The organism is uncultured Thalassolituus sp., assembly GCF_950066645.1.
GTDB lineage: Bacteria > Pseudomonadota > Gammaproteobacteria > Pseudomonadales > Oceanobacteraceae > Thalassolituus.
In genome coordinates this window covers 1-57,671 of record NZ_CATMFB010000007.1, presented here as the reverse complement: position 1 = coordinate 57,671, position 57,671 = coordinate 1, and the positions used below count along the sequence as shown (strand labels likewise).

Here is a 57,671-nt window from a genome sequence, read left to right as displayed (position 1 = left end):
CCGGACACCTCACGGCTAGTGCGTCAGGAAACCCAGCTGATGACGCTGAACAATGACGGAAGCTTTATCGTCACGAATGAAATCACCTATCCGGAGACCCCCAGTCAGGACTCTTCAGGCGGTATTGGTGGGGAATACGAATTCAATAACGGAAAGGTAATTCTGTCTTTCCCACACTGCGACATCTGCCCTGAGATTGAGTTTTATGATCACGGCTCTGTAATTTCTGAAACGTCGGTATATATGGAGCGCCTGTAAAATCAGTGCAGCGTAAATTAGATCGCTGATTATTCTACTCAGCGATCGTCTTTACCTAGACCCGGTCCCTGCTTATAAGCAGGTTCAGAATCCATATGCTCTGGGGTGTCTGCAATAGAAGAACCAAATATTTCAGATTTTCCGGCGGGACGAGGAAGAACTGACTCATAAACAAAAGGCAGAGCATATAACGCAAGCAGTAGTACCAAGAGAATCGGCGGATAGCCTTTCAATAGAAAATTCATCAGTAAATAGAAGCCGATAATCCCGATCGAGACTTCGAATATGATTGATGGAATATTCGATACCCAGGACGATTCCCGTAAAGTTGAATGCCTGATCAGGAATAAGCCAATACAACACAAACTGCTTAGAACAAACGCGGAACCAAGTACAGCATGGACAGCGTAATTTGAATCAGCCAGCCAATACATAGGCACGAAGAAAGCACTGACCCATGCATTCACAAGCAGCCCGAGTTCAGTCAGTGCTATTCTGCGCCAGTCTTTACGCTTACGGTTCACATGCCTGAGTTTGTAATTGCCAATTTTGGTGCGCATTGTTCTACTTCGCAGTCCTTTTACCACCAACACAGAGTGTACCTGAGCCCCCCGCAGTAGCTGAAATTTACCGTCGAATTATGCTACCTTCCCGCTTTTTTACGAGAGCTGCCCCATGATCTGCGGTTTCGACTACGGCACTTCTAACTGCGCTATCGGCGTTGCTGATAACGGCGATATCCGCCTATTGCCGGTCGATGGCGAGAAATCTTTTATGCCATCTGCCCTCTATTCACTGGCTCGCGAGCTTATCACCGAGCAGGTCAGCCACGGCATTACGTCTGGTCGCGACGACTTTATCGCCCTGCGCAAGCCGCAACTTCAGATGGCTCTGCGTGCCCGCAATGAGCTGGATCTTATGCCTGACGACGATGTGACGTTTGTTGGCCATGAAGCATTCCGTCAGTACTTTACAGACCCAGAGGAAGGCTATTTCGTTAAGTCACCCAAATCTTTTCTGGGTGCCAGTGGTCTTCGCCCTGAGTTTGTCGGCTTCTTTGAAGATATCGTCACGGCCATGATGCAGACGATTAAGCGACGTGCTGAGGCGAACCTGGGTGACTCGCTGACCCGTACAGTGATTGGCCGCCCGGTGAATTTTCAGGGTATGAATGCAGAACAGAGTAACCAGCAGGCACTGGCTATTCTGACGACCGCTGCCAAGCGCAGTGGTTTTACAGGTGTGGAGTTTCAGTATGAGCCGATCGCAGCTGGCCTGAGTTTTGAGCGTCGCCTGGACGAGAACAAAACCGTGCTGGTCGTGGATATCGGCGGTGGTACCAGTGACTGTGCCATGGTGCGTATGGGGCCGGATCACCTGAATAAAGAAGACCGCACGCCGGACTTTCTGGCACACACCGGTGAGCGTGTGGGCGGTAACGATCTGGATATCCGACTGGCTGCAGAACAACTTATGCCTTTGTTTGGTATGCGCTCGCCACTTAAAAGTGGTAAGCCGATGCCCACTAAAACGTTTCTGGATGCTGTGGCGACGAACGATGTTTCCGCCCTCACCCGCTTCAGCAGCCTTGAAACCGGGCTGTATCTGGAGCAACTTCAACGTGACTGTACTGAACCGGATGTGATCGCTCGTTTGATTAAACTACGTAAGAACAAGCAAAGCCCACAACTGGTTCGCTTTGCTGAAAATGCAAAGATCGACCTGTCGGACAACGACTCCACCCACGTTGATCTGGGTTTTGTTGAGAAAGCCCTGAGCACCGACATTTCCCGCGCTGAACTGGCCGACGCGATCGAACGACCGTTAGAACGTATCATTGCTCTGATGCAGGAAGCGATTGATCAGGCAGGGGTAACTCCTGATCTGATCTTTGTGACGGGAGGGAGCGCGAAGTCTCCGGTCATCCGTGAGGCGGTCAGCCAGGTGATTGGTGATCTTCCATTACTGGACGGCGACCACTTCGGTAGTGTGGTGTCCGGGCTGACGGAATGGGCTCAGCGGATTTACCGCTGAGACGATGATCCGCAGCTGAGACATTCGTCCCAATACGGTTCTTTCCCGAGGCGTTCAATCACGTAGTCGATGAGAGTACGAATGCGCCGGGAAAGATGACGTGAACGCGGGTACACCGCGTACAGATTCATCCCAAACCACTCGTATTCCTGCAATATGGGAATCAGGCGCCCCTCAGAAAATGCATCATGAAGTGTGAAAGTGGGCTGGCAGCCCGCTCCTAAGCCGCGCTCGGCCACCGAGATCAGCGCTTCTCCATTGTTAGAAAGTATCGTCGGGCTGAGGCGTACCTCCCCTTCTTCACCCGTCGGGCTTCGGTACGGCCAACGTCCGGGGTGACGCAGGTTGCTGTAACCCAGCGCAGGTATCCCTGTGAGATCATCGGGATGATGAAACGGCCCGTGCTTTTTCTCAAATTCCGCAGAGCAGTAAACCATGTGGCGCACACGGGTAACCCGTCGCGCAATCAGCGTCGAATCTTCCAGGTGGCCAATCCGGAACACAAGATCGAAACCGTCTTCGACCAGGTCAACACGTCGGTCAGAGAGATCAAAATTGACAGTCACCTCTGGATGCATTGCCATGAAGTCACTGATAACAGGGGCCAGATGGAGGATTCCCAGACTCAGCGGCATCGATATTCTGATGTTGCCTCGCAGTGTAGAGACAGACTGCATAACCTCCTGCTCAGCCTCGTTCCAGTCGTCCAGTAACTTACGGCAACGGTCGTAGAATAACTGGCCGTCATCCGTCAGATGCATAGTCCGGGTGGTTCGCTGAAGCAACTGAACCCCCAGGCGCTCTTCGAGTGCCTTCATCCGGCGACTGATGGCAGAGTTTGCCACACCGAGCTTCTCAGCCGCTTTCGAAGCGCTGTGGCACTCCACCAGCGTGACAAACACACGGACTTCTTCGAGCTCATTCACTCTGCTACCCACCTTATATTTCTGATTTTCAGAATAATATTTTGAATACTACGGTATTTTTCTGGAATACGTGCAGGAATATTCTGGTGTCATTCACTACTGAGACACAAGGAGTCCAGACATGACACATATTCTTCGCGTTGATGCCAGCATGAGAAACGAAGGTTCCGTAAGCCGGGTACTTGCAGACAAACTGGTCGCCAGACTCGCGACTGCGGATAGCACTATCACTGAACGCGACCTCGCAAAGGGCATCGATCTGATTAACGAAGCCTGGATCGGTGCCAACTTCACTGACCCGGCAGACCGTACCGACGCTCAGAAAGCGGCTCTCGCGAAATCTGATGCGCTGGTTCAGGAGCTGCGGGAGGCCGATACGCTGGTGATTACCGCCCCGGTCTACAACTTCCATGTGCCTGCGGCACTGAAGGCCTGGATCGATATGATTGCCCGTGCGCGTGAGACCTTCCGCTATACAGAAAACGGACCGGAAGGTCTGCTGACCGGTAAAAAGGCCTACATAGTCGTAACCTCAGGTGGCACGGTACTGGGCTCTGAGTACGACTTTATCAGTGGCTACCTGAGGCATGTTCTGGGCTTCATCGGTATTACTGATGTCAGCTTTATCGACAGTAGCGGCCTGATGCTGGACGAGACAAAAGCAGCGAAAGCAGAACAGGACATTTCAGAAGTCGCCTGAGCAAGGGTGACGGACGTGTTCTGAACCCTCCTCAAACCTGCTTCTGATGCCTGGCATCCGGCTTTATCCGGATTGTCAGGCAAACCTCCGGAAAGCGTCTACACTTAAGGTGTTAACGCGACTGCAATTCCCACACGGAGGTAATTACTATGTCTGACGCTACCGCTCAAACCCAGGACGTTTCTCAACTTCAGAGCGAAGTTGATCGCCTGGAAGAGGAGATTCAGCGTATCACCAACAAGCTTCAGAACGACGGCTTTATCGCTCGTGTTCCTGCCGCAATGATAGAGAAGGAGCAGATCAAGCTCGCCAAATATGAACAGCAGCAGAAAGCGTTAAAAGCTCAGATCAGCGAAGCAAATTAAAGTTATACGAAGGTCACACGACCTGACAGTTCAGTTCGTAGGTCGTGAATTTTCTTCCCATCAGTTCTGTTTCGCAGACAGAGTCTGCCATCCGCCTCAACGTTTTATAGACTTTGCGGGTTTCCAACAGATGAATTCTGGCGGTCTGATGCCCCAGCTCCCCCGCCCAGATCATCAGTTGCCTGAATATTGCCGGTCCGATCCCCCAGAAATCCGGGGCCAGAACCAGAGCAAGTTCACATCCCTGCTCGTCTGGCTGCACACCACACCAGCCCGCCAGCTGTCCCCCTTTCAATACGGCTTTGATCCTCCCCTTACCACTGGCTTCAAGGGCTAGTTTAGAGGCCACCCACTCCCGGGTAGTCGCTTCCGTAAATTCAGGATGATCGACAAGGTGCGTCCGCACCTGTACAGAATTCAGCAAGCGGGTCAGAGCATTGAGATCTATGCTGTTCAGATCGGTAAAGGTAAGCGACATAGCCGGGAAACATCCTGATTTAACCATTTATGCAGTAGTCGGACGGTGCGCACAGACCTTACAAAAAAAGGCCACGCATCGCGTGGCCTTTTGATTGGTTGCCTTTTCCTAGCTTAAGGCGCTGCGGTTTCCTCCGCCGGTGGGATCAGCACCTGGAGGAAGTCCAGGAAGTCCTGCAAGCCCGCCATTGGGTCTGGATTCGCGTTCGGATAGGTCTGAATGGAACCATCCACCAGACTCAGCTGCAGACCATCCTGACTGTTACCCAAGTGTGCAGTACCCACCAGAGTATCCCCGCCATAGATATAGCCGGTTGCTCCTGAGAGATAGAGCGTCATCGCATTCTCTGTCGAGTTTTCGCGGCTGACCTGAATAGAATCTCCGTTCTCTTCCAGGGTAAAGACGTAGGTCTTATCGCCGGAGGACTCTTCAATAGTACGTGTCACAGTACCAGAGTAAGTCAGCCCCGCCTGAACCTCGGCCAGCAGTGCCTCCCAATCGGGTGTTGGAGCCGCCTGAGTCGAGTCGATAAAGCTCAACGCATATTGCTTGGCCACATCAAGTATAGGCTCAAGGCCAGCCACCTCAGCATCTGTTGATGCCACTATTGGTGGGACACCAACATTATCAGTGCGGCCCAGGGTCGTCAGCGTAGTGGTGTCATCCAGTTTCAACAGGAACATTGGAGTTCCAGCAATCGAGGAGGATGTTTCACCCCAGGAGTTCGTGCGGCTCAGCGTATTCGTTTCAAATATAAAGACCGACGCATCCTCTAGTGAATTGTAATACGTAACGCCATCAGGACGCTCCTCAACCGGTGTAGCATTATTCACTTCTACCCGATCAAAGAAGAAGCTGGTATCCAGATTTGACAAAGAATACGCACCGATTGAACTGTTCTGACTGGTGAAGCTCATCGCCCCCCTCAGACTTACCTTGAGACGGATATTACCGATCAAAGCAGTCAAAGCATTATTGGCATTACTATTTTCTGTCTGAATCGCTCCATAATCAGCAAGAGTAAAGTCCGCGAAATCATCAAGTAACTCAGGTGGACTCTGAGAAACATCAAGATTCAAACACGTGTTGCTAAGCTGCAAAGTTGCAGTGCTATTGGTAATCGTTCCGCTATAGCACATAGAGAGACCGCCCTCAGGATCAAACCCGCCACCAGTGCTCCCACCAAGAAGATCACGTATATCGTATGCGTAACCCGAGACGTTAAAGGTCTGCCCCTCCGCAGTACCGGTAACACGGAACTCGCACAGGTCATTGTCCCGGTCACAGCGATTGCTAGTGAAGGACGGCTTAACAATAGCTAAACTCAGAGAAGAGAAATCAGCCGCTTCTGGATCCTCTGGTGCAGTAAAAGATACCGTGCAGTTCTGAGATATTAGGGCGTTTCGCTGTGGAACACACACGGCAACATCCAAACCTTTCCCCAGCATTGCAGAGAAGCCCGCCAACATATTCGCCGTATTCTCCTGAGCTGTCGCATCAGCATACAGCCAACCAAGGTCACGATTAGCACGATCGCCCAAGGCATTTTCAGCGGCGGTCGCATCAGCGTAGTAGCCTGCAGCTACGTTGATTGGCGCCATCGCACGGGCAAAATCAGTGGCGTTATAGCCGGTTGCTTCTGCAATCGTGGTGACGTTACGACACTCTGTGCGATCAAGCTCCGGATCGCCGCTCAGACACACAGCAGGATCAGCATCTGGTGTCCAGCTGGTCACCAGGCTATCGAAGCCAGCAATCATGCTATCAAGTTCACCAGAGTTCACATACGCGGCAACCGTCTTCGCATTCGCGACTATGGTATCGAAGCCTGTGTAGCTGACCTCGGTTGTGCCATCTTCCAGATTCAGAGAAGACACATCCACAACGCCCGATTTCAGAGGCATCTGACCACCCAGTACCCCGAAGATCAGACCGATGTTGCGTGAGACAGTATCGATCGAAACCGATTCAGTGATAGCTGTTTCCTGCAATGCAGCAGCAAACAGTGCATGACGTACGACTTCTTCGTCAGAGTTCAGCCCATAAGCGCGCTCAAAGCTGTTGGTGATGTCGACCATACGGTGATGCACCCAGCTCTCGTCGGCGAAGCCAATCAGTTTAGCCATGCGACGGAGAGCCAGCAGAACATTATTGTCGTCCAGCGCCTGAGGGAAAGACTCCAGCCAGTTCGCTGCCATGTTGGTCATAGGCGTCACCGCAACCGCACCCGCAAAGTCAGCACCCGACACAATGGTATCGAGAGTCAGACCTTCCGCTGGAGCGCCGCTGTCACCGAAGTTAGCAAATGGCGCCAGCAGACATCCGCTTGGAGTATCACACACCATAGTGGACTCAATGTTCGTTGTAACACGAACCCGCACTGGTGCTGACTGAGGTGCCAGATCGAAGCCGAAGTAACCATTAGCGTCAGTGACGGTGGTACCAATCACAGACCAGGTGTGCTCGCCATCAACCAGACCGGTATATACCGCTGCTTCAACATCAGCATTAGCCAATACGCCTTTCACTGCACGACCAGCGACCGCCGGTTCGGCAGCAACATTGATGGTAAAGCTCTGGCTATCAGCATCCACGCTATCAGACACAGCGACGACAACATCGAAGTCACCACTTGCTTCTGGCATCCAACTGATCGCACCGGTGGTACCGTCAATCTGCATACCTGCAGGCGCCGTTGTCAGGCTGAAGCTGATGGTGTCATTTTCAGCATCGCTGGCAACAACATCATAGCGGTAGGCCTGGTACTCGGTCGCTGTTGTTACCGCTTCCGAGGTAACGAAAGGTGCGTCGTTTACAGCCGTGACTGTCACATTGATCGTCGCAGATCCGGTCGCTGTTCCGTCACTCACCTGCACCGAGAAGCTGTCGTCACCATTGAAGTCGATCGCTGGGCTGTAATTGAACTGTGAGCCCTCCCAGATAATGACCCCGTTCTGAGCACCACTGAGAAGAGACCAGGTCAGGTCATCGCCATCAGCATCCGTAGCTGAGAGATTCACCTCGACTTCGCCATCTTCCGCAACTTCGACGTTAATGGAGCTACCCTGGGTGATCACAGGTACGTCGTTAATCGACGTCACCGTCACCGACACAGCAATCTCATCGGTCAGGTCACCATCCGACACTCGTACGGTAAAGCTGTCGGTACCATGGAAGTTTTCCGCAGGTACGTAGATAACAACACCGGTATCTGGGTTGACGTTAAGCCCACCGTTGGTGACGCCAGTGACAACACTCCAGGTCAGAGTATCGCCATCAGCATCGGTCGCTGTCAGGTTAAGCGTCGCGCTGTCGTCTTCATCAAGGGTCACAGTCGTACTTTCGCCCTGATCAATCACTGGCGCCGCGTTCACTGACTCAATGGTCACGTTCACCGTGATTTTGTCTTCAGCAGTGCCATCCGACACAGTGACTTCGAAGCTGTCAGTGCCAACATATCCGGTAGTTGGTGTGTAAGACACAGTCTTGCTGGTGCCCGTACCCGACACGCTTGCTGAGCCGTTGCTCGCATCGCTGCTTACAGACCACTGCAGCTCAGCTGCGCTGCTATCAACATCGGTCGCATTCAGTACCAGCGCAAACGCCTGTGGAGAGCCGTCTTCCGACATAGTCACAGCCACCGTCGCGCCCTGAGTAATTACAGGAGCATCGTTTACTGCTACAACAGAAATCGTGAAGGTCTGAGTAGTACTGCCAGACGCATCGCTGACCACCAGGTCAACGACCGCGCTGGTATCTCCATTAGCAGGGGTCCAGCTCAGAGCACCGGTATCAGGATTAACCGTCATGCTTGCCGGCGCGCGAGACACGTTCCAGCTCAGCGTATCGTTATCCGCATCCGTCGCTGCGGGTTCGTAGCTGTACGCCTCACCCTCAGTCGCCTCAGTCACGGCAGTCGTGGTGATCACTGGCAGGTCATTCACTGCAGATACGCTGACGTTCACCCGGATAGTATCCGTCAGATCACTACCATCGCTGACCCGAACAACAAAGCTGTCGTTGCCATTGAAGTTGCTGGCTGGGGTGTAACTCACGGTCTGACTGGTACCCGTGCCGGATACAGCGACCAGGCCCATTTCGGCCGGAGCCTGAATACCCCATGTCAGGGTATCGCCTGCATCTGCATCGGTGGCGTTCAGAGCAAACGTCAGAACCACATCTTCTTCAGTAGTACGGGCAGTCGTTTCACCCTCAGTGATCACTGGCGCATCAGCCACCGCGTTCACAGTGACATTCACTACAACACTGTCGCTCAGCGAACCATCGCTCACAGAAACGGTGAATGTGTCATTACCGTTGTAATCCGCTGCCGGGGTGTAACTGACTTCACCCGCAGACACGGTTGCGTTCCCGTGTGCCGCAGCGCTGCTGATGCTCCAGGTAAGCTCTTCACTATCAACGTCAGATGCGCTCAACGTCAGAGCCGCTGCAACATCTTCATCGGTAGTGATTGCGCGAGTCGCTGCACCGGCGATCACTGGTGCATCATTTTCAGCAGACACGGTAATGGTGAAGCTCTGTGTCACGCTCAGCGCGTTGTCGCTCACGACAACGGTCACTGACGCACTGCTCACACCGTTTTCCGGAGTCCAGGTAATCAGACCCGCGGTATTGATTGCCATGCCTTCCGGCGCTTCAGTCAGCTCGTAGGTCAGCTCATCATTTTCTGCATCAGTCGCCACCACGCTGTACTCATACTGAGTATCTTCCGCAGCCGCCGTCACTGGTTCAGAGGTGATTACCGGAGCATCATTCACAGCAATCACAGTAATCGTGAAGCTCTGACTTGCAGACAGTGCAGTATCCGACGCAACAACGGTCACAGCCGCAGATGTCACGCCCTCTGCTGGCGTCCAGGCGATCACGCCCTCGTCACTGATTGTCATACCGTCTGGCTTAGCAGACAGAGTGAAGGTGATGTCATCGCCATCCACATCGTTTGCCGCCACTGAGTAGCTATATGCTTCGTCTTCGGTAGCCTCAAGAAGCGCTTCCGAAGTAATGACCGGTGCGTCATTCGCCGCTGCCACGTTGACAGAAACAATCACGGTGTCAGTCAGAGAGCCATCGCTGACGCTGACGGTAAAGCTGTCTTCACCGTTGTAATCAGCCGCTGGCGTATAGGTCACACTGCTACCGCTAACTACCGCATTACCGTGGGTTGCGTTGCTTCCGATACTCCAGCTCAGATCTGCGCCTTCGGCGTCTGTCGCAGTGAGGCTCAGACTGCCGGCGTTATCTTCATCTGTCGTGATAGACAGTGGCAGGCCAGTAATAACAGGGGCATCGTTCACCGCCTCAACGTCAATGCTGTAGTCCTGGGTAACCGGTGCAATGCCATCCGTTACCTGAACCACTACTGCTGCGCCCGTCACACCTTCAAGTGGAGTCCAGGTGATCACGCCGCTGGCAGGATCAATGGTCATGCCTTCCGGAGCCGACAACAGGCTGTAGCTGAGTTCGTTACCGTCTGCGTCTGTCGCATTCACGTCATAGGTATAGGTTTCGTCTTCCCGGGCGGTTGTCACCGGAGAAGAAACAAAGACTGGCGCATCGTTAGTCGCACGTACCGTGACTTCGAAGCTCTGAGTCACCGTTTCGACATCATCAGAGACACTAACGGTCACCGCACCGCTGGAAACGCCATTCGCGGGCGTCCACTCAATCAGGCCCGCTGCAGACATCGTCATGCCTTCAGGCGCAGTAGCCAGAGTAAAGGTCAGTGCATCATTATCAACATCACTTGCGGTTACCTGGTAGCGGTACAGCTCATCTTCAGTTGCCGCAGTCACTGCCACAGAGGTAATGACAGGTGCATCGTTAGCAGCAGCAACGACAACAGTAACAGTGATCGTATCCGCAGCACTTTCATCCGCGACGCGGACAACGAAGCTGTCTTCACCGTTAAAGTTGGCAGCCGGCGTATAGCTTACTGCGCCTCCTTCAACGGTTGCGATGCCGTTTGACGGCTCAGTGCTGATGCTCCAGGTGAGGTCATCGCCATCGGCATCCGTTGCAGTCAGTGTGGTAGACGTTTCACCGTCTTCATCTGCGTTGAGAGTGATTGCTTCACCCTGAGTGATTTCAGGCGCATCGTTCGTTGCCGTCACGACCACAGTGAACTGCTGTGTTGCACTGAGGAAACCATCGCTGACAACCAGTGTTACGGCGCCACTTTCGACACCGTTTTCAGGTGTCCAGGTGATTACACCCTGCGAGTCAATCACCATACCTTCTGGCGCGTCAGTCAGTGTGTAAGTCAGGTCTTCGCTATCCACATCTGTGGCAACAACTTCATAGCGGTACTGAACATCTTCCGTCGCAGTTGTTACGGCTTCAGACGTAATCACTGGAGCATCATTCACGGCTTCAACAGTAATGGTGAAGCTCTGGCTGACGGTATCTACCTCGTCAGTCACGTTGACAGTCACATTGGCAGATGCAACGCCGTTGACAGGCGTCCAGGTGATGGCACCGGTTTCACCGTTAATGGTCATTCCTTCCGGAGCCACCTGAAGTGCGAAGCTAAGAGCATCGCCGTCGGCATCCGTTGCCGTCACGGTATATCCGTAGGCTTCATCTTCAGTAGCTGAAGTAACAGCCGCAGACGTGATTACTGGTGCGTCGTTTGTCTCATTGACCTGTACAGATACCGTGACAGAGTCGCTCAGCTCACCATCCGACACCTGAACAGTGATGTTGTCTGTCCCGCTGTAATCAGTATCTGGCGTGTACGTCAGTAACGCACCTTCGAAGCTGGCAGAACCATTGGCTGGCTCGCCAGTGATGGTCCAGGTAAGCGTTTCGCTGTCGATATCTTCCGCCACCAGAGTCACTGAACCGGCAACGTCTTCTGACGTTTCAATGGCAAATGGCTGATCACTGATGACAGGTGCATCGTTGACCGGAGTGACCGTAATCGTCCAGCTCTGATTGACTGGCTCCACACCACTCTCGCCGCCATCGGCAACACGAACGATCACATTCGCGGATTCGACACCGTTTGCTGGCGTCCACTCAATCAGGCCCATAGAGGACACGGTCATACCCTCTGGAGCACTCACCAGAGTGAAGGTCAGATCCGTACCATTATTGTCATCATCCGGATCAGTTACCTGAACCGCATATTGATATAGCACATCTTCCGTCGCTTCCGTTGGTGCCACTGAAGTAATCACCGGCGCGTCGTTCACACCACCCACAGTGATAGTCCAGCTCTGAACCGCAGGGATTGCATCGTCTTCACGACCGTCCTCTACCTGCAGACTGACGTCGGCGCTGGTCACACCATTGGCTGGCGTCCAGGTAACCACACCCGTTGAAGACACTTCCATACCTTCCGGTGCAGTCACCAGCGTAAAGATCAGATCAGTACCATTGTTTGCGTCATCCGCATCCGTTACTGCCGCAGCATAGCGATATTGCGAGCCTTCAACCGCCGAGGTCGATGCCACATTGCTGAATACCGGAGCATCATTCACGGAATTAATGGTCACTTCGACCAGGATGCTATCGCTCAGAGTTTCATCGCTTACCGTCACGGTAAACACATCAGAGCCATAAAAATTCGCTGCTGGGGTATAGCTGACCTCTCCCGCATTGACTGTCGCGGTACCATTTTCAGCGCCAACGCTGATGCTCCAGGTAAGCTCGTCGCCATCGATATCAGTAGCCGTCAGTACCATACCCGCACGATTGTCTTCATCGAGAGTCAGCGCTGTCGACTCGCCCTGATCAATGACCGGCGCATCGTTTTCTGCATTCACAGTAATGCTGAAGCTCTGACTGACGCTCAGAACCCGATCACTCACAACGACAGTGACCTCTGCAGATGTCACACCGTTTTCTGGTGTCCAGGTAATCACACCAGTGTCAGAAATCACCATGCCTTCCGGTGCCGTTTCAAGTGAGAAGATCAGCTCATCGCCATCAACATCCACCGCAGTCACGGAATAACGATATTCGGCATCTTCGCTGGCAGTCGTCACCGCCTGAGAGGTAATTTCAGGCGCGTCGTTTACCGCCGCGACTGCGATTGTGAAGCTCTGAGTTACCGTTGCCGTGCTATCGCTCACCTGCACAGTGACGGAAGCCTCAGTCATACCTTCGACTGGAGTCCAGGTGATCTGGCCTTCGGAGCTTATTGCCATGCCTTCCGGGGCCTGGGTCAGACTGAAGCTCAGATCATCACCATCAGCATCAGTTGCAGTAACTGTGTACTCGTAAAGCTCGTCTTCTGTCGCTTCCAGTAAAGCCTCAGAAGTAATCACAGGCGCATCATTAGTACCACCGACCGTGACATTCACAGTAATCACGTCAGTGAATTCACCATCACTGACAGACACAGTGAAGGAGTCTTCGCCGGTGTAATCGGTGTCCGGGGTATAGGTCACCAGACCCGCAACGACAGTCGCGCTGCCATTTGCCGGATTGCTGGCGATCGCCCATGTCAGCTCAGAGGAGTCAACATCGGTTGCATTCAGTTGCAGCTCAGCCGCAGTGTCTTCGCTGGCTGACAGTGCAATGCTTTCGCCTTCCGTGATAACAGGCGCATCATTTACCGCTGTAACAGTAATATCGAAGCTCTGAGTGGTCTGATCCAGTGAATCACTGACCGTGACAACTACCGTAGCGCCGCTCACGCCCTCGCCTGGAGTCCAGGTAATCTCACCCGTTGCAGAATTGATCTGCATGCCTTCCGGCGCAGATGTCAGCAGGTAAGTCAGAGTATTGCCTTCGGCATCTGTCGCGTTGACATCGTAGCTATAAGTTTCGTCTTCCGTTGCAGTCGTAACCGGCGTAGACGTAATCACCGGCGCATCATTGGTGGCCGTCACGGTCACGCCAAAGCTCTGAGTGACTTCAATAGCAGCATCCGCCGCAGTCACAACTACCTGAGCAGAAGTAACGCCATTTCCAGGGGTCCAGGTAATCAGGCCCTGTGCCGTCATGCTCATGCCTTCCGGCGCTGTTGTCAGGGTCAGCGTGACAGCATCACCGTCGACATCGTTGGTAGTGACCTGATAGCTGTATTCTTCGCCTTCAACCGCAGCCGTTTTCGCTGCTGAAGTAATCACAGGTGCATCATTGACCGCAGTAACATTCACCGTCACCAGAATACTGTCGCTAAGCTCTGCATCACTGACCTGAACGACGAACAGATCGCCACCGTTATAGTCAGTATCCGGGGTGTAAGTGACCACGCCATTTTCAACACTGGCGCTACCCTTGCCCGGCTGACCAGCAATCGACCAGGTGAGGTCATTGCCATCTGCGTCGGTGGCGTTGAGTGTCAGCTCCGCAGTGGTATCTTCCGCGGTGGTCAGAGAAGCTGTTTCACCTTCGGTGATTACAGGGGCGTCATTAACACCTTCTACGGTAATAGTGAACGCCTGTGACGCGGTCTTATCGTTATCGCTGACTACCAGCGTAACTGCGGCGGTGGTTACCCCATTAGCCGGCGTCCAGGTAATCAGGCCTGTCGCCGGGTCAACCGTCATACCCGCAGGCTTCTGGCTCAGGCTCCAGCTCAGGCTTTCGCTATCGACGTCCGTCGCGGTTGCCTGATAGCGATATTCCTCACCTTCTGTCGCGGACAACACAGCCACCGACGTAATAACAGGCGCATCGTTGACTGCCGTAACATTCACGGTGAATGACTGCGAAGCAGACAACTGGGTATCACTGACTGTCACCTCAACAGCAGCGCTGGTCACACCCTCTGTCGGTGTCCAGGAAATCACACCGGTCTGTGCATCAATCGTCATGCCTTCAACCACAGAGGCGAGTGCATACGTCAGCGTATCGCCGTCGGCATCCATCGCATTAACATCGTACTCGTATGCGACATCTTCAGTGGCTTCAGTTCTGGCCACGGAGATGATCACTGGTACATCGTTAACAGCAGCAACGGTTACATTGACGGTAATTTCTGCGGTGAGGTCGTTATCAGACACAACGACACTGAAGGAATCCTGCCCCGCAAAATCCGGTGCCGGCAGGTAAGAAACCTGTATGCTTGTGCCGGTTCCCGACGCAGTTACTGTGCCGTTCGCAGCCTCGCGCCCAACCGACCAGGTCAGTTCATCGCTTTCAATATCTGTAGCATTCAGTGTAATCAGAGCTTCGGTATCTTCTGTGGCAGCCAGAGCAATAGCGGCGCCTTCGGTAATTACCGGCGCATCGTTCACGGCAGCAACGGTAACAGTGAATGACTGCTCAACGGTTACCGTGTCGTCTGTCACTGCAATGATAACGTCTGCACTGGTCTCGCCTTCCGCAGGTGTCCAGGTAAGACGCCCGGACTGCGCATTCATCTGCATGCCCTCCGGCCCCTCAACCAGGCTGTAGGTCAGAGTGTCTCCGTCATCGTCTTCCGCGACTGCGCTGTAGACATACTGAGTATCTTCAGTCGCATCGGTCACCGCATCGGTAATAAATACCGGTGCGTCGTTTATCTGAGTAACAACCACGGTAAATGACTGAGTCGTGGAGGCACTGTCATCAGCGACCATCACGACTACCGATTCTGATGCGGTGTCTCCTGCCGGGATCCAGCTGATGACGCCCGTCGCCGGGTCAATCATCATGCCTTCCGGTGCGGTGCTCAGTGACCACTCAAGTACATCATTCTCAGCGTCTGTCGCTGTCAGTGTGTAGCTGTACGCTTCGTCTTCAGTCGCAGTCGTGACTGGAGAGCTGGTAATTACCGGCGCATCGTTCACTGCTGTTACGGTCACAGTGACGGCGACAGAAGCGGAAGCGATGCCGTCCGTCACTGTAATTTCAAAGCTATCTGTGCCGTTGAAGTTAGCGTTGGGCACATAACCGGCAAGACCAATGCCTGAGACGCCTGCGGTGCCATTTTCAGGCGCAACAGACACAGTCCAGGTCAGATCGTCCTCATCGGCATCGGTCGCGGTCAGACGCAATTCCACCGCAGTGTCTTCATCCGTCGTCAGACTGATGTCTGCGCCCTGAGCGATCACCGGTGGCTCATTGTTATCGTCGACCACTATGCTCCAGCTCACACTAGCAGGCACAGTACCGTCTTCACCGCCATCGGCCACCATCACTTCAGCCGTCACAGTGCCTTCGGCTACTGGTGTCCACTCAATCAGACCTGCAGCAGAGATCGTCATGCCTTCCGGACCGGAAACGACACTGAAAGTCAGATCTTCAGCCGCGTCATCGCTGTCACTGAAATCAAGCTGGGCGCGATACACGTCACCCAGCAGCGCGGTGCCTCGCGGCGTCGAGTTAATGACCGGAGCATCGTTCACTGGATTCACAGTAAGCTCATAGGTACGGCTGACAGGCTCTACACCCAGTTCAAGCCCATCCTGAACCACAACAGTGACGGTTTCGGAGTATGATTCGGAGCTGCCACTCTCACCTGGAGTCCAGGTAATTACGCCTTCCGAGGAAATGGTCATGCCTTCCGGTGCATCCGTCAGGCTGAATGAAAGATCATCATCAATCGGGGTGCCATCTTCTTCGGTACCCGCGATATCGGTAACGTCCAGAGCCACCGAGTACAACAGATCTTCCGTGGCTGCCGGCAACACCTCGGTGTTAATTACGGGTGCTTCATTGCTTTCAACGACTTTCAAATTCCAGGCGAGGGATGGCACAGCAACCAGGCTGGTCTTCCAGTCTTCCTGACCATCGGTCACCGTGACTCTGATGCGCAGGCCAGTCCAGCGCAGTAACAGATTGGGCGAGGCTGGCACCTGCCAGGTGAGAAGCCCCGTTGGAGAAATAGCCACACCATATTCTTCTGGTGTGGATGAAACGTACGGTAGCTCAACAGCGAACGTGAGGTCGGTGCCGTTATTGGCGTCGTCCGGATCTGACACATCAAACTGATAACTGAACACAGTGCCCGCAACCGCAGTCAGCGGCAGATCGTCAGCCAGAGTAATAAACTCCGGTTTGTCGTTAACCGGGTTTACCGTGAGAGTAAATGACTGGGTGTTACCGCGGATATCGGTGCCATTCACGTAGCCAACCGCTAACACAACATCGGCTGATGTGATGGTTCCATCCGGAACCCAGACAATCAGTCCATCCTCATCAATCGTCATACCCGCCGGTGCCTGCAACAGTGTGAAAGTCAGGTTATCAGACAATTCGGTTTCAACCTGATAGGTCCAGCGCAGATCCTCTGTGGCCGTCAGCTCGGGCTCTGATGTGATTGCCAGGGTCAGTGAAGGCGCTGTCCCGGGATCTTCAACGCCGGGGGTACCTGTATCATCGGTGTCATCGGACCCACCGCCACCGCCGCCCGAACAGGCAGCAATTGCGACAACAAGTGGCAACAGAAAAGCAGAACGAAGATGTGACAAAGCAGAGTCCTCCCGAACCGGGCTGTATGGCCATAACAGCGCACGGAAACTGTAAGAGACCACGGACTACATTCGCTCAGAATTGTTATGTGGTGAGAGCAGGCGAAGCAGCCGTTATCGTTATTATTATCTGGCTCACTTACTTCCCGGGGCGGCTCATGAGAGCAGGCAGGAAGAACCAGCGAGTTTTAGTTAAGTCGATAGTATTAAATTTGGCCAACCAGTACCATGAGACAGATACAACATAACGGGCCACGACGACCGAGTGTGACTAATGTCCGGAGAGGATCTGCCCCGGAATCCAGCAAGCACGGGGCTGAACAGTCATCGTCAATTGCAGGTAAAGGAAGGTCAGGCAGTCTGATTAAGGAGGTCCAGCGTGCGTACCAGCCGTTGATGGGCGCTGGGCATTTCCAACAGCTCCTGCATATATTCGGGATCAAAGCCGATGAGTCCGAATAACTGAAAACTGAAGTCATCGGGCGATTTTAGCGTCCACTCCTCACTGCTTAATAAGTCCGGGATGATCTGATTGTCTCTCGCCAGCGCCTGTAACCGGTGCATGATTTTATCTTTCAGAACGTCGTTGGCGTGACGTTCTGCTTCATCGGGAACCTGATCGGGAAATTCCTCGCATTCGGCGATGCGATAAGGCAGCGTCTGAACATCCCCAAGCAGGCGATAGCGCTTGCGCAAGCGGACATTGAGATACATACGGCCGTCATCAGTCATCTCAGCCAGTTCACAGGGCCCGCCGCTGACAATCGCTACCGGTTTGTAGGTCGAGCGGTTTGAGCTCAGCGCTTCTTCCATAGAATCTGTCGGACGGCCTTCGCTGATGGTCTTCTCGGTGTGACAGATGGCGACCTCCATCCCGGTGTCCAGGCAATGCTGCATCATTGCCCGGTACCTTGGCTCGAACACATGCAACGGGAACACAGTGCCGGGAAACGTCACACTGCCCGGAATAGGAAAAATACAGAGCTGCTTCATTCTGTGCCTCCTGACCTTCTGAGATTTCAACGCATAATTTCAACGCACTGTTTCGACGTATAGATGCAACAATCCGTTGCAGGAACACCTGACGATCGCCGGGAGTCAATATTCCATATTAGTCAGAAAACCCGGGAGGCATTATGACTGCTGATATCACTCCGTTGTTCCAACCCCTGACCATTGGTGACATGCAACTGCCAAACCGCTTTGTGATGGCACCTCTTACCCGCTGCCGGGCCATTAATCATATGCCCAATGCCCTGATGAAAGAATATTACACCCAGCGGGCGAGTGCAGGCCTGATCATCACTGAATGTACGATGGTCAGCTCTGGTACCTCTGCGTTTGCTCACGAACCGGGCATTTACAATGACGAGCAGGTCGCTGCCTGGAAAGAGATCACCGACGCGGTACATGCCCGCGGCGGGCGTATCTTCATGCAGATCTGGCACGCCGGACGAGCCGCTGTGCCAGCACTGAATAACAACCAGGCCCCAGTGTCTGCAGAGCCGACAGCCATCAATGGCACGACCCGCACTCCCGTCGGGGAATTCCCATACCAGACACCCGAAGCCCTTACTGAAGCGGGCATCCGGGAAATCATAGAGGACTTCCGTACCGGTGCAGAGAACGCCCGGAAAGCCGGCTTTGATGGTGTCGAAATTCATGCGGCAAACGGCTATCTGATCGACCAGTTTCTCCGCGACGGTAGCAATCACCGGGACGATGAGTATGGCAACCACTGGCATGGCCGGGTCAAGCTGTTAACCGACGTGCTGGAGGCCGTCCTCAGCGTCTGGGATAACCGACACGTGGGTATACGTATCTCTCCCCTGAACGGATTCAATGATATGAAAGACAGTGACCCGGTCGCCCTCGTCCGCTATTTGTGCAGCCACCTGAATCCCTACGATCTTGCATACCTGCATATCATGCGGGCCGACTTCAGAGGTGAGCAGTTTGCAGACGTTGTCTCACCCGCAACGGAGATCTACAAAGGCCAGCTGATGGTCAACATGGGCTATACCCCCGACGAAGCGGCTGAAGCCCTGGCGGATCATGTTGCTGATCTCGTGTCGTTTGGCTCTGCCTTTATCGCGAACCCTGACCTGCCCGAGCGTGTCCGGACACACGCCCCCCTGAATACGCCTGATCCGGCGACCTTTTATAGCCAGGGACCGGAAGGTTACACCGACTACCCCTCCCTGAGCGCCTGAGTTAATTGGCCCGCACCGCGGGCCAATTGGTTCGCGTAATGCAACAGCTCATCCAAAACCACCTACTTATGTTTCATCAATGCATCTAATACTCTGATCACACAAGAACAGAAACGGGAGCACCCCATGAAACAACACCAATACCGTATTCAGCTGGAACATCTGTGTGATGCGGACGGACACCCTTCCTGCCATCAGAAGAAGCTCGATTTTAAAGTCGGTAACCACGACGATATTTTTCAGATTATTGAACGAATGAAGCACCGGGATGACCTTTCTCCCGTGCACGCTACGTCTCTGGCACTGGGTCTGAAGCTATTCAGTGAAGTCATGCTGGAAAACAAGGGCCACCCACTTTTCACCGAATTCACTCCGCACTTCCTGGCCTTTATGAAAAAACTGAAGGGCAAAAGCTGACACTGGTCAGCGGATATCAGGCATTTGTCATACCTTCCGGTGCGGCAAATTGGTAAAATACACACCAGTCTAGTTTCTCCACCAGCCTGGATAGCCTTTTATGCCTGCCGTCGTCCCCACTACCGAAGACTTTCTGTTATCTGCCAAACGTGCGGAGATCGCAGCACTGAAGCAGCTTCTGATCAGTTCCAGTCTGGTCACCAAGGTCACCGAACTGATTCACGAACTGCAGCGCGAACGGGGTCTGTCGAATACCTTCCTCGTCAGTGAAGGCCAGCGTTTCGCCCTTCAGCGCGAAGAAGAAGTGGCGGCAACCGAAATTGCCGAACAGAAGTTCCGGCAAGCACTTGCTGAACTCGACCTGAATAACGTTTCTCCAAGCTCAGCCCGCCTGTTCAGCAGCATTGCCTTTGTGCTTCATTGCCTGGAAGAACTGGCGCCTCTTCGTGCCCGCATTGCCGATCAGAGCGTCAGCCCGACCGAAAATACCCAGATGTATAACCGTCTGATCGCCGGCCTGCTTGCAGTAGTCTTTGAAGCTGCCGATATCTCCAACGATCCTGATATCACCCGGGCGCTGGTCGCCATGTTTAATTTCTCTCAGGGGAAAGAGTATGCGGGTCAGGAGCGCGCGTGGGGACTGATCGGCTTCACCACAGGTACCTTTACATCGGCGACTCAGGATCGACTGCATACCATGCAGGAAGCGCAGGCCCGGTGCTTTGATATCTTTATTGAGTTTTCCCAGACCATTCCACAAGCTCAGTGGCGACAACTGGAAAGCAGTGAAGCCACGCACGAGCTCGACCGACTCCGCCAGATGGTTCAACGCTATCGCAAGGGCGATTCTCTGCCGACGGCAATCAGTGAAGTCTGGTACGAAGTTGCCACGCGTCGTATTGACGGAATGCAGGAGATCGAGCGTGAACTGGCGACGGCTCTGCTCGAACTCTGTACCAACAAAATCACCCAGGCCGAAGAAGACCTGCGTCTGCACCGGGAACACCTGAAAGAACTCGCAACGGTGGAAGAGCCTCCCATGTCTCCTCTCTCCATTCTTCCGGAAGACGCCGCGCAGTCATCGCTGAATGTCGCTCCGGGTGTCAACGTTAAACTGGCACGTTCCATCTATGAACTTGTTCAGGGGCAGGCAGAAAGGTTGCAGCGTATCAGTGAAGAGCTGGCAGAAGCACGCCAGGCACTCGAAGAACGTAAGCTGATTGATAAGGCCAAAGGCCTGTTGATCCAGTCGAAGGGAATCTCTGAAGAAGAGGCCTACCGTCAGTTGCGTCAGGCAGCAATGGATAACAACAAACGTATTGTCGATGTCGCCGCCAACGTTATCAGCGTTGCTGACATGCTGAAAAGTCGCTAAATACGGAAACGGCCCATCAGGCCCACCAGCTTTTCGGCACGCGCGACCTGAGTCGCAGCCGACGAGCTGGCTCTGGAAATCGCCACGTCATTCGCATCTGATACTTCACCAATATCAACAACAACACGGTTGATATCTGTCGCCTTCTCCAGCTGATTTTCCATCATGGCAGCAATTTCGACGTTTAGAGCTGCAATCGATGAAATGCTCTCGGAAATTGTCTTCACACCCTCTCCCGCCGCCTGACTTGTTGCCAGCGTACCTCCAATGTTTTCGGCACTGCTGGCCACGACACTGGTCGCGAGCATAGAAGCGTTCTGAAGATTGCGGATCATCTTGTCGATTTCCTCAATGGAAGACTGGGTCCGCTGCGCCAGTACACGAACCTCATCAGATACGACGGCGAAGCCTCTACCCTGCTCTCCTGCACGGGCTGCTTCAATGGCGGCATTCAGCGCCAGAAGATTCGTCTGATCTGCAATGCCTCTGATGACATCAAGGATACTACCAATGTTCTGGCTGTCGTCATTCAGCTTACCGATAACGCTGGACGCATTTTCCAGTTCGATATTGGCAATGTTGATCACCTTAATGGTTGACTGGATACTATCTACAACCTCCGTCACGCGTTTTTCGGAGTCTTCAACCATCCGTGCTGCAAGATCTGTTTTTTCTGTGGCGCTGGCAATCGTTTGTTTAATCGTCGCTGCAGAGGCGGTCACTCCCTGTGTTCGCTCCCGTTGCTCCTTCATCTGCTGTGAGCAATGACTGGTCACCTCGGCAAAGCGTCTGGACTCATCTGCCATTTCATGACCAGAACTGGCTACCTGGGTAAAAATACCGTGCAACGTCTGAAGAAACTGATTCACCCCCTGAGCAAGCATACCCAGTTCATCCTTTCTGTCGGCCTTCAGGCGAAAATTCAGATCTCCCCCAGAACCCGCAAGCTGATCAATATGACCTCGCAAGGTTTCCAATGGACGGGTAACAGAAAGACTGACGAGCACAGATGATCCGAGACTGATCCCCACCGTCGCAATAAACACACCAAGCAATATCCAAATACCTGACCCCACCTGATCCAGAACCTGCAGAAGAGAGTCTTTCGAGAGCTTTTCTATATCCTGCATAAGCACAGCATGATCATGCACTGCCTGGGCCCGCTTCTCTCCGGAAAACTGGAGTGCTTCAAGGTAGTTAATCAGCAGCTCTTTCAGGCGGAGATTCAAAGCCAGACCAGCCTCTGCCTTCTTAATAAACGGCGTTCCCTCGAGCAATACGATGTCAGCTCGTGTATTGGCGATGGTTGAGTCCAGCAGATCAACGGCCTGATCCGCGGTTCTGTCTCCCCTCGATAGCGACAGGAACATTTCCTCGATGGCGTAGTTGTTGATGGTATTTTTCAGCGCCCCCGCAATAACAGACCGCTCGATGGTCGCTACATAATAACGCTCTGATGCATCTGCCAGCCGTTCACTGACTTTGACGATGTAAGCATTGGAAAGCTCGCGGGAAGAGGATGTCAGGTTTCTGACTTCAGTCAGAATGTCGCCTTGTACCTGACGCGACGAATCATAACTACTCAGGTGATCTTCGAGCGCGCTCAATTGCGTCAGAATCTTCTGATCGAGCTCCGCATCCAGCAGACTCGTCACCCGGGACAGATCTTCTTCGAGTTTCTGCCACCCTAATTCATTAGCGAGGTAGCCTTCGATGTCTTCGCCGAGGCGGAACATCTCGTTCATCACTTCAGCCGCCTTAGAGACATCTTCACGGGCCACTGCCAGCAGGCGCCAGCCCGACAACAGAATCAGCGACACTAGAACAACCAGAGCGGCTTGTATTACCACCGGGACGTACAACTTTTTCCGGATTGGAACGTCAGACCAGGTTAACCGCGAAAACAATCCAGGCATGAAAGAGACCAGTGTTGTTTGAACTATCGTTAAGACTAGCCGAGTTTTCCAGAAAGGCTGGTTTCAGAGTCAGGAACGACCGAGTCGGTTACGACCAATCGGAACTTCCATACGATTTGTTCCCTGTCTGACTGGCTGATTCACCATCTCATCGTAGGCGCTCTCGTGCCTGAGGACCATGCTGGCAACCTGAAAGCGCTCGAACTTCGCCTCAAGCTCAAGAATATTGCGCGCGGTCATCGGCTGTCCGTTCCTATCCAGGATCCACGTTTCTTTGCCGTTCTGTTCGATACTCACCTGATACAGCGACCAGTCGAGTGAATGAATGATGACCTTATCGATGACTTGCCCGGGGGAAAGCGTTCTGAATGGAATCATGTTGCACCACACAATCTACGTACAAGTAATGTATAACTTATCAGAAAGTGTATTACCGTGAAATGCTTCAGTCCCCCTGCCTCGTCCTTTTGATGAAGCGCGCGCGACAATCCGGATCAACGAGCGTGAAGATACTGTAATGCTTGTCACCAAAGCGCACGTAACTGGCAACCTCTTTATCACGGCTGGGATGGTGCTTCTTTAACACACGGGCAACGTGAAAAATTTCGCCCTGTTTACGAAAGTAGCTCAACGCCTTTTCGTCTGACGCCACTTTGGCATCACGATCAGAGCATACGGGCAATGCTTCCGCAGAGATGGGAAGAACAAAAGACAGACAGAAAAAAACGGGAAGCAGACGCATTGTCTGAGAATAGCTCAGATAATAAAAAACCGCAGGCCACCCTCAGGCCTGCGGTACCCTCTTGAGCACAGAGAAGTTCAGGAGTGGTCCGACGATCAGTCGTCGGAGCCGAAAATTCCAAGAATCTGAAGCAGACTCAGGAACAGGTTGTAAATCGATACGTATAGACTTACAGCCGCGGAAATGTAGTTGCTCTCGCCACCGTGAACAATTGCGCTGGTCTGATAAGCGATCATCGCGCTCATCAGCACAATCATCACGCCAGAGATCGCGAGAGACATGCTAGTCAGCTGTAGGAAGAAGTTAGCAACAATCATAACGACTACAGTGATCAGGCCAGCGAACAGCATTTTGCCCCAGGAAGAAAGGTCCTTACCGGTAGACAGAACCCAACCCGACATCGCCAGGAAAATCAGACCCGTTCCGCCCATCGCTGTTGCGATCAATGAAGCACCATTAGGTAGCTGCGCATAGGCCGACAGGATCGGACCCAGTGTGTAACCCATAAAACCGGTCAGAGCGAAAGTAAGCACCAGACCCATACCACTGTTTTTGGTCTTTTCAACAGCGAACAGCAGACCATAAAAGCCAACCAGAGTAATGATCAGCCCTGGGTGCGGCGCATTAAACATCATTGACAGCGCGGCGATAACGCCACTGAACACCAGTGTCATGGAAAGCAGTGCATAGGTGTTACGCAGGACTTTCTGGGAATCAACAGGTACTGCGTAGCCTCCCTGGCGATAGCTTTCAGCAGGAATGCTCTGCGCTACTGGCTCAGATTTTTCAGAATTTAAGTAATCAGGACGTTTCATAGTCGCCTCCTTTTTTCATTGACCCTATTGTATTGAGGGCATTCCATAAATAATATTCGAATTATCTTTAGTCGATACCTCGATTTTTTCGAATGATATGCACCGTCTGAACTACAAGCACCTTCAATATTTCTACACCGTCGCCGATCTGTCCAGCATTCAGGCCGCAGCGGAGCGACTGAGCATCACACCCCAGACCATCAGCGGTCAACTTAAACTGCTCGAAGAAGACCTGGGTGAAGCGTTATTCCGCAAGGCTGGTCGGGGTCTCGAGCTGACCGACGCAGGCCATGTTGCACTGGAGTACTGCAGAGATATTTTCCGCCTGGGAGACGAGCTTCAGGAAGTCATGCAGCAGGGAGTGTCTTCCCGTCCGGTTGAACTCCGGGTGGGTATCGTTGATGCCTTACCGAAATCCATTACGCACCAGCTGTTAGCACCAGTAATCCGCAATAGCGGAAACATGAAGCTGATCTGCCGCGAAGAGCAGATGACGACACTGCTGGGCGAGCTTGCCGTTCACCGCCTGGATCTGGTTCTGGCAGACAGCCCGATGCCAGCGGGGATGAACATCCGCTGTTTTAACCATGAGCTGGGGCGCAGTCCGATGGCCTGCTTTGCCCGCCCGAACCTGATCGACAAAAACCAGACCTGGCCCCAGCAGCTCGAAGGAGCCCCTGTATTATTGCCTACTGATACATCATCTTCGATGAGAACCAATCTTCTGAGTTGGTTTCAGAGGCGGGGGTTGTCAGTGAGAATTGCAGGCGAATTTGACGATTCAGCCCTGTTAAAAGCCTTTGGTAGTGAAGGCCATGGATTCTTCTTCGCACCTGAATTTATTGCAGAAGAAGTATGTACACGCTACGGCGTCGAAGTCGCGGGAGTCATTCCCGAACTGGAGCAGACCTTTTATGCCATCGTCGCTGAACGCAGGATTACGCACAGTGCGGTAAGAGAGCTGACGGAGCAGGCATCAGATGCGGGCCTGCTCAATAAAAAAAGCAGCCCGTAGGCTGCTTTCTGTTTATTCTTTAGGGTTAGCACATTCGCTTCTGGCTGGATCAAACTTACACCGGATCTTGCGCTGCAAACGCAGCATAGCAGCGTCGTAATAGCCTTCTTCACGTAACTTCAGGCGAACATCGAGATAAATATCCTCAATGTTTTTGAGATCAGCCGCCTTATCTTCCATCCAGAAATTAGACGGAACAATCGACATTTCTTTATCTACCCGCCCTGCGTAGTTTTCAAACTTAAACAGGAAATCTTCACGTAAAATCTGCGCCAGGCCATCCGGGAATTTTTCTACCCGACCAATCAGCTGGATCGTCGATTGCGCGACCGGAGTCTTCAGAATGCCAATATTTCCGCTGATCTGACCGCTCCCCATCACCAGATACGCAATAGCAGGAGACACCATGCCAGACACTTCACCGTCTGCGTAGGTCTGAACGTTAGCCATCATATTGCCCGAAACCGGCACGGCACCAACCTGACGGATCAGCTCCCCCATAGCAGGATCAAGATCCTGGTAGGCAACCTTCTTGCCCTTAAGATCTTTCATACGGCGGGTTTTCTGATCCCCCACAAATGCATACGTACCACCAATCGTGGCCACGCCAAGCACTTTATATTTGCCATTCGACATCCGCGGCGCCATGCGCGGATTAGCCATTACCTGCATCAGCAACTGCAGATGCTGTCGGTCAGGCAAGGCACCTACCGCTTCAATGGTGCCGGCGAAACGGTTGAATTCCATCGCGGCTGCACCACGGATCAGCGCCGCATCGCACTGACTCTCATTGCGCAGAGCTTCAATCAGCTGGTTTTCATCCTGAAAAGTGATCACCGTAAGATCCATGCCGTAATGCAGTGAACGCAGTTTCTGATCATCAACGGTAGAAGAGATGGGGCCCGCTTTGCCCAGTGGATCCCAGACACAAAAGGTTCGCAGGATACGGCCATCGACCATTTCGTCTTTCTGTAGCTTCTTGAGCGCGCGGATACGCTTTTCAAGAGGAAGGTTCGGGTTCATTACCGTCGCTTCAAGCTTTGAGTTCCGGCGAGACTCCAGATCATCAGAGGTACCAGCCGCCCAGGCTGGCGACAGGAACAAAAGGCCAAACAAGCTGGCGAGAAGAATTTTGGCTTTCATTCTGCTTCCTTAATTATTTTTGTATGCCTGTCCGGGACAACTTACACACACCGGTTCGCGCCCCACGATCCCATGGTACCGGACAGCAATGCGGCAGGATACCGCGTAAATTTTTATGTGAAAGGCCTGCATAAGCGAATGTCGCGGATTGATACATTTTTTTATTGTTATGGCTCTGCAGCTGCAGAAATCCACCCGTCGGTGGCGGGTTATCACCCCCGCCTGAAATCAGTGTTATTGAGTAAATTGATACCATTGTCATGGCCTGAATTGCAACAGATCTTTGCGGCCTGGCATCAGCGGACACACATGACTGTTTTAAACAGACGTCTGATTCTGGCCCTTATCTCATTCACCAACAACATCTTCGCTGACCCAGCATCCCTGCTCCGACAATCTGGCTGCCAGGTCTGGCAGCAGGACATCCATTTCAGCCTTCAGCGTATAGGGAGGGTTCACCACAATCATTCCGGATGACGTCATGCCACGCCCCTCAGTATCAGGCGACAACCCCAGCTCGAAACGCTGCACCCTGCGGATTCCACTCTGCTGAATCTGCGTGAGCATATCGGAGATGCGAGCACGATCCACCACGGGGTACCAGATCATAAACGTGCCCGTTGCAAAGCGCCGATGGGCCTTCACCAGTGCCTCAACGACAGCCTGATAATCTGTTTTTATTTCATAAGGCGGATCCATCAGAACAACACCACGTCGCGAGGCCGGTGGCATATGTGCCAGCAGACCTGCGAACCCGTCGCTCTGGTCAGTCCGGAAGCGGCGATCGCCAGAAAAGTGGTCGGCCAGAATCGCCGAATCCGAAGGGTGCAGCTCGTACAGGAAGCCCCTGTCCTGCTCCCGCAGAAGCTGACGGGCCACTTCAGGAGACCCCGGATAAAGGTCTTCTCCAAAACGCTCGCATGCGGTGACCACCTGAAGATAATCATCCAGTGCGGAAGGGGCGTTCTTCAGCAGGCGCCCTATTCCATTTTCATATTCCCGGTTCTTACCAGCACTCTCTGATCGCAGAGAATACAGGCCTGCGCCCGAGTGCGTATCAACGTAGGTATAGGGCTTATCTTTGCGCGCCATATAATTCAGCACATGAACCAGCACATGATGTTTCAGTACATCGGCGAAATTTCCCGCATGAAATGCGTGGCGGTAACTCAGCAAGACAGCAACTCCCTATCCGGATACAGGAACAACACGGGGGCCTGCTGGCCCCCGGTGTTTATACAGACTTCACAGTGACCACCCTTAAGGCATGTCATCCACTTCTTCCACTTCAGGTGGCAGCAGATCTTCACGGCTGATGTTGAACATCAGCAACAGATTTGCCGCAATGTAGATGGATGAATAGGTACCCACACCAATACCAATGGTCAGCGCGAGAGCAAAGTTGTGAATGATGTCGCCACCCAGGAAGAAGAGCGCAACCAGCACCAGCAAGGTCGTAATCGAGGTCATCAGGGTGCGCCCCAGCGTCTGGCTGAGTGATTCGTTGATGATCTCTATCGGTCCACCGACCCGGCTGATACGGAAGTTCTCACGGATCCGGTCTGCCACAACGATGGTATCGTTCAGCGAGTAACCAATAACCGCCAGCAGTGCCGCGAGCACATTGAGATCAAACTCCCACTGAAACAGTGCGAACATGCCGATCACGATGATCACGTCGTGGAACAAAGCCAGGACGGCCCCCAGCGAGAATTTCCACTGAAAGCGGAAAGCAACATAAGCCATCACCACGAACAGGGCGATCAGCATGGCAATCCCGCCCTGGTCACGCAGCTCTTCACCAACGCTTGCCCCAACAAACTCGCTGCGCAGAAGAGTCAGCTTGTTATCGGTTGCACTTTCCTGCAGCAGCCCCAGTACTTCGTTGCCCAGATCATCACGGAAGGCTTCAGACATACGGACGAGAATATCTGTCTCAGAACCGAAGTTCTGCACAACAACGTCGCGATAACCCGCATCATCGAGGATCCGCTTCACACCATCCAGAGGCTCAGGAGTTTCATACTCCACCTCAAGCAGCGTACCGCCCGTGAAGTCCAGACCGAAGTTCAGGCCACGAACAGCGATGGATGCCACAGACACCACAATCAGAATTAACGAAAGCGCACTCGCGACATGGCGGAAACGCATAAAATCTACAGTTTTCATACTTTTCCTCCGATTGACAGGCTGCTAACACGGCGGCCGCCATAGATCATATTGGTCAACGCTCGTGTCACCATAATCGCTGTGAACATCGACGTCAGAATGCCGAAAGACAGAGTAACAGCGAAGCCCTTAACCGGACCGGTGCCGACGGCAAACAGAATCACGGCAACAATCAGGGTTGTCAGGTTGGCATCAAAGATGGTCAGGAAGGCACGATCATAACCTTCATGAATTGCCTGTTGCGGCGAACGGCCATTCCTCAGCTCTTCTCTGATCCGCGAGAAGATCAGTACATTGGCGTCTACCGCCATACCGACGGTCAGTACGATACCGGCGATACCCGGCAGTGTCAGGGTGGCACCAATGATGGACATTAACGCCACCAGCAGAACGAGGTTAACGGTCAGCGCGATGTTCGCCAGTAACCCGAAGGTGCGGTAGAACACCAGCATGGCAACCAGAACCAGAATCAGGCCCGCAACCACTGAGCGTGCGCCCATTTCGATGTTTTCTTTACCCAGGCTTGGACCAACGGTGCGTTCTTCAACAAAATCCATCGGAGCAGCCAGTGCACCGGAGCGCAGCAGCAGTGCCAGCTCTGAAGCTTCAGCAGCTTCAAGGCCGGTGATACGGAAGCTGGAGCCCAACACAGACTGAATCGTCGCCAGAGAGATGATCGATTTTTCAACAACCTGAACAGTCTTGGCCTGCTCTACCCCGTCCACCATTTCATAGGTCGTGCGAGGCTTACGCTCGACAAACAGTACCGCCATGCGACGCTGTACCGCTTTCTTGGTGACCTGCGTCATCATCGCACCGCCTTTGGCGTCGAGGCTGATGTTGACCTGAGGGAAGCTGTTCTCATCAAAGCCGGAAATAGCGTTTGTTACGCTGTCGCCCGTGGTGATGACTTTCTTCTCAAGGCGCGCGGTACGCCCTTCGTTGTTCCGGAACGGATATTCTTCAGTAGAGAACCGGCTCGCACCAGGTTCGGCCTCAAGGCGGAATTCAAGATTCGCCTGTTTACCCAGAATCTTTTTGGCTTCTGCCGTATCCTGCACACCCGGCAGCTCAACCACAATACGGTTGCGGCCCTGACGCTGGACCAATGGCTCAGCCACACCCAGTTCGTTCACCCGGTTACGCAAGGTCAGGAGGTTCTGTTTTACCGCATAGTCTTCAAAATCGCGGATTTTCTGTTCAGTAATCCGCAGCAGCAGATCAGAGTTACCATCGACATCGGTCTCTTCAGTGATCAGAAACTCATTGTTGTAGGCGCGATTGATAAAGGCACGGGCTTCCGAGCGTTTTTCTTCTTCCCGGAAACTCAAACGTACGGTATCCCCTTCCACAATGATGCGGCGATAGCGGATATCTTCTTCACGCAGACGGTTACGGAAGTCTTCGCGGTAATTGCTGATCCGGCTTTTAACGTACTCTTCCATGTCAACTTCCATCAGGAAGTGCACACCACCACTGAGGTCCAGACCGAGAGTCATAGGGCCAGCACCCAGATTTACGAGCCATTCCGGAGTCGTTGGTGCCAGATTCAGAGCCACAATAAACTCGTCACCCACACGACGCTGAATCACCGCCTTGGCGGGCAGCTGATCGTCAGTTTTCTCAAGGCGCAGCAATGCAGTACTGCCCTTCACTTCCTCGCCAAAATAACCAATGCCAGCACTGTCCAGTGCGGCCCTGACTTCTCTGAGGGTGGATTCTGACATTTCTGCACCAGCCTGCGCCGGTGTCACCTGAATCGCCGGGTCAGGTGGATACAGGTTCGGAGCGGCGTATATAAACGCCATAGCGATCACAACGATGATCAGCAGGTTTTTCCAGAGAGGATATTTATTGAGCATACGACAGCCCTTGTTCCTTCAGATAAAAAAACGGCCTCTGTAAAGAGACCGTCCGGATCAGCGCTGACTTACGCTTTTACTTCTTTGATTGTGCCCTTCGGCAGAACCGCAGTCACGGCGACTTTCTGTACCGGGAACTGAACACCGTCAGCAACTTCGATGACAACAAACTCATCCGTTACTTTGATGACTTTACCGAGCATACCGCCCGCGGTGACGACTTCATCGTTCTTTGCCAGGGCTGCGATCAGGTTTTTGTGTTCTTTCTGACGCTTGGACTGTGGACGCCACAGCAGGAAGTAGAAAATCAGCAGGAAACCACCCAGGAAAATCAGCTGACCAGTTGCCCCCATAGGATCTCCACTCACAGGTGCACCTTCAGCAAGAGCCAGAGAAGGAGTGGCAGCAGCCATCAGGGTCAGTAATGCTTTCATTTATTGTGTCTCCCAATGTCGGGCAACGCCCGTCTTTAATAGTAAAAAGTTAATCGTTTTCCGGTGCATCCAGCGGCGGAGTCGTGCGTCCGCGGCGGGCATAGAAGTCGTCGACGAAAGCGGCAAATGTACCTTCTTCCAGAGCACGGCGCAAACCAGCCATCAAGGTCTGGTAGTAGTGCAGATTGTGAATGGTGTTCAGTGACGCCCCCAGCATTTCCCCACATTTATCAAGGTGATGCAGGTACGCGCGGCTGTAATTCTTACAGGTATAACAATCGCAATACGAATCAATTGGCCCGGTATCAGTCTTATTGGCGGCATTCCGCAGTTTTACAACCCCAGAGTGTGTAAAAAGATGGCCGTTGCGTGCGTTGCGGGTTGGCATGACGCAGTCGAACATATCCACACCTCTACGCACTCCTTCCACCAGATCCTCTGGTTTACCAACACCCATCAGGTAGCGTGGCTTATCCTGAGGCATTCTCGGCGCGGTATGACGCAGTACGCGCATCATGTCATCTTTCGGCTCGCCGACACTCAGACCACCAATGGCATAACCATCAAATCCGATGTCGAGGAGCCCCTGCAGGGATTCTTCGCGCAGGTCTTCGTACATTCCGCCCTGTATGATTCCGAACAGCGCCGACGGGTTCTCCCCATGGGCGTTTTTAGAACGCTCTGCCCAACGCAGAGAAAGACGCATTGAATCCGCCGCCTCCTGATGAGTCGCCGGATATGGCGTGCACTCGTCGAAGATCATAACGACGTCTGAGCCCAGGTCACGCTGCACTTCCATGGAGCTTTCGGGGGTCATCAACACTTTGTCGCCGTTAACTGGCGATGCGAACGTCACACCTTCTTCAGTGATTTTGCGCATATCGCCAAGACTGAAGACCTGGAAGCCACCCGAGTCCGTCAGGATTGGTTTGTCCCAACCGATAAAATCATGCAAATCGCCGTGCGCCTTGACGATGTCAGTCCCGGGGCGAAGCATCAGATGGAAGGTATTCCCGAGAATAATATGGGCTCCCAGTGCTTCGATCTGCTCTGGATTCAGCCCCTTAACTGAGCCATAAGTTCCGACAGGCATAAACGCCGGTGTTTCGACCTTGCCACGCGGGAAGGTAATAGTGCCGCGACGGGCAAAGCTCCCGTCCTTATCGGCCTGGTGCAGTTCGAACTGCATAAAACATTCACGGGACATCAGAAGTTCTCCTGTGGTGCAGCACACGGAAGGAACATAGCGTCTCCATAGCTGTAAAAACGATAGTTAGCCTTCACCGCATGATCGTATGCCGCGAGGGTATTATCACGCCCGGCGAACGCTGAGATAAGCATAATCAGGGTGGATTCTGGCAGGTGAAAGTTAGTGACAATCGCGTCCACACTGCGGAAGCGATAACCCGGGTAAATAAAAATCTCACTGTCACCCGCGAACGGAGCAATCTCACCCGACTGACTGGCACTTTCGAGACTGCGCACCGACGTTGTACCAACCGCAACAACCCTCTTCCCTGCTGCGCGGGTCGCATTCACGGCTTCAACGACGTCATCACCGACTTCAATGTACTCTGAGTGCATGACATGCTTGGTCACATCCTCGACTTTCACTGGCTGAAAGGTACCCGCACCGACGTGAAGGGTGACGAATGCAAAGCGCACTCCTTTCTCTTTCAGGCGAGCCATCAGAGGCTCATCAAAGTGCAGCCCTGCGGTAGGTGCAGCAACCGCGCCCGGCTTCTCGGCGTATACCGTCTGGTAGCGCTCTTTATCTTCGTCGGCGTCTTCACGCTCCATATAGGGCGGGAGCGGCATGTGTCCTATGTCGTCGAGGATGTCAAAGACAGAGCGGGAATCATTGAAGCGCAACCGGAAAAGCGCACCTTCACGATCAATAACGTCGACAAGGACGTCTCCCAGACGAATCTGCTGCCCCGGCTTCGGCGAACGCGAACTGCGCAGATGAGCCAATACTTCGTGCTCGCCCGTCACACGCTCGATCAGCGCTTCAAGCTTCCCACCAGAGAGTTTCTCGCCATAGAGTCGCGCAGGTATCACCCGCGTGTTGTTGAACACCAGCAGATCACCGGGGTCCAGCATGGCTTCAATGTCTCTGAAAATATGATCCGACGTGTCACCCGATACCGGATTCAGCACCAGCAGGCGCGATGCGCTGCGCTCAGCTACGGGATAACGCGCAATCTGTTCATCCGGCAGATCAAAAGAAAAATCACTGGTTTTCATAACAGCTAACAGGTCTGACTGATCACAAAAAGATCAGTGTTTGAAAGATGCGCAGAGTTTACGGGAGATACCCTGCTAAGTTAAGGAAATACTTAGAAAAAATTATTGACGCGACAAAAATACTGAGTATCATACGCCGCCACTGACCGATGCTGTTTTGCCAGAGTGGCGAAATTGGTAGACGCAGGGGATTCAAAATCCCCCGCCTTCGGGTGTGCCGGTTCGAGTCCGGCCTCTGGTACCAAGAATTCAGCATTCTACGGAGATCAGGTCAGTAGTTAAGTGCCTTGCACTGACAGACGCCCAGGTGGTGGAATTGGTAGACACGCTGTGTTCAGGTCGCAGTGAGCTTACGCTCGTGGGAGTTCGAGTCTCCCCCTGGGCACCATCCTTCTGAATGAAGATGGTGCAATTCTACGTCAGTCAGCAACAACACTTACACCGCGCCCAGGTGGTGGAATTGGTAGACACGCTGTGTTCAGGTCGCAGTGAGCTTACGCTCGTGGGAGTTCGAGTCTCCCCCTGGGCACCATTAATATCCTATCGTTTTAATGGTGTAGCTTGTAAACGACTCAGGTCGTTACACCCTTTTGCCGAAGTGGTGGAATTGGTAGACACGCTGTGTTCAGGTCGCAGTGGGCTAACGCCCGTGAGAGTTCGAGTCTCTCCTTCGGCACCATCTACTTATACCTCCCTCAGTATCTTCTCTGGCTTCGACTTTCTACGATCTTATGTCTGATCTGCGTTATAACTTTCTGTTGCCTCAAAGTGACTTTTAAGAATCTTTCTCTGCCAGTGTCATGAGACGGGTCAATATTCAGTATTTTTTACGACCATCCTCCTACCCAACTGGCCTGATTGGCTATTCTGTCTGTATATTCGAAGGAGTGTACAGGATGCAGAACCTACCACGTCTTATTGCCATACCCGCGGTATCGGCCGCCATTGGCGGTGCAGCTGCTGCCGCGTTGACGACCACAGTGACGGCCAGCCCTGCAGCCGCCGCAATTGCCACCGCCCTGGGCGCCGGCATATGTGCCGCTGTCGCTACCCAGTTTTTTGTGGTCAAACCGATTGCGCTCTTCATCCGGCAGACTCTGCATTCACTCCGGACTCACCAGCCTGACCTCAGCACTCCGCCCTCCTGGCTGAAAGCCGAGCGCAACGATGTAAATCAGTACCTGGACAAAGTGCATTCAACCCAACAGGAGCTGTCCGCGAATGGCAGTCGTATCGCCATTGCTGCCGCCGAGATGTCGTTTGCCGCCGACCAGCTGAAAAATCGGATCCACGAGGAAGCCAAAGACAGTAATCAGATTGTCTCGAGTACCAGCAGCATCTCAGGCACGATTGAAGAAATGGTGCGCCAGACGCAGTCCGTGGCTAATGCAGCAAACGAAGCCATGTCGATCAATCACAAAGGCTCTGAAGCCATCAACAAGACCATTCCACAGATGGAAGGCACACGGGACCTGGTTAAAAACAACGCAGATATGATCGCGCAGCTGGAAGCAAAATCAGAAGAGATTAAAACCGTCACCAGCATCATCAGCGATATCGCTGAACAGACGAACCTTCTGGCCCTGAACGCAGCGATAGAAGCCGCACGCGCTGGTGAGCAGGGGCGAGGATTTGCCGTCGTTGCGGACGAAGTCCGTGCTCTGGCCGCCAAAACATCGAACGCCACCGAGCAGATTGGCAAGACAGTGGCCGAAATCAATACCGAAATTAAACATGCGGTATCCAACAGTCAGTCCCTGATCTCAACAATCGACCAGGGTGTTCATCTGACGCAGGCGGTGGGTCAGCATCTCTCGGAAATCAACTCCCGCTCTGAAGCCATTCAGACCGAAGTGAATGCACTGGTCGGCAATGTAAACAGTAACAGCGAGTACATACGGGACATTACCTCCATCGTGACTCAGACCAACACCCGCCTGGAAAGCACAGAAAAAGAAGTATCTTCCATCGCAGAGCGCTCCATGGCCCTTTCTGAAACAGCAGAAAAGATTTACGAATCGTTTGGTGAAAGCAGCATGGGAGACCCCCACGATGTGGTGCGCCACGAAGCTGAACAGGCTGCGCAACAGATAGGCGCCATTTTCGAAGAGGCCATCGCCAGTGGGCGCATAAGTCAGTCTGATCTGTTCTCACGCGACTATAAAGAAATTCCCAATACCGTCCCGAAAAAATACAGCACGACGTTCGACACCTTTACCGATCAGGTACTCCCTGCGGTGCAGGAACCAATCCTCGAGCGAAACCCATTTATCGCCTACGCGGGTGCTGTGGACGACAAAGGTTATTTCCCGACCCACAACAAACGCTATTCACAGCCACTCACCGGCAACTACAAAACCGATCTGGTTAATAACCGGACGAAGCGAATATTCACCGACCGGACCGGTTCCCGCTGTGGAAGCAACACCCGTCCATTCCTGCTTCAGACCTATAAAAGAGATACCGGCGAGGTTATGCACGACCTGTCCGTTCCCATCTATGTTAACGGAAAACACTGGGGCGGCTTCAGGGTCGGCTACCAGAGCAAAACCGACGCATAAAAAACGCCCCGGAAAAGGGGCGTTTTTTTTATGCAGGACTAAGCAACCGGATGATGAAGCGTTACCTGGTTGCGTCCATTTTCCTTGGAGGCATACAACGCCTCATCCGAATCCCGGACCCATTGATCCTGACTGCCCTCTGGCGAGGGCACTCCTGCGTTGACACCAATACTGATGGTGACGTGGAGATCGGTTGAAATCCTCTCGAAATTGAGCCCGGCTATCGCCTCACGAATATCCTCCGCAATCTTCATCGCGGACTCTGTTGAAACACCCGGCAGAGTCACAACAAATTCTTCACCACCATAACGCGCAACCAGGTCATCGTTACCGACCTCTTCACGGATAGCACCGGAGACACACCTCAGAATTTCATCGCCCGCCTGATGTCCATAGCGATCGTTTATCTGCTTAAAGTGGTCAATATCAAGCAGAAGCACCGCAAGCTCAGAGCTGTCGTGCACCGCCAGCGCAAATTCCTTCGCCATATGCTCATCGAAGAAGCGACGGTTGCGAACATTAGTAAGCGCATCCGTGGTACTCATTTTTTCCAATTGACGGTTGACGCTCTCTAATTCAAGCGTCCGCTCTTTAACTCGCAATTCGAGAGTCTCTGTCGCCCGCTTCTGAATATCCAGAGCCTTTGCCTGAGCTTCCCGGGCTGCGCGTTCATGTTCCAATGCCTTTTCCTGTGCCAGGCGCGCATTTCTTTCCTGATCCAGTGCTTCAGTCTGAGCACGACGGGCCAATTTCTCATGTTCCAGTGCGCTGATCTGGGCTTCGTAGCGTTCACGCTTTTCCTGATTCAGTCGGTCAGCAAGCGCGAATGACAACAGAATCACTTCCAGTGCCGATCCGATCTGCAGCGAGTTCTCGGTGACAAAGTTTCTGGGAATAATATTGAATTTATTCAACGCCAGAATAATTCCACCGAACAGGAAACTCGTCCACGCAACGGTGTAATAACGGGCTGCAGTAAAGCCCTTGCTCCAGTTCACAATACCCAGATAAATTGCACAGGTCATCGCTACCATCGCGATAACAATCAGCAAGCGGATCAGCGTGTGATACGGCACAAGGTTGCTCAGAAATACAATGCCGACACACGAGGCTATCAGCAACGTTAATAAGCGGTTAAGGATTGGCGCACTGCTCGGTAGCGAGAGAAAGTTTCGCGTGAAAGTACCTGCAAATATGACGACACCCGCAAGTAGCACGACAATGCTCTGATCATTCCATTGCGTCGCTTCCGGCCAGAGATACTGGAAATTGATCCCCTGAAGGCTGCCGAGAAAACCGGCCATACAGCCAACATAAAGTACATAAAACAGATAATTTGCTTCACGAACCGAGAAAAAGACGAACAGATTATAAAACACCATGATCAGCATGATGCCGTAGTACAGCCCCAGTCCGAGCAGCTGATTCTGATCATGCACAAAGAAGCTCCGCTCCTCCCAGAGATTCAGCGGAAATTGCATAGAGCTCGAGGTGTCGACCCGAAAAATCCATTCCTGAGTTTCTCCCGCTTTCAGATCCAGCGGAACGATAAAATGACGATGAGAAATCAGGCGGTTCTGGAAGCGCTGCTTATCGCCCAGACTGATGACGTCCCAGGAATCCTCTGAACCCGAGCGCCGGTACAGCTCAATGTAATCAAGCACGGGATAGGAAATACCAACCAGTCGGTGCTGAGATATGGTCGAAGGGTTCTCTAACTCCAACCGGAACCAGTATACAGAGTCGGTATAACCGAAAGACAGGCCATCGCCAGTGTACGTCCAGTCCATTGCTTCCACATCGGCAATAACCAGATCGCCACCCGCATCTTCAATAAAACCAGTTACTGGGTCCAGGCTAAAACCAGAATCAAGATCAAGAATATTAACCGGCTCATCGTGTGAGGCAGAACCAACGTGATTGGCGTGCGCCATACAGGCCATGCCGGCAAACAGGCACAACATCAGGTAACGGACAAGATCCATCATAATCCCCTGCGTAAATCGTACCTTGAGTGTAGTTCAGGCCTGCGGAAATGCCTGACTTTCGGCGATTCGATGTCAGACCGACATCACAATGTGAATAACTGGCCAGACTCCGGACGGAATCTGGCCGGAACCTTACTCTGGGCGGTGTTCCCGGACAAGATAGTCGTGCGACTGCATTTCCAGCATTCGGGATGTAGTGCGCTGGAATTCAAATTCCAGCTTACCTTTGCCATAGATATCCGGAATCGCTGCCTCCGCGGACATAATGACTTTTACACCGCGGTCGTAAAATTCATCAATCAGGTTAATGAAGCGACGCGCCAGATCATCGTTCTTCAGCCCCATAACAGGCACATCCGAGATAATCACGGCGTGAAACAGCTTACCCATTTCGATGTAGTCGTTCTGTGACCGCGGACCATCGCACAGTGCTTTGAAATCAAACCAGGCAATGTCATCACATACCGCGCGCGCCGGAATGTTGCGACCAAGAATCTCGATACTGGTATTTGTTTCAATGTGCCGGTCGTCTGCAATCAGACTGTCGAAGCTACGCTGAAGACTCTCATTGGCCCCACTATCGAGGGGGAAATGATACAACTCGGCCTGTTCGAGTGTACGCAGGCGATAGTCGACCCCCGAATCAACGTTCACAACTTCTGTGAATTCATTGAGCAGGCGGATGGCTGGCATAAAGCGGGCACGCTGCAGACCGTCTTTATAAAGACCATCCGGAACAATATTGGACGTCGCGACCAGAGTGACCCCACGACCAAAAAGCTCTTCCATCAGACTGCCCAGGATCATGGCATCGCCGATATCAGATACAAAGAACTCATCGAAGCAGATCACCACCGCCTCAGAAGAAATCCGGTCGGCCACAATCTTAAGTGGATTTTTCTCACCGGAAAGCTGAGTAAGATCCTGATGAACCCGCTGCATAAAGCGATGGAAGTGCGTGCGCATCTTACGCTTGATTGGCAAAGCGTCGTAGAAGGTATCGACCAGGTAAGTCTTTCCACGGCCAACCCCGCCCCAGAAGTAAAGACCTCTTTCTGGCACAGGTTTCTTCCTCGAAAAACGGGCACTCAGGCGACTGAGCGCACTCAGTTCCGTGCGACGCTTTTCAGCCGCAAGAAGGTCATCGTACAGTCGCTGAAGATGCTGAACAGCCATCTCCTGCGCTGCATCATAAGAGAAGTCATCACGCTGAAGATCAGCCTGGTACAGTTCCCATGGGGTGGACACGCGCTTTCTCCATCACAGGATTTTCGGGCTGCGAAATGTACAGCGGCCCCCGCAAAAGTGCAAACCTATGCGGCGCAGAATGCCCGACTATCTGATGAAACCCGACAATTCTTCCTTAATACTGTCGCGCAGGTCGCCCAGACGACCATGAAAGAAATGCCCGGTGTCACGGAACGTATGCCAGTGTGGCTGCGGAACTACCCTTTCAACCCAATCGCTGACTTCGTCGAACGGCACGACTTCATCCTCCTCGCCCATCAGAACCCAGGTCTCAAACTCGTATGGAAGGCTGTTCGGAGCATCGAAATGGTGAACCGCCGGCGCAATAAGAATCAGGCCCTGGAGAGACTCAGCCACGTCAGGAGCCGCAAGACAGGCCATACCGGCGCCGAATGAAAATCCTGCCAGAATGACTTTATCCCAACCCAGTTCTTCCTGCGCAAAGCGCACAGCAGCAAGGACATCCTCCACTTCACCGCGGCCGTCATCATGCTGCCCTTCGCTTTCCCCGACACCCCGGAAATTAAAACGCAGCGTGCTCAGACCCAGATCCCGGGCAGCCCGGGTCACGGTAGTGACCACCTTATTATCCATGGTGCCACTGAATAGAGGATGCGGGTGACACATCAGCAGACCACAGGAAGATCCCTGCAGTTGCACGCGGGCCTCCAGTGCGCCGGCCGGCCCGTGAATCACCTGCTTTGTTTCACCAGACATAGGAACCACTCCCCGGGGATGTCATCTACAGAAATTAGTCGAATGTAAGACCATATTGATATAGCCAAATGTTATTGAAACATCCTTTTTATATACCTGCCACCTTGGTATATTGCCGCAAATTTTAATTTGCCGGTTTTACACCTTCCGGGAGCATTCAGGCCGACTATGACCGACTACAACCTTACCCATCTGAAGCAGCTGGAAGCGGAGAGTATTCACATCATCCGCGAAGTGGCTGCCGAGTTCGATAACCCCGTCATGCTTTACTCTATCGGTAAGGACTCTGCGGTTATGCTGCACCTTGCGCGCAAAGCATTCTACCCTGGCAAGCCACCTTTCCCTCTGATGCATGTGGATACAACGTGGAAATTCCGCGAGATGATCGAGTTCCGCGACAAGATGGCGAAAGAAATTGGCATGGAGCTGATCGTCCACACGAACCAGGAAGGTGTTGAACAGGGCATCGGCCCATTCACGCACGGTTCATCGAAGCACACTGACGTGATGAAAACTCAGGCGCTGAAACAGGCCCTCGACAAATACAAGTTCGATGCCGCTTTCGGTGGAGCACGTCGTGACGAAGAGAAATCCCGTGCCAAAGAGCGCGTGTACTCGTTCCGTGACAGCAAGCACCGCTGGGACCCGAAAAATCAGCGTCCTGAACTTTGGAACATCTACAACGGTAAAGTAAACAAGGGCGAAAGCATCCGTGTATTCCCTCTGTCTAACTGGACCGAACTTGATATCTGGCAGTACATCTACCTGGAGAGCATTCCACTGGTACCGCTCTACTTTGCTGACAAGCGCCCTGTGGTTGAGCGCGATGGCATGCTGATTATGGTCGACGATGACCGTATGCCTCTGAAAGAAGGCGAAGTGCCTGAAATGAAATCCGTCCGTTTCCGTACCCTGGGCTGCTACCCGTTGACCGGTGCAGTAGAGTCGGAAGCTGCGACACTGCCTGAAATCATTCAGGAAATGCTCCTGACCACCACATCTGAACGTCAGGGCCGGGCAATTGACCATGATTCCTCCGGCTCAATGGAGAAGAAGAAGCAAGAGGGGTACTTCTGATATGTCACACCAATCTGATCTGATTGCTTCCGATATTCTCGAATACCTGAAGCAACACGAAAACAAAGAACTGCTGCGTTTCCTGACCTGCGGTAACGTCGACGACGGTAAATCAACCCTGATCGGCCGACTGCTGCATGACTCTAAAATGATCTACGAAGATCAACTGGCAGCGATTGAAAAAGACAGCGCGAAATCCGGTACCACCGGCGAGAAAATTGACCTTGCCCTGCTGGTAGATGGACTTCAGGCGGAACGCGAACAGGGCATCACCATCGACGTTGCCTATCGCTACTTCTCTACGGCCAAGCGTAAATTCATCATCGCTGACACCCCGGGACACGAGCAGTACACCCGCAACATGGCGACAGGCGCGTCTACCTGCGACCTGGCGATCATTCTGATTGATGCCCGCTACGGCGTTCAGACTCAGACCAAGCGTCACAGCTTTATTGCGTCACTGCTGGGTATCAAGCACGTCGTCGTTGCAGTGAATAAGATGGACCTGCTGGATTTTGATGAAGAAACCTTCAACAGAATTCAGGCGGACTACCTTGAGTTCTCTAAGAAGCTCCACCTCGACAATATCTACTTTGTGCCTATGTCTGCCCTCGAGGGTGACAACGTCGTAGAAAAGTCTGCCCGTTCGTCCTGGTACCAGGGACAGACTCTGATGGAGATTCTGGAAACCGTTGAAGTTGCCAAAGACAAGAACCTCGACAACTTCCGTCTTCCTGTGCAGTACGTTAACCGTCCAAACCTCGATTTCCGTGGTTTCTGCGGTACTGTCGCAGCGGGCACCATCAAGCCCGGCGAAACCATCATGGCACTGCCATCACAGAAGACGTCTAAAGTCGAAAGCATTGTTACTTATGACGGCAATCTGGAAGAAGCCTTCGTGGGTCAGGCAATTACCCTGACTCTGGAAGACGAAATTGATATCAGCCGCGGCGACGTCATCGTTAAAGTCGATGACCGCCCGGAAGTAGGTAACCGTCTGAACGCGAACATCGTTTGGATGACTGAGAACCCAATGGTTCCGGGTAAGCCATACGACCTTAAGTTCGCCTCCAGTGCTACCACAGGTACTGTCAGCCAGGTTCATCACCTGATTGACGTTAACACTCTTGAACAGAGTGCAGCCGACCAGGTGAAACTGAACGAAATTGCTCTGGTAGAAGTTGCACTGGATAAGTCGGTACCGTTTGATACCTACAGCAAGATTCCGGGCACTGGCGCCTTCATCATCATCGACCGACTGACTAACGTCACCATCGGTGCCGGTATGATTGTTGGCAGTGCATCAGCATCTGCTGGCAACTCAGCGCCAGTAAGCGCTGTTGAAAAAGCACGTCGTTTCAACCAGAAACCAGCGATCGTCGCAGTCAATGCTGAAGATCCGGTAAGCGTAGTTAACGCGCTGGACCGTCGTCTGTATGAAATGGGACGTGTAGCTGGTATCGCCACTGCCGATACTGCTCAGATCCTGAAAGACAACGGTCTGGTGGCTCTGGTGGCTGGCGGCGCCGACGGTGCAGACATCAGCCTGGCGGCGGATCAGGAGTCTCTGGACAACCTGATTGCTGACCTGCAGGAGCAAGGCATTATCTGATAACGCCCCGCTCTGGTATCAGAAAGCCCCGCACTGCTGAAACAGTCCGGGGCTTTTTTATTTCTGGCTGAAAGTTTTCTAACTCTTTGAAAATAGTAACTAAAAATTGTTGACAGCTTTCAGGATGCTGGCATAATACGCGCCACTTGAGACGCACAAGCGGCCAAGTATGAAGTGGCTATGTAGCTCAGCTGGTTAGAGCACAGCATTCATAATGCTGGGGTCACTGGTTCAAGTCCAGTCATAGCTACCACTGATTCTGAAAGCCCCGGTTCTGAAAAGAACCGGGGCTTTTTTATGTCCGTCTTTTTTTGTATCCCACACCCGCCTTTCCAGACCCACAGGTCGTACATACGGCCCTGAAGGATAACTTCTTCCGCCGGTTTTCATATACTGACAGTAAGATACTCACCGGTTACACAATGCCGGCAATGGTTACTCTAAGCTGTGATGCAGGTTCAATTTATTCTGATGTCAGAGAATATACTGATCAGATGTTCACCTGAGGACTGAAACATGGCTCTACATAAGCTCAGCGGCCAGTCTGCCGAATACGTGCTGACTCGCATCCTGGCCGACGCGATTGATCAGGGGTGGGTTCCCCCTGACGCCTGTTCGGTGACCAGGTTTTCACAACATCTGGATTCAGAAGCACAGCAACAGTATTCCGTGATTACGGAAGCAGGCGAATACTTTATAAAACGTATTCCTGATCAGCCGGGAGCGCGTGACCGGTTTGCAGCAGAAATGAAGTCACTGTTAAAAATCATAGGAACACGCTCGGTGGATACCGCAATTCCGTTCGGGACTGGTATTGTCGACGGCTACTGCTATCTGCTCCTTAACCATCTTCCTCTGGCCGTTCACGGTGACTGGTATCTCGCAGGTCAGCGCATTGCACACCTGCACAACCACACCAGCGAAGAAGGCTATGGCTTTCAGCATACGACTTACTGCGGTACGACAGCCCTGAATAATCAGTGGCACTCCAGCTGGGCAGACTTCTTTGTGCGTCAGCGACTGGAGCCGTTGTTTAAAGCACTGGAGGCGAAAGGAGAGAAATTCACCCGCGCGTCTGTAACCGCAGAAAAATGTTATGACATGCTGTCAGGTCACCAACCGGCACCCGCCCTGCTTCACGGTGATCTCTGGTCAGGAAATATTGGTTTTGTACCAGACCTGGAAAGCAGTAGAACAGTCGTGTTTGATCCAGCCAGCTACTTTGGTGATGCCGAGGCCGACCTGGCAATGACCGAGCTGTTCGGACGTTTTCCTCAGGCCTTTTATATGGGATACCAGAAATATCACGATATTCCGGCCGGGTATCAGGAGCGGCGCGAAATTTATCAGCTGTTTCATCTGCTGAACCACGCACTGATGTTTGGTGGGCACTACGTGCAGCAGTGCCGCGAGCTGATGAAAAGGCTCTGACAGCAGAGCCTTCTCGGCAGTGATCAGGGGTTAAGGCGCTGCTTGTGCCACCCCTGCCCCTCAACAACATATTCCAGACGGTCATGCAGTCGGGCTTCCCCTCCCTGCCAGAATTCCAGACGATGCGGTGACAGGCGATATCCCCCCCAGTGATCCGGCACCGGAATCTCCTTCCCTTCATATTCTTCTTTGAGCTGGGCGAAGCGTGCTTCGAGTGTCGCCCTGTCAGCCAGAGGCTGGCTCTGATGGGACGCCCACGCCCCCAACTGACTTTCTCTCGGGCGGGAATGAAAATATGCCGCTGTTTCTTCACGGCTGATCTTAGAAACCACGCCCTGCACCATGACCTGACGTTCCTGCACCAGCCATGAAAAATGGAGCGAAGCACGGGGATTCATCTCCAGATGACGACCTTTATTGCTGGTGTAGTTGGTGAAGAATACAAATCCCTGATCGTCGTATGACTTGAGCAGCACGATACGCTGCCAGGGCTGCCCCTCGGCGTCACACGATGCCAATGTCATAACCGTTGGCTCGTCAGGCAGCTCAGCCTTCTGAGCCTCAAACCAGGCGTGAAACTGAGTCATAGGATTATCGGCAGCGGTCGTTTCATCCAGACGCCCCTGTGTATATTCACGACGAATTTCATAAAGATTGGCCATCGACGGCTCCTGTGAATCATGACTTCGGCTTATGGTAACATTGCCGCCCGAAAGCGTCCTGACCGAGTGCATGGACGTATCTGTTTCTACGACGAGGCTCATCATGTCATTACAGAACTACCCAACCGCCGGTCTGCTACGCCGCCTGATAGCAATGGCTTACGATGCACTGGTATTGCTGGCGCTTTATCTGGTTACAGGGTTTGTTCTGGTCGGAATCCTCAAAGCGACAACCGGTAACTGGCCGGGACAATTCCCGGCATCAGTCAGCTTCTCGCTCTTCTACAGCATCTGTTTCCTGTACTACATGCACTCGTGGCGTCGTGGGGGGCAAACAATAGGTATGAAATCCTGGGGGCTCTACCTGATCACTGAAGACGAAAAGCCCGTACGCCTGAGCCATTGCATCCTGCGCAGTGCAGCAGGCTTCTTTTCACTGGTTATCTTCGGTCTGGGGTTCTTCTGGATGCTGATCGACGGTAAACAGCGCACCTGGCACGATATCGCGTCACTGACCCGCATCGTCTACAAACCGAAAAACACCGACTGATGAGGAGCAGGCTCAGCCTGCCCGCCGCAACAGATAGATTCCCAGACCTCCGCTCAGGACGATAGGAATCAGACTGGCAAGGATAGGTTCAAACCCGAACACGATGCTGGCGGGAGCGAGCATCTCTTCCAGATACTTATAGATCAGCCCCACCAGAATGCCGGAGAATATCCGTGAGCCTGCAGTGACCTGACGCAGCGGCCCGAAGATAAACGAAGCCCCCAGAAGAACGAGCGCAAAGGTTCCCAGCGGTTGAGTCACCTTCTTCCAGAAAGACAGCATGTAGTTGTCGGTATTCAGGCCCTGACGGCTGAGATAGTCGGCATACCGGTAGAGACCTGAAATAGACATGTCCCGGGGCTCCACCATCACCACACTCAGGCTCTGAGGTGTCAGCTCCGAATCCCAGTGACGGGATCGCTCTTCCGTCACACGGGTCTGAAGTTCACTGATTTCCATATCGCGGATATTCTGCATCTGCCACTCACCGCGCTGATAGATCGCCCGCTCGGCCTCAATCACACGGGTCAGATTCATATCGTCATCGAAAGAGAAAATTGAAATACCGTGCAGCACGCCGTTAGGTTCAACGGCGGTAAAGCGCATAAACTGATCACCTTCGCGATGCCAGTAACCGCGCTCCCGATCACTCAGAACGTTCCCTTGCCCCTGGGCAACGGCTTTCTGGGCCTGCGCGATACGCTCCAGCACCGGAATCGCATACTCGGCCACTAACAACCCAGCCAGCATAAGTACCGCGATCGGTTTCAATACTGCCCAGATGATCCGCCCGACCGACAATCCTGCAGCACGCATTACCGTCAGCTCACTGTTTGCTGCCATGCTCCCCAGGCCCGCAAGGCAGCCAATCAGGGCAGCTAACGGCATGTATTCGTAGGCACGGCGTGGCAGACGCAGCGCCATAAACTGAAGCGCCTCAGTAAAGCCATAACCGCCCTTCAGCTGATCCAGCTCATCGACCAGAGTAAAAATGGCATCAAGGCCAACGATAACCAGAATAACAACCAGAGTTGCCATCAGAATATTGCGGCCAACGTAGCGGTCGAGTCTGTTCATTTCATCGCCCTCAGACGCAGTCTGCGCAGCACTCCCGGCCCGGTAAGCAGTGCCAGAGCGATCGCCAGATAAATCAGATGCAGCGCCCAGAGTCCGGCCTCAGGAAAGCCCTTCTTCTCAATCATGCCACGCATTGCGATCAGCAGTGAGATATACACCATAAAGAGCACAATCGCGGGGAACATTCGGGCAAAACGCCCCTGACGCGGATTCACTTTAGACAGAGGGAAAGCGATCAGAATCAGCACAGGCACCATAATGACGAGGGAAATCCGCCAGAGCAGCTGCGCGCGGAACTTGGGGTGCTCAGAATCAAACAGCTCTGATGTCGGGATCGCTTCCCGGCGGAGTTTCTTCCGCTCCTCAGGCTCGTCGGCTATTTTCACACCGTATTTCTCGAAATCCAGCACGCTGTACTGCAACGAATCCGGCGTAATGTCGAAGCGACGCCCGCCATGAAGTTCGAGAAAGCGCGAGCCCGTCTCGTCACTGACATACTGGCTGCCGCGTTCAGCAACCAGAAGGGTATTTCCATCAGCGATGAAGACGTGATTCATCTCTGTTTTATCCGCAGACAGGGATTCGGTATATGTGACGCGACTGCCCTTTTTGGTGCTCTGAAAACGTCCGGGCACGAGCAGTTCGAACTCCGTCAGTTCAGCCTGTTTACGGTACAGGTCTTCCATTTTCTGCGCGCCGGTCGGGCTCAGATACAAGGAAAAAAAGCCCACGACAACCATCACCGCGAAGGTAGGAATCAGGGTGTAGCCCAGCAGACGATTCTCGGAAAAGCCAGTGGCACTGAGGACAGTCATTTCGTTTTCGGCGTACATCCGCCCGTAAGCAAGCAGAACGGAAATAAACAACGCCATCGGCAATATCATTTCCAGAAAAGACGGCATACGCAGCAGCAGAGTGAAGAACACAATTTCGAGTGACACTTCTCCGGCCGCCGCCGAGGCCAGCTGCTGAATCAGGCGGCCACTCATCATGATCATAAGCAGCACGAGTGTCACAGCCGCCATTGTCGACAGCACATCGCGCGCAAGGTATCGGAACAGAATCAAATCAAAGCCTCAGTGGTCACAGTCGGCACCACAGAATCGGATAAAACACAGGCGCCATTGTACCGGTTTTTTTCAACTCCGTTAGTCAGCCACTTGTTTTTTATCGTTCCGCCCACACACTATAAAAGTTATCCATCCACAATGTGCACAGGTCACTCAGGAGACATCATGGAGTTTTCGGTTTTCACAGGTCAGGCAAACGAAGTAGCAGCAGATTGCCTGGTCGTCACACTCGATCAGAGCGGCGCTCTGTCTGCCAGCGCGGCCGCGGTAGACAGCGCCAGCAATGGTTTCATCAAAGCGCGCGTCGACGAGGGTGATATCAAAGGTGCACCGGGCAAGACACTGCTTCTTCCCGCAGTCTCAGGAATCGCAGCCCGCCGTGTGCTGCTCGTTGGCAGTGGCGAGGGCGAAGTATCAACAGTAACCGCTGGCAAAATCGTGCAGGCAGTTGCCGCGTCAGTGGCATCAATTAAAGGTCGTATCGCCGTGGATCTGACGGCCCTGGCGAGCGAGAAGTTTCCTCAGGCCTGGTGGGCCGAACAACTGGTTCTGGCCATTCATGCCGCACAATATCGCTTTACGGCCACCAAACCCGAAAAAGAAGCAGCGCCAAAAGCAGACGCGCTGACCTGGATCGGTGAAGACGTCACGACAGCCCTGACAATTGCGGATGCAAAAGGTCTGGGAACCTCGTGGGCCAAAGATCTGGGCAATATGCCACCAAATATCTGTACCCCGACGTATCTGGCAGAAGAAGCTGAGCGTCTGAGCGATGAAGCCGGATTCAGCTGCCGCGTGTACGACGAAAGCGAGCTGGACGCGATGGGCGCCGGTGCTTTTGTCTCCGTATCAAAGGGCTCGGTTGAACCCGGAAAAATTATCATCATGGAATACAAAGGTGCGGGCGATGAAGCTCCACATATGATCGTAGGTAAAGGCATTACCTTCGACACCGGCGGCATCAGCCTGAAGCCTGGTGCCAAGATGGATGAAATGAAGTACGACATGTGTGGTGCTGCCTCCATCCTCGGCACAATGAAAACCATTGCCGAGCTGAAACCAGCAATCAACATCGTGGCTGTCATCACCAGTGCTGAAAATATGCCAGCGGGCAACGCCAGTAAGCCGGGGGATGTTGTCACTACCCTGTCGGGTCAGACCGTCGAGATTCTCAATACAGATGCCGAAGGTCGCCTGGTGCTCTGTGATGCCCTCACCCTTGCTATCGGTGAATACAAGCCTCAGACCTGCGTAGACGTTGCAACCCTGACAGGCGCCTGTATGGCTGCGCTCGGAAAAGTAAACTCCGGCCTATTCACCGAAGATGAGGCGCTGGCGACTGAGCTGCTGAGCGCGGGTCAGTACTCTGGCGACCGGGTATGGCGTCTGCCACTTGAGGAAGACTATCAGGCCGGTCTGGATTCAAACTTTGCCGATATGGCAAATATTGGCGGGCCTCTGGCGGGCGCCACAACGGCGGCCTGTTTCCTGTCACGCTATACCAAAGACACGCGTTGGGCGCATGTTGATATTGCTGGCCCGGCATGGGGTGGCGACGGCACCTCGAAAAACTCAACCGGGCGCCCTGTTCCCCTGCTGACAACCTACCTGCTCAATAAGGCCAGCTGATTACTCTGGCAGTACAAAACAAAAAAGGTGGCTCTGCCACCTTTTTTATTGCCGGTACGAAACTAACGACCGAAGAACACGCCCACAGAATCAGTATCACGTTGTTCACAAGAGTTGTTCAGCCCACAGTGAATACGCACGATCCGGTCTGAGGGCACCCCACGTTGATTGAGGTAGGTTTCGACATTATCAGAACGCCGCTTAGCCAACAGCCCGGCTTTTTCTTCCTCATCATCCTGTCCCGCCACCAGAACCACAGTGACGCCTTTGCAACGGAAGAAATCGTCGATGACCCGGTCCAGACCGGATGATTCACTCTCACGTAATTTCGAAGATCCCTCACGGAAACCGACATCCAGCCGCATTCCCACAGCACACTCAGGATTAGCGCGTTGCTTCACTTCCGGATCGGAGGCACGGGACGGACGATAAATCGGAATCGCCCGGACTTCTTCTGTTCTTGGCGCGTACGACACCCGCTCACTGGTTTCTTTTGCAAACGGATACCAGACCAGACTCAGGCCGAACGTCGTGACGTCACCGGCCACCCGCTCAACTGAACCCCGTGCCTGCAACTGACGGGTAAGACCGTAGGTGACACCCGCGCCGACCATAAAATTGAGCTGATTTTCTGTTTCGGTTGCCGCAGAGCCAGAAACAAAGATCCGGCTGAGACCGCCGGAGATATACCAGTTCAGTTTTCGTGGCCAGTCATCGTCATATCGTCGGTTTGCGTACCAGAGATCGGGATACCACTTGGCTGTGAAGGTCGACACGCCGTAACTGAGAGCAACATGCTCTTCATTCTGAGTCGCCGTGACTTCTCCACGATCGGAATAGTCCAGCTCAATCGCAAAGGCATCCAGCATGTCGTACCCGATCCCGAGACCGTATCCGGTATCCTCCAGCTGGTTAAAAGAGACGCCAGTCTCTGGCTCTTCCGGGCTGAACAGGGTGTAATCCAGACGGCCGCTGGTGTAGAAGCGCCCTTCAGAGACTTCGAGCGCCTGAGCCGGAAAAACCATCAGCGCAGGCAGCAGGGCCACCCAGTGGCGACGACGCACAAGCAACAGCGCCAGCAGAGCCCAGGCCGCAGAGAAGCTCCCGAGGCTGGTCGACACGCCAATGTCAGCATCCGCGCCAACCAACGCCGGTGCTTCAGAAACAGGATCGCAGTTTTCAGTACACTCAACCGGTGCAGCCGGCTCGCCAGCCAGCTCTCCCGCTTCCATGTAATCAGGAATGCCATCAAAGTCAGTATCGGTGCACAACGGATATCCCTGCGGACACTCCGCCAGATCGGTCAGGCCATCGCCGTCGCTGTCACCGCCGTCGACACCCGACACCGGATCAACGTGATCAGGAATCCCGTCACTGTCTTCGTCTGCGTAAATAAATGATCCGTAAGTTGTCTCCTCAGCATCGCTGAGACCGTCGTTATCGGAGTCGGTATCGCGATAATCCGGCAGGCCGTCACCATCAGTATCCAGAGGCACCCAGGTATCCCGACGACCATCGTTGTCCGCATCCGGACCATTGTCTGTTTCACCGTCACCATTCACGTCGGCATCGTAAGTATCGTCATAACCATCAAGGTCAGTGTCGTTGCCCGAGAGGCCGGCCTCAAAGGTGTCACTCAACCAGTCATTGTCGGAATCGGTTTCGTTATAGTCAGGGCGACCGTCATAGTCGGCGTCACCGCAGCACTCGTACGCATCTGGCAGAAAATCACCATCGACGTCACCACCACCGCTGACGGTTACCGCATCACGTACGTTCGCTATGCCATCGCCATCGCTGTCGAGCATCAGTTCGACGCTGTCGGCAAGACCATCATCATCGCTGTCAGCGTCAAGCAGGTCCGCGACACCATCGCCATCGGTATCCCACAGTGCGGCATCAGCAATACCGTCACCATTGCGATCAGGAAGCATCATGACCGAGCTATCGATACCATCATCAATGCCGTCACCATCAGAGTCTGCTCCCCGTAGTGCAAGGCCCAGCTCTTCGTTATCACGATAGTCGTCGCCATCAGAGTCCCGCGACAGAGGGTCTGAGCCAATACGGTATTCCACCAGGTTTGACAGACCATCCGAATCACTGTCGTTATCGGTATCAAAAACATCTGGCGTACCATCACCATCTGAATCGACCGGTGCTGCAACATCGCCACCGACCTCTATTCCGTCTGCAACACCATCGCTGTCAGTATCTTCATTAAATGGATCACTGCCGAGAAGCCCTTCTTCCGTATCTGTCAGACCATCATTGTCGTCGTCGGTATCGTTAAGGTCTGAGATAAAATCGCCGTCATTGTCATCTGGCACTGAGCCCGCATCCATCGGGTCACTGCCCGCAGAAGTTTCATCGGTATCTGTGTAGCCATCACCGTCGTCATCCGTGTCTGCGTTGTCGCCAATGCCGTCGCCGTCAAAGTCAGAGGTCTCTGAAGGATCGTCCGGGAAAGCATCATCAGCATCCACCACACCATCGCCATCGGTATCCATCAGAATAAACAGAGTCAGGTAGTCGCCGTCCTCAAGGCTGACGCCGTTAACCACACCCGTCGCGGTATCAACTTCACCTTTCAGAGTGTATCCGGCAGAAAAATTGTCCGAGCCATTTCTGGCGGCCAGAAACACCTGCGAGGCGCCCGGCAGCACCGGCAGCTCGAAGTGCATAGACACTGTCTGAGAAAAACCACTGCGCTGGACCAGCCAGGCCGCGTCGGTACGCTTACCGTAAGGGTCTGTGCCAACCGTGTCGGACAGGCTCATGCCAGAACCGTTATGACCAAACAGGAGGTAACCTTCATCGGTCGCAATCGTAGCGGTACGGGATGCATCTGCATTCGCAGAGGTAAAATCATTCTGGAGTGCCACGGTCAGCAGAGAAGACGACACCGGGCGGGACACCTTCTGATGCATGCCTGACGCATCGTCGCGCCCCAGACCAAAAACTGCAGAGTTGTAATCGGTATCAACCAGGCGACTCCAGATAAGCTGGCCGCTGGCTCCGAGATAATCCTGCTCAAGGTGAATACCATACTTCACCGCCAGATAAGAAAGTACCCGGTTCAGGTCAGCGCCTGAGAGATCCGTCGGATACCAGATGATCTCCATGATATCGCCGCTGAATGCATCGCCCGAAGAGTTCGTTCCGAAGCCCACCGACATGACGTCGCCCGTCGTAAAAGACGGTTCATCCAGAGTCCGTGTAGCGGAATAACTGTTGATGCCCAGTGTGACTTGGTCCACCGAGGCACCACCGATCACACCATAACTGATGGCAGACTGGTTGAGTGGCATCTGAGCGCCGGCAAGGTACGTCAGATCCGCCGCAACGAAACCACTTTCCGCTTCACTGCGCAGCTGCAGTTGTCCGGCGTTGGCGCTGGTCGCGCCCATGACAGAAAGCGCCGGTTCACCCGCATAGTTGTTACTGAACGTCGCTGAATAGTCGTTCGGGTCCAGGGCAGTAATCCGGCCGGCTGCGTCGTCGCTGTTATAGGCAGACTGACGAGTCACCGCAATAAAGGTCAGGCGTGATGCTGTCGCAACGCCATCCGGGACCAGGCCAGAGGAAGGGCTCTGAAAAAGGCGATCTTCGGTGTATCCGGTCGTATATGGGTGAAAGTTGTGCAATGCATCGGCGCTGCTGAGCGCCCACGCAGGTGCAGCGTTGTTGGTAATCGCATTAACAGCGACTCCATTGGCAGACTGGTCCTGCCAGCCAGTAGAGATATCTCCGGCGGCATCAGAACGCAACCAGACTCCCGGTGAAGCAAGATTGCCAGGATAAGCCTGAACTGAAAGCGAAGAACATATAAACACAGCTGCCGACAGCGGACGAAGGCCGTGAATCTTTTTCATATGTTTAGCTCCGTACCCAAAGGGCATGACGAGTGGCGAGCAAACACAATCCGTTGTTTATTTTTATTCCGGATCTGAGATCAGGGAGTGAAGACTGCACCTGATCACTGAGACTATATGAGCCATCCTAGAGATCGCTCGTTAAATTTACAATATGTAACGGCAGCTATTACCGATCACTTACATTAGTGATCATCAGGGAGTGAGCCACTACCCACCCCCCCTGTCGTCCTTTACTGGCCGCGCTTCGAAGACTGATCACCGAAATACACTTCTACACGGCGTTTTTCAAACTCCTGCAGATTACGTGAGTCGTCTATCCCCCGGGAGATGACAACAATGCGGTTAGAAGGCACTCCACGCTCCAGCAGGTAGCGGGAAACGCTGTCAGCGCGCTGTAGCGCAAGGCGCTGATTGTAACGGGCAGCCCCTTTACTGTCGGTGTAGCCGATCAGCGTGATCACAGTGTCCGGACATTCCTGATAGTCATCAGCCGCCTGGTCCAGGCTGTCATAGAAACGTTTAGAGAGTCTGGAGGAATCATACTCAAACAAGACATCCGCACGTGAACGCTCAATCTGGCAGGTTTCTTCTTCCACGACCGGAGCAACCACAACCACCGGCTCAACAACAGGTTCAACCGCAGGGCCGGCGGCTGTCGCCGGAAGTCTGGCCACATCCACTGGATCGTAAAGCAGAGCCTCTGGCTCCTTTCTCACCACAGGCTCAGGCACATACTTAGTTGCCGCTTTGGCAAACGGGTACCAGACAAGGCCCAGACCGTAACTGAGAACATCACCCGAGACCCGGTCGATGCCTGCACGTAGCTGCAGTTTTTCCGAGAAACCATACGACACGCCAGCGCCGTACGTCAGATTGACCTGATTATCGATTTTCTCCAGAGCAGAGCCATCAATAAAGAGACGGCTGAGGCCTGCGCTCAGATACCAGTTAAATTTCTCTGGCCAGTCGTCATCATAACGACGGTTTGCGAACCAGAGATCCGGATACCAGCGCGCGTTTACGCTGGCCGCGGAATACTCGAGACTCACATCACTTGCCAACGCCTCTGCAATCAACTCCCCTTTGTTTGAGTATGTTGCTTCAATCGCCAGCTCATTAAACAGGTCATAACCAGCGCCGATGCGGTAACCCCAGTCATGGCGATCTGTGACGTGGATATCTCCCCCTTCAGTGATCGGTGCAAACCGGGAATACTGCAGCTCACCCGCCAGATACAGACGCTCTTTCTCAAAGCCATCCGCACTGGCAATGGCAGAAACACCTGCCAGCCCAATCACCGCCAGGTGACGGCGACGAACCAGAAGCAGTCCGAGCGCGACCCACAGGAGATTCAGCGAACCTGTCCCTGTGCTGGTTTTGAAGTAACCTTCCCGCGCATCGTTAATGCCGTTGCCATTGCTGTCGCCGTTCTCCACACCATCCGGGCGGCCATCGCCATCCGAGTCTGCATTACGCGGATCGGTGCCGTTCTTCACTTCGTCTCCATCATTAATACCATCACCATCGGAGTCGGCGTTATCAGGGTCTGTACCCAGCTGCTCTTCTTCCTCATCCGTCAGGCCATCGCCGTCTGAATCTGTGTTACCCGGCGCTGGTGATGCGCTGTCATCAGTGGTATCCAGGTAGTCCGGCGTACCATCTCCGTCGGTATCAGCACAATCCGGGTATCCCGCAGGGCACTCATCTTTGTCACTGATGCCGTCACCGTCGCTGTCACCGCCTCCGGTCACGATGTCGTTGTCGTACATGTCCGGAATACCATCGTCATCCGCGTCGGTTTCCATGTAATCCGGAGTGTGGTCACCATCCGTGTCTTTGCAGTACGGATAGCCATCTGCACATTCCAGTGCATCCGGAATACCGTCGCCGTCGCTGTCACCGCCGTCCGGGCCGGACGCAGCATCAACACGATCAGGAATGCCATCTGCATCTGCATCGTTATCCGGGTAGCTACCGTTGACGCTCTCTTCCTGATCACTGATGCCGTCATTATCACTGTCAGTGTCACGGTAATCAGGCAGGCCATCGCCATCAGTATCAATCGGACGCCACAGATCATTTATGCCATCGCCATTAAGATCCGGACCGTTCGTGGTATCACCGTTAACTTCAGCGTCATAGATGTCGTCATAACCGTCGAGATCAGCATCCACACCTGAAATACCCGCTTCGACAACATCATCCAGCCAGTCATTGTCCGAGTCTTCCTGCATGTAATCCGGCTGACCGTTCATATCCGTATCAGAACAGCATTCGATGGCATCAGGAATAAAGTCGCCATCACTGTCTCCGCCTCCCAGTGCAGTGACTGGATCCAGCAGGTCTGCAATGCCGTCGGCGTCTTCATCAGTCATAGCCTCAGCCACATCTGGGCTGCCATCGTTATCACTGTCGGTGTCAATCAGGTTTGGTTCACCATCGCCATCCGTATCCAGAACGGCAAAGTCTGCAATGCCGTCACCATTTTCATCAGGCATACCGGTGTCGTCTGCATCCATCGCATCGTCGATACCATCGTTATCTGAATCAGAGCCCGACAGAGTTACGGCCAGTTCTTCATCATCACGATAATCATCGCTGTCGCTGTCGCGATTCAACGGATCTGAACCGATCAGCGACTCAACAATGTTAGAGAGACCATCCATATCGGAGTCGTTATCAGGGTCCGATACATCGGGTGTGCCGTCGCCATCAGAGTCAACAGGGTCAGATGGATCACCACCGACTTCAGTGCCGTCATCAACGCCGTCTCCATCAGAGTCACTGTCGTTCGGATCAGTGCCCAGAGCATCTTCGTCCTCATCTGACAGACCATCGTTGTCGTCATCCGGATCAGTTGCATCCGACACGCCGTCACCGTCGTTGTCACTTGGCACAGAGCCGGAATCTAACGGGTCTGTGCCCGCAGTGTTTTCGTCTTCATCGCTGTAACCGTCGTTGTCATCGTCAGAGTCTGCGTTGTTTCCAGTGCCATCATTATCGGTATCCGTCGTTTCATTCGGATCTTTCGGGAAGGCATCATCTTCATCGTTCACACCGTCGTTATCGTCGTCGGTGTCGATATTGTCCGGGATGCCGTCATCGTCGGTGTCAGTACCTGCGTCGTCCGGGTTCAGCGGATCAGTGCCGGCTGCCACTTCGGTGGCGTTGCCGATGCCATCACCGTCGGTGTCGTTATCCGGGTCGTTGTTGGCAGCGTCCAGCTCGTCAGATACGCCATCGCTGTCAGCGTCTTCAGTTGAGGACTCCAGCGCGTCGATAATGCCGTCACCGTCAGTATCTGTAGTGCCTTCAGCGCCGTCGTTTTTGCCGTCGCCATCGGTATCAGCGTTCAGCGGGTCAGTGCCATTGGTCGCTTCGTCTTCATCGCTAACACCGTCGTTATCATCGTCGGTGTCGATGTTGTCCGGGATACCGTCATCGTCGGTATCAGTACCAGCATCGTCCGGGTTCAGCGGATCAGTGCCGGCTGCCACTTCGGTGGCGTTGCCGATGCCGTCACCGTCGGTGTCGTTATCCGGATCGTTGTTCGCAGCGTCCAGCTCGTCAGATACACCATCGCTGTCAGCGTCTTCAGTAGAAGATTCCAGGGCGTCGATGATGCCGTCACCGTCAGTATCTGTGGTGCCTTCAGCGCCATCGTTTTTGCCGTCGCCATCGGTATCAGCGTTCAGCGGATCGGTACCGTTGGTCACTTCGTCTTCATCAGACACACCATCGTTATCGTCGTCGGTATCGATGTTGTCAGGGATGCCGTCATCGTCGGTGTCAGTGCCTGCATCGTCCGGGTTCAGCGGATCAGTGCCTGCTGCGACTTCGGTGGCGTTGCCGATGCCATCACCGTCGGTGTCGTTATCCGGGTCATTATTCGCAGCGTCCAGTTCATCAGATACGCCATCGCTGTCTGCGTCTTCAGTTGAAGATTCCAGGGCGTCGATGATGCCGTCACCGTCAGTATCTGTGGTGCCTTCAGCGCCATCGTTTTTGCCGTCGCCATCGGTATCAGCGTTCAGCGGATCAGTACCGTTGGTCGCTTCGTCTTCATCGCTAACACCGTCGTTATCATCGTCGGTATCGATGTTGTCCGGGATACCGTCTTCGTCGGTGTCAGTACCGGCGTCATCAGGGTTCAGCGGATCAGTGCCGGCTGCGACTTCGGTGGCGTTGCCGATGCCGTCACCGTCGGTGTCGTTATCCGGGTCGTTGTTGGCAGCGTCCAGTTCATCAGATACGCCATCGCTGTCGGCGTCTTCAGTTGAAGATTCCAGGGCGTCGATGATGCCGTCACCGTCAGTATCTGTAGTGCCTTCAGCGCCGTCGTTTTTGCCGTCGCCATCGGTATCAGCGTTCAGCGGGTCAGTGCCATTGGTCGCTTCGTCTTCATCGCTAACACCGTCGTTATCATCGTCGGTGTCGATGTTGTCCGGGATACCGTCATCGTCGGTATCAGTACCAGCATCGTCCGGGTTCAGCGGATCAGTGCCGGCTGCCACTTCGGTGGCGTTGCCGATGCCGTCACCGTCGGTGTCGTTATCCGGATCGTTGTTCGCAGCGTCCAGCTCGTCAGATACACCATCGCTGTCAGCGTCTTCAGTAGAAGATTCCAGGGCGTCGATGATGCCGTCACCGTCAGTATCTGTGGTGCCTTCAGCGCCATCGTTTTTGCCGTCGCC

37 protein-coding genes and 5 tRNA genes (1 of these 42 running past the window's edge) are annotated in these 57,671 nt (G+C 53.4%); 19 read left to right on the top strand and 23 right to left on the bottom strand.

What is annotated here, in order from left to right; all coding sequences use genetic code 11:
- A protein-coding gene (locus Q1L85_RS07850; protein ID WP_300424810.1) for a hypothetical protein crosses the window boundary here: on the top strand, positions 1-258 show its 3' portion. It extends 582 nt beyond the left edge of the window; 258 of the gene's 840 nt are visible here — the last part of the coding sequence; its start codon lies beyond the left edge, outside the window; the stop codon is at positions 256-258.
- Between the two features lie 38 nt (positions 259-296).
- Here Q1L85_RS07850 and Q1L85_RS07845 read toward each other — a convergent pair whose 3' ends face one another.
- Entirely contained in the window at positions 297-818 is a 522-nt protein-coding gene (locus tag Q1L85_RS07845) for a hypothetical protein (RefSeq protein WP_300424809.1), read from the bottom strand.
- A gap of 115 nt (positions 819-933) precedes the next feature.
- Here Q1L85_RS07845 and yegD point away from each other — a divergent pair, with 115 nt between their 5' ends.
- The gene (yegD, locus tag Q1L85_RS07840) at positions 934-2,292 is read left to right on the top strand and encodes a molecular chaperone (RefSeq protein WP_300424808.1); all 1,359 of its coding nucleotides are present in this window, start codon (positions 934-936) and stop codon (positions 2,290-2,292) included.
- Here the strand turns inward: yegD and Q1L85_RS07835 are convergent.
- Positions 2,283-3,218 (bottom strand): LysR family transcriptional regulator, encoded by a 936-nt coding sequence (locus Q1L85_RS07835; RefSeq protein ID WP_300432789.1) that lies wholly within the window; start codon positions 3,216-3,218, stop codon positions 2,283-2,285. The genes yegD and Q1L85_RS07835 overlap by 10 nt on opposite strands.
- Positions 3,219-3,339: 121 nt before the next feature.
- On the opposite strand from Q1L85_RS07835, the gene Q1L85_RS07830 reads away from it, so the two are divergent.
- Together Q1L85_RS07830 and Q1L85_RS07825 are read left to right on the top strand one after the other, a co-directional pair.
- Positions 3,340-3,918, top strand: a complete 579-nt coding sequence (locus Q1L85_RS07830; protein ID WP_300424804.1) for an FMN-dependent NADH-azoreductase — start codon at positions 3,340-3,342, stop codon at positions 3,916-3,918.
- 149 nt (positions 3,919-4,067) lie between these two features.
- Positions 4,068-4,283 (top strand): hypothetical protein, encoded by a 216-nt coding sequence (locus Q1L85_RS07825; protein ID WP_300424802.1) that lies wholly within the window; start codon positions 4,068-4,070, stop codon positions 4,281-4,283.
- Positions 4,284-4,296: 13 nt separating this feature from the next.
- Here Q1L85_RS07825 and Q1L85_RS07820 read toward each other — a convergent pair whose 3' ends face one another.
- From Q1L85_RS07820 to Q1L85_RS07810, 3 genes are all read right to left on the bottom strand, one after another.
- Entirely contained in the window at positions 4,297-4,761 is a 465-nt protein-coding gene (locus tag Q1L85_RS07820; RefSeq protein ID WP_300424801.1) for a GNAT family N-acetyltransferase, read from the bottom strand.
- Between the two features lie 113 nt (positions 4,762-4,874).
- Positions 4,875-17,129 (bottom strand): Ig-like domain-containing protein, encoded by a 12,255-nt coding sequence (locus Q1L85_RS07815; protein WP_300432786.1) that lies wholly within the window; start codon positions 17,127-17,129, stop codon positions 4,875-4,877.
- A 351-nt stretch (positions 17,130-17,480) separates the two neighbouring features.
- Positions 17,481-18,122: an LON peptidase substrate-binding domain-containing protein gene (locus Q1L85_RS07810; RefSeq protein WP_300424797.1), complete on the bottom strand. Its 642-nt coding sequence runs from the start codon at positions 18,120-18,122 to the stop codon at positions 17,481-17,483.
- A 143-nt stretch (positions 18,123-18,265) separates the two neighbouring features.
- Here Q1L85_RS07810 and Q1L85_RS07805 point away from each other — a divergent pair, with 143 nt between their 5' ends.
- The 3 genes from Q1L85_RS07805 to Q1L85_RS07795 all read left to right on the top strand — a co-directional run bounded on the left by Q1L85_RS07805 (position 18,266) and on the right by Q1L85_RS07795 (position 21,134).
- Positions 18,266-19,342: an alkene reductase gene (locus Q1L85_RS07805; RefSeq protein ID WP_300424796.1), complete on the top strand. Its 1,077-nt coding sequence runs from the start codon at positions 18,266-18,268 to the stop codon at positions 19,340-19,342.
- A gap of 126 nt (positions 19,343-19,468) precedes the next feature.
- A complete protein-coding gene (locus Q1L85_RS07800) occupies positions 19,469-19,759 on the top strand; it encodes a DUF3861 domain-containing protein (RefSeq protein ID WP_300424794.1) in 291 nt (96 codons plus the stop codon).
- A gap of 100 nt (positions 19,760-19,859) precedes the next feature.
- On the top strand, positions 19,860-21,134 hold the full coding sequence (locus Q1L85_RS07795; RefSeq protein WP_300432783.1) for a nitrate regulatory protein: 1,275 nt from the start codon (positions 19,860-19,862) through the stop codon (positions 21,132-21,134).
- Here Q1L85_RS07795 and Q1L85_RS07790 read toward each other — a convergent pair.
- From Q1L85_RS07790 to Q1L85_RS07780, 3 genes are all read right to left on the bottom strand, one after another.
- Positions 21,131-22,954 (bottom strand): methyl-accepting chemotaxis protein, encoded by a 1,824-nt coding sequence (locus Q1L85_RS07790; RefSeq protein WP_300424791.1) that lies wholly within the window; start codon positions 22,952-22,954, stop codon positions 21,131-21,133. The two genes, Q1L85_RS07795 and Q1L85_RS07790, sit on opposite strands and share 4 nt — an antisense overlap.
- Before the next feature lie 165 nt (positions 22,955-23,119).
- Positions 23,120-23,428: a DUF6482 family protein gene (locus Q1L85_RS07785; protein ID WP_300424789.1), complete on the bottom strand. Its 309-nt coding sequence runs from the start codon at positions 23,426-23,428 to the stop codon at positions 23,120-23,122.
- 459 nt (positions 23,429-23,887) lie between these two features.
- Entirely contained in the window at positions 23,888-24,607 is a 720-nt protein-coding gene (locus Q1L85_RS07780; RefSeq protein WP_300424787.1) for a Bax inhibitor-1/YccA family protein, read from the bottom strand.
- A gap of 97 nt (positions 24,608-24,704) precedes the next feature.
- Here Q1L85_RS07780 and Q1L85_RS07775 point away from each other — a divergent pair, with 97 nt between their 5' ends.
- Positions 24,705-25,622: a LysR family transcriptional regulator gene (locus Q1L85_RS07775; RefSeq protein WP_300424786.1), complete on the top strand. Its 918-nt coding sequence runs from the start codon at positions 24,705-24,707 to the stop codon at positions 25,620-25,622.
- A 12-nt stretch (positions 25,623-25,634) separates the two neighbouring features.
- On the opposite strand, the gene Q1L85_RS07770 is transcribed toward Q1L85_RS07775, so the two are convergent.
- The 7 genes from Q1L85_RS07770 to queA form a co-directional block, all read right to left on the bottom strand.
- Positions 25,635-26,765 (bottom strand): putative solute-binding protein, encoded by a 1,131-nt coding sequence (locus Q1L85_RS07770; RefSeq protein ID WP_300424784.1) that lies wholly within the window; start codon positions 26,763-26,765, stop codon positions 25,635-25,637.
- Between the two features lie 348 nt (positions 26,766-27,113).
- Entirely contained in the window at positions 27,114-27,941 is an 828-nt protein-coding gene (locus Q1L85_RS07765; RefSeq protein WP_300424782.1) for a 23S rRNA (adenine(2030)-N(6))-methyltransferase RlmJ, read from the bottom strand.
- An 84-nt stretch (positions 27,942-28,025) separates the two neighbouring features.
- Positions 28,026-28,934 (bottom strand): protein translocase subunit SecF, encoded by a 909-nt coding sequence (gene secF, locus Q1L85_RS07760; RefSeq protein WP_300424781.1) that lies wholly within the window; start codon positions 28,932-28,934, stop codon positions 28,026-28,028.
- The gene (gene secD / locus Q1L85_RS07755; protein ID WP_300424779.1) at positions 28,931-30,796 is read right to left on the bottom strand and encodes a protein translocase subunit SecD; all 1,866 of its coding nucleotides are present in this window, start codon (positions 30,794-30,796) and stop codon (positions 28,931-28,933) included. Before secD ends, secF begins: the two co-directional genes overlap by 4 nt.
- 68 nt (positions 30,797-30,864) lie before the next feature.
- Entirely contained in the window at positions 30,865-31,230 is a 366-nt protein-coding gene (yajC, locus tag Q1L85_RS07750; RefSeq protein WP_300424778.1) for a preprotein translocase subunit YajC, read from the bottom strand.
- Positions 31,231-31,279: 49 nt separating this feature from the next.
- Positions 31,280-32,437: a tRNA guanosine(34) transglycosylase Tgt gene (gene tgt / locus Q1L85_RS07745; protein ID WP_300424777.1), complete on the bottom strand. Its 1,158-nt coding sequence runs from the start codon at positions 32,435-32,437 to the stop codon at positions 31,280-31,282.
- Positions 32,437-33,477, bottom strand: coding sequence for a tRNA preQ1(34) S-adenosylmethionine ribosyltransferase-isomerase QueA (queA, locus tag Q1L85_RS07740; protein ID WP_300424776.1), 1,041 nt, complete (start codon positions 33,475-33,477; stop codon positions 32,437-32,439). The genes tgt and queA overlap by 1 nt, the downstream gene beginning before the upstream one ends.
- A gap of 159 nt (positions 33,478-33,636) precedes the next feature.
- Between queA and Q1L85_RS07735 the strand changes: the two genes are divergently transcribed.
- The 5 genes from Q1L85_RS07735 (at position 33,637) to Q1L85_RS07715 (ending at position 36,038) form a co-directional block, all read left to right on the top strand.
- Positions 33,637-33,721, top strand: a tRNA-Leu gene (locus Q1L85_RS07735).
- 57 nt (positions 33,722-33,778) lie between these two features.
- A tRNA-Leu gene (locus tag Q1L85_RS07730) sits at positions 33,779-33,865 on the top strand.
- Between the two features lie 57 nt (positions 33,866-33,922).
- A tRNA-Leu gene (locus Q1L85_RS07725) sits at positions 33,923-34,009 on the top strand.
- Between the two features lie 60 nt (positions 34,010-34,069).
- Positions 34,070-34,156: transfer RNA gene (locus Q1L85_RS07720), tRNA-Leu, on the top strand.
- A gap of 217 nt (positions 34,157-34,373) precedes the next feature.
- Positions 34,374-36,038, top strand: a complete 1,665-nt coding sequence (locus tag Q1L85_RS07715; protein ID WP_300432777.1) for a methyl-accepting chemotaxis protein — start codon at positions 34,374-34,376, stop codon at positions 36,036-36,038.
- A 38-nt stretch (positions 36,039-36,076) separates the two neighbouring features.
- On the opposite strand, the gene Q1L85_RS07710 is transcribed toward Q1L85_RS07715, so the two are convergent.
- The 3 genes from Q1L85_RS07710 to Q1L85_RS07700 all read right to left on the bottom strand — a co-directional run bounded on the left by Q1L85_RS07710 (position 36,077) and on the right by Q1L85_RS07700 (position 39,991).
- On the bottom strand, positions 36,077-38,026 hold the full coding sequence (locus Q1L85_RS07710) for a 7TM diverse intracellular signaling domain-containing protein (protein WP_300424773.1): 1,950 nt from the start codon (positions 38,024-38,026) through the stop codon (positions 36,077-36,079).
- Between the two features lie 132 nt (positions 38,027-38,158).
- Complete coding sequence (gene zapE, locus Q1L85_RS07705; protein WP_300424772.1) at positions 38,159-39,274, bottom strand: cell division protein ZapE; 1,116 nt, start codon at positions 39,272-39,274, stop codon at positions 38,159-38,161.
- 87 nt (positions 39,275-39,361) lie between these two features.
- On the bottom strand, positions 39,362-39,991 hold the full coding sequence (locus Q1L85_RS07700; protein ID WP_300424771.1) for an alpha/beta hydrolase: 630 nt from the start codon (positions 39,989-39,991) through the stop codon (positions 39,362-39,364).
- 168 nt (positions 39,992-40,159) lie between these two features.
- On the opposite strand from Q1L85_RS07700, the gene cysD reads away from it, so the two are divergent.
- The 4 genes from cysD to Q1L85_RS07680 all read left to right on the top strand — a co-directional run bounded on the left by cysD (position 40,160) and on the right by Q1L85_RS07680 (position 44,111).
- The gene (cysD, locus tag Q1L85_RS07695) at positions 40,160-41,068 is read left to right on the top strand and encodes a sulfate adenylyltransferase subunit CysD (protein ID WP_300424770.1); all 909 of its coding nucleotides are present in this window, start codon (positions 40,160-40,162) and stop codon (positions 41,066-41,068) included.
- A 1-nt stretch (position 41,069) separates the two neighbouring features.
- Complete coding sequence (gene cysN, locus Q1L85_RS07690; RefSeq protein ID WP_300432773.1) at positions 41,070-42,680, top strand: sulfate adenylyltransferase subunit CysN; 1,611 nt, start codon at positions 41,070-41,072, stop codon at positions 42,678-42,680.
- A gap of 176 nt (positions 42,681-42,856) precedes the next feature.
- Positions 42,857-42,933, top strand: a tRNA-Met gene (locus tag Q1L85_RS07685).
- A gap of 263 nt (positions 42,934-43,196) precedes the next feature.
- Positions 43,197-44,111 carry a fructosamine kinase family protein gene (locus tag Q1L85_RS07680; protein WP_300427977.1) on the top strand — a complete coding sequence of 305 codons (915 nt, stop codon included), beginning with the start codon at positions 43,197-43,199 and terminating at the stop codon, positions 44,109-44,111.
- Between the two features lie 23 nt (positions 44,112-44,134).
- Here Q1L85_RS07680 and pdxH read toward each other — a convergent pair whose 3' ends face one another.
- Positions 44,135-44,773: a pyridoxamine 5'-phosphate oxidase gene (gene pdxH, locus Q1L85_RS07675; RefSeq protein ID WP_300427976.1), complete on the bottom strand. Its 639-nt coding sequence runs from the start codon at positions 44,771-44,773 to the stop codon at positions 44,135-44,137.
- A gap of 103 nt (positions 44,774-44,876) precedes the next feature.
- Here pdxH and Q1L85_RS07670 point away from each other — a divergent pair, with 103 nt between their 5' ends.
- On the top strand, positions 44,877-45,323 hold the full coding sequence (locus Q1L85_RS07670; protein ID WP_300427975.1) for an RDD family protein: 447 nt from the start codon (positions 44,877-44,879) through the stop codon (positions 45,321-45,323).
- A gap of 12 nt (positions 45,324-45,335) precedes the next feature.
- On the opposite strand, the gene lptG is transcribed toward Q1L85_RS07670, so the two are convergent.
- Both lptG and lptF read right to left on the bottom strand, forming a co-directional pair.
- On the bottom strand, positions 45,336-46,400 hold the full coding sequence (gene lptG, locus Q1L85_RS07665; protein WP_300427974.1) for an LPS export ABC transporter permease LptG: 1,065 nt from the start codon (positions 46,398-46,400) through the stop codon (positions 45,336-45,338).
- Entirely contained in the window at positions 46,397-47,467 is a 1,071-nt protein-coding gene (gene lptF, locus Q1L85_RS07660; protein WP_300427973.1) for an LPS export ABC transporter permease LptF, read from the bottom strand. The genes lptG and lptF overlap by 4 nt, the downstream gene beginning before the upstream one ends.
- A 168-nt stretch (positions 47,468-47,635) precedes the next feature.
- Between lptF and Q1L85_RS07655 the strand changes: the two genes are divergently transcribed.
- Positions 47,636-49,099: a leucyl aminopeptidase gene (locus Q1L85_RS07655; protein WP_300427971.1), complete on the top strand. Its 1,464-nt coding sequence runs from the start codon at positions 47,636-47,638 to the stop codon at positions 49,097-49,099.
- 62 nt (positions 49,100-49,161) lie between these two features.
- Here Q1L85_RS07655 and Q1L85_RS07650 read toward each other — a convergent pair whose 3' ends face one another.
- Together Q1L85_RS07650 and Q1L85_RS07645 are read right to left on the bottom strand one after the other, a co-directional pair.
- Positions 49,162-52,974 (bottom strand): hypothetical protein, encoded by a 3,813-nt coding sequence (locus Q1L85_RS07650; RefSeq protein WP_300427969.1) that lies wholly within the window; start codon positions 52,972-52,974, stop codon positions 49,162-49,164.
- Positions 52,975-53,207: 233 nt separating this feature from the next.
- The coding region (locus Q1L85_RS07645; protein WP_300432769.1) for an OmpA family protein at positions 53,208-57,671 on the bottom strand (4,464 nt) is incomplete at its 5' end.

What these genes read in the sequence shown, in the direction of transcription:
- Q1L85_RS07770 (WP_300424784.1), bottom strand. Translation starts at nt 26,765, where the DNA reads ATGAAAGCCAAAATTCTTCTCGCCAGCTTGTTTGGCCTTTTGTTCCTG.
- Q1L85_RS07805 (WP_300424796.1), top strand. Translation starts at nt 18,266, where the DNA reads ATGACTGCTGATATCACTCCGTTGTTCCAACCCCTGACCATTGGTGAC.
- secD (WP_300424779.1), bottom strand. Translation starts at nt 30,796, where the DNA reads ATGCTCAATAAATATCCTCTCTGGAAAAACCTGCTGATCATCGTTGTG.
- Q1L85_RS07655 (WP_300427971.1), top strand. Translation starts at nt 47,636, where the DNA reads ATGGAGTTTTCGGTTTTCACAGGTCAGGCAAACGAAGTAGCAGCAGAT.
- Q1L85_RS07825 (WP_300424802.1), top strand. Translation starts at nt 4,068, where the DNA reads ATGTCTGACGCTACCGCTCAAACCCAGGACGTTTCTCAACTTCAGAGC.
- Q1L85_RS07715 (WP_300432777.1), top strand. Translation starts at nt 34,374, where the DNA reads ATGCAGAACCTACCACGTCTTATTGCCATACCCGCGGTATCGGCCGCC.
- Q1L85_RS07650 (WP_300427969.1), bottom strand. Translation starts at nt 52,974, where the DNA reads ATGAAAAAGATTCACGGCCTTCGTCCGCTGTCGGCAGCTGTGTTTATA.
- Q1L85_RS07700 (WP_300424771.1), bottom strand. Translation starts at nt 39,991, where the DNA reads ATGTCTGGTGAAACAAAGCAGGTGATTCACGGGCCGGCCGGCGCACTG.
- Q1L85_RS07670 (WP_300427975.1), top strand. Translation starts at nt 44,877, where the DNA reads ATGTCATTACAGAACTACCCAACCGCCGGTCTGCTACGCCGCCTGATA.
- Q1L85_RS07830 (WP_300424804.1), top strand. Translation starts at nt 3,340, where the DNA reads ATGACACATATTCTTCGCGTTGATGCCAGCATGAGAAACGAAGGTTCC.
- Q1L85_RS07785 (WP_300424789.1), bottom strand. Translation starts at nt 23,428, where the DNA reads ATGATTCCATTCAGAACGCTTTCCCCCGGGCAAGTCATCGATAAGGTC.
- cysD (WP_300424770.1), top strand. Translation starts at nt 40,160, where the DNA reads ATGACCGACTACAACCTTACCCATCTGAAGCAGCTGGAAGCGGAGAGT.
- Q1L85_RS07845 (WP_300424809.1), bottom strand. Translation starts at nt 818, where the DNA reads ATGCGCACCAAAATTGGCAATTACAAACTCAGGCATGTGAACCGTAAG.
- lptG (WP_300427974.1), bottom strand. Translation starts at nt 46,400, where the DNA reads ATGAACAGACTCGACCGCTACGTTGGCCGCAATATTCTGATGGCAACT.
- Q1L85_RS07810 (WP_300424797.1), bottom strand. Translation starts at nt 18,122, where the DNA reads ATGAAGCAGCTCTGTATTTTTCCTATTCCGGGCAGTGTGACGTTTCCC.
- Q1L85_RS07795 (WP_300432783.1), top strand. Translation starts at nt 19,860, where the DNA reads ATGCCTGCCGTCGTCCCCACTACCGAAGACTTTCTGTTATCTGCCAAA.
- queA (WP_300424776.1), bottom strand. Translation starts at nt 33,477, where the DNA reads ATGAAAACCAGTGATTTTTCTTTTGATCTGCCGGATGAACAGATTGCG.
- Q1L85_RS07775 (WP_300424786.1), top strand. Translation starts at nt 24,705, where the DNA reads ATGCACCGTCTGAACTACAAGCACCTTCAATATTTCTACACCGTCGCC.
- tgt (WP_300424777.1), bottom strand. Translation starts at nt 32,437, where the DNA reads ATGTCCCGTGAATGTTTTATGCAGTTCGAACTGCACCAGGCCGATAAG.
- Q1L85_RS07780 (WP_300424787.1), bottom strand. Translation starts at nt 24,607, where the DNA reads ATGAAACGTCCTGATTACTTAAATTCTGAAAAATCTGAGCCAGTAGCG.
- Q1L85_RS07680 (WP_300427977.1), top strand. Translation starts at nt 43,197, where the DNA reads ATGGCTCTACATAAGCTCAGCGGCCAGTCTGCCGAATACGTGCTGACT.
- yegD (WP_300424808.1), top strand. Translation starts at nt 934, where the DNA reads ATGATCTGCGGTTTCGACTACGGCACTTCTAACTGCGCTATCGGCGTT.
- Q1L85_RS07710 (WP_300424773.1), bottom strand. Translation starts at nt 38,026, where the DNA reads ATGATGGATCTTGTCCGTTACCTGATGTTGTGCCTGTTTGCCGGCATG.
- yajC (WP_300424778.1), bottom strand. Translation starts at nt 31,230, where the DNA reads ATGAAAGCATTACTGACCCTGATGGCTGCTGCCACTCCTTCTCTGGCT.
- secF (WP_300424781.1), bottom strand. Translation starts at nt 28,934, where the DNA reads ATGAAAACTGTAGATTTTATGCGTTTCCGCCATGTCGCGAGTGCGCTT.
- Q1L85_RS07820 (WP_300424801.1), bottom strand. Translation starts at nt 4,761, where the DNA reads ATGTCGCTTACCTTTACCGATCTGAACAGCATAGATCTCAATGCTCTG.
- cysN (WP_300432773.1), top strand. Translation starts at nt 41,070, where the DNA reads ATGTCACACCAATCTGATCTGATTGCTTCCGATATTCTCGAATACCTG.
- Q1L85_RS07800 (WP_300424794.1), top strand. Translation starts at nt 19,469, where the DNA reads ATGAAACAACACCAATACCGTATTCAGCTGGAACATCTGTGTGATGCG.
- pdxH (WP_300427976.1), bottom strand. Translation starts at nt 44,773, where the DNA reads ATGGCCAATCTTTATGAAATTCGTCGTGAATATACACAGGGGCGTCTG.